This window comes from Spirosoma validum (assembly GCF_014699035.1).
Lineage (GTDB): Bacteria > Bacteroidota > Bacteroidia > Cytophagales > Spirosomataceae > Spirosoma > Spirosoma validum.
The window spans coordinates 57,672-98,304 of sequence record NZ_JACXAA010000017.1; the positions used below are offsets into that span (position 1 = coordinate 57,672).

Annotated in this window: 36 protein-coding genes (1 of these 36 running past the window's edge); 24 read left to right on the top strand and 12 right to left on the bottom strand. The window is 46.5% G+C overall.

The annotated features are described in order from the left end of the window. The 15 genes from pglX to IC230_RS29920 all read left to right on the top strand — a co-directional run. Positions 1–614: the end of a BREX-1 system adenine-specific DNA-methyltransferase PglX gene (gene pglX / locus IC230_RS29850; RefSeq protein WP_191042739.1), read on the top strand. Its footprint begins 2,920 nt before the window's first position; 614 of the gene's 3,534 nt are visible here — the last part of the coding sequence; its start codon lies off the left edge, out of view; its stop codon occupies positions 612–614. 108 nt (positions 615–722) lie between these two features. After that, positions 723–1,214: a hypothetical protein gene (locus IC230_RS29855; RefSeq protein ID WP_191042740.1), complete on the top strand. Its 492-nt coding sequence runs from the start codon at positions 723–725 to the stop codon at positions 1,212–1,214. Between the two features lie 36 nt (positions 1,215–1,250). Continuing rightward, on the top strand, positions 1,251–1,646 hold the full coding sequence (locus tag IC230_RS29860; protein WP_191042741.1) for a helix-turn-helix domain-containing protein: 396 nt from the start codon (positions 1,251–1,253) through the stop codon (positions 1,644–1,646). Next, positions 1,639–2,085, top strand: coding sequence for a hypothetical protein (locus tag IC230_RS29865; RefSeq protein ID WP_191042742.1), 447 nt, complete (start codon positions 1,639–1,641; stop codon positions 2,083–2,085). The genes IC230_RS29860 and IC230_RS29865 overlap by 8 nt, the downstream gene beginning before the upstream one ends. Positions 2,086–2,252: 167 nt before the next feature. After that, entirely contained in the window at positions 2,253–3,056 is an 804-nt protein-coding gene (locus tag IC230_RS29870; protein WP_191042743.1) for a hypothetical protein, read from the top strand. Between the two features lie 33 nt (positions 3,057–3,089). After that, entirely contained in the window at positions 3,090–4,706 is a 1,617-nt protein-coding gene (locus IC230_RS29875; protein WP_191042744.1) for a hypothetical protein, read from the top strand. Positions 4,707–4,738: 32 nt separating this feature from the next. Continuing rightward, positions 4,739–5,473 carry a YEATS-associated helix-containing protein gene (locus IC230_RS29880; RefSeq protein WP_191042745.1) on the top strand — a complete coding sequence of 245 codons (735 nt, stop codon included), beginning with the start codon at positions 4,739–4,741 and terminating at the stop codon, positions 5,471–5,473. An 84-nt stretch (positions 5,474–5,557) separates the two neighbouring features. Then, a complete protein-coding gene (pglZ, locus tag IC230_RS29885; RefSeq protein WP_191042746.1) occupies positions 5,558–8,056 on the top strand; it encodes a BREX-1 system phosphatase PglZ type A in 2,499 nt (832 codons plus the stop codon). 26 nt (positions 8,057–8,082) lie between these two features. After that, positions 8,083–10,095 (top strand): BREX system Lon protease-like protein BrxL, encoded by a 2,013-nt coding sequence (gene brxL, locus IC230_RS29890; protein ID WP_191042747.1) that lies wholly within the window; start codon positions 8,083–8,085, stop codon positions 10,093–10,095. Positions 10,096–10,542: 447 nt separating this feature from the next. After that, positions 10,543–11,451 carry a hypothetical protein gene (locus IC230_RS29895; RefSeq protein WP_191042748.1) on the top strand — a complete coding sequence of 303 codons (909 nt, stop codon included), beginning with the start codon at positions 10,543–10,545 and terminating at the stop codon, positions 11,449–11,451. Between the two features lie 90 nt (positions 11,452–11,541). Next, positions 11,542–11,826, top strand: coding sequence for a hypothetical protein (locus tag IC230_RS29900; RefSeq protein WP_191042749.1), 285 nt, complete (start codon positions 11,542–11,544; stop codon positions 11,824–11,826). Positions 11,827–12,013: 187 nt separating this feature from the next. After that, complete coding sequence (locus tag IC230_RS29905) at positions 12,014–13,345, top strand: hypothetical protein (RefSeq protein WP_191042750.1); 1,332 nt, start codon at positions 12,014–12,016, stop codon at positions 13,343–13,345. A gap of 100 nt (positions 13,346–13,445) precedes the next feature. Beyond that, entirely contained in the window at positions 13,446–14,579 is a 1,134-nt protein-coding gene (locus IC230_RS29910) for a DUF6371 domain-containing protein (RefSeq protein ID WP_191042751.1), read from the top strand. A 320-nt stretch (positions 14,580–14,899) separates the two neighbouring features. Continuing rightward, a complete protein-coding gene (locus tag IC230_RS29915) occupies positions 14,900–16,180 on the top strand; it encodes a site-specific integrase (RefSeq protein ID WP_191042752.1) in 1,281 nt (426 codons plus the stop codon). 485 nt (positions 16,181–16,665) lie between these two features. Then, the gene (locus IC230_RS29920) at positions 16,666–17,085 is read left to right on the top strand and encodes a hypothetical protein (protein ID WP_191042753.1); all 420 of its coding nucleotides are present in this window, start codon (positions 16,666–16,668) and stop codon (positions 17,083–17,085) included. A gap of 298 nt (positions 17,086–17,383) precedes the next feature. Here the strand turns inward: IC230_RS29920 and IC230_RS29925 are convergent, their stop codons facing one another. Beyond that, positions 17,384–17,620, bottom strand: coding sequence for a hypothetical protein (locus IC230_RS29925; protein ID WP_191042754.1), 237 nt, complete (start codon positions 17,618–17,620; stop codon positions 17,384–17,386). 503 nt (positions 17,621–18,123) lie between these two features. On the opposite strand from IC230_RS29925, the gene IC230_RS29930 reads away from it, so the two are divergent. The 3 genes from IC230_RS29930 to IC230_RS29940 are packed head-to-tail and all read left to right on the top strand — an operon-like array spanning position 18,124 to position 21,455. After that, positions 18,124–19,932: a hypothetical protein gene (locus tag IC230_RS29930; RefSeq protein ID WP_191042755.1), complete on the top strand. Its 1,809-nt coding sequence runs from the start codon at positions 18,124–18,126 to the stop codon at positions 19,930–19,932. Between the two features lie 3 nt (positions 19,933–19,935). Continuing rightward, on the top strand, positions 19,936–20,982 hold the full coding sequence (locus IC230_RS29935) for a ferritin-like domain-containing protein (RefSeq protein WP_191042756.1): 1,047 nt from the start codon (positions 19,936–19,938) through the stop codon (positions 20,980–20,982). Between the two features lie 11 nt (positions 20,983–20,993). After that, complete coding sequence (locus IC230_RS29940; RefSeq protein WP_191042757.1) at positions 20,994–21,455, top strand: VOC family protein; 462 nt, start codon at positions 20,994–20,996, stop codon at positions 21,453–21,455. Positions 21,456–21,961: 506 nt separating this feature from the next. Here the strand turns inward: IC230_RS29940 and IC230_RS29945 are convergent. The 5 genes from IC230_RS29945 to IC230_RS34230 all read right to left on the bottom strand — a co-directional run bounded on the left by IC230_RS29945 (position 21,962) and on the right by IC230_RS34230 (position 25,730). Further along, positions 21,962–23,719, bottom strand: a complete 1,758-nt coding sequence (locus tag IC230_RS29945; RefSeq protein WP_191042758.1) for a hypothetical protein — start codon at positions 23,717–23,719, stop codon at positions 21,962–21,964. Between the two features lie 126 nt (positions 23,720–23,845). After that, positions 23,846–24,187, bottom strand: a complete 342-nt coding sequence (locus IC230_RS29950) for a hypothetical protein (protein ID WP_191042759.1) — start codon at positions 24,185–24,187, stop codon at positions 23,846–23,848. A gap of 88 nt (positions 24,188–24,275) precedes the next feature. Then, on the bottom strand, positions 24,276–24,821 hold the full coding sequence (locus IC230_RS29955) for an RNA polymerase sigma factor (protein ID WP_191042760.1): 546 nt from the start codon (positions 24,819–24,821) through the stop codon (positions 24,276–24,278). 261 nt (positions 24,822–25,082) lie between these two features. After that, entirely contained in the window at positions 25,083–25,406 is a 324-nt protein-coding gene (locus tag IC230_RS34225; RefSeq protein ID WP_223860941.1) for a hypothetical protein, read from the bottom strand. Between the two features lie 90 nt (positions 25,407–25,496). Next, the gene (locus IC230_RS34230; RefSeq protein ID WP_223860942.1) at positions 25,497–25,730 is read right to left on the bottom strand and encodes a TetR/AcrR family transcriptional regulator; all 234 of its coding nucleotides are present in this window, start codon (positions 25,728–25,730) and stop codon (positions 25,497–25,499) included. Positions 25,731–26,326: 596 nt separating this feature from the next. Here IC230_RS34230 and IC230_RS29965 point away from each other — a divergent pair. From IC230_RS29965 to IC230_RS29980, 4 genes are all read left to right on the top strand, one after another. Further along, on the top strand, positions 26,327–28,852 hold the full coding sequence (locus tag IC230_RS29965) for a beta strand repeat-containing protein (protein WP_191042761.1): 2,526 nt from the start codon (positions 26,327–26,329) through the stop codon (positions 28,850–28,852). A 467-nt stretch (positions 28,853–29,319) separates the two neighbouring features. Further along, complete coding sequence (locus IC230_RS29970) at positions 29,320–29,493, top strand: hypothetical protein (RefSeq protein WP_191042762.1); 174 nt, start codon at positions 29,320–29,322, stop codon at positions 29,491–29,493. Between the two features lie 367 nt (positions 29,494–29,860). Next, a complete protein-coding gene (locus tag IC230_RS29975; RefSeq protein ID WP_191042763.1) occupies positions 29,861–30,172 on the top strand; it encodes a hypothetical protein in 312 nt (103 codons plus the stop codon). A 297-nt stretch (positions 30,173–30,469) separates the two neighbouring features. Further along, positions 30,470–30,973, top strand: coding sequence for a hypothetical protein (locus IC230_RS29980; RefSeq protein ID WP_191042764.1), 504 nt, complete (start codon positions 30,470–30,472; stop codon positions 30,971–30,973). A gap of 184 nt (positions 30,974–31,157) precedes the next feature. Here the strand turns inward: IC230_RS29980 and IC230_RS29985 are convergent, their stop codons facing one another. From IC230_RS29985 to IC230_RS30000, 4 genes are all read right to left on the bottom strand, one after another. Beyond that, a complete protein-coding gene (locus IC230_RS29985) occupies positions 31,158–32,531 on the bottom strand; it encodes a glycoside hydrolase family protein (RefSeq protein ID WP_191042765.1) in 1,374 nt (457 codons plus the stop codon). A gap of 69 nt (positions 32,532–32,600) precedes the next feature. Next, the gene (locus IC230_RS29990) at positions 32,601–33,296 is read right to left on the bottom strand and encodes a hypothetical protein (protein ID WP_191042766.1); all 696 of its coding nucleotides are present in this window, start codon (positions 33,294–33,296) and stop codon (positions 32,601–32,603) included. Between the two features lie 359 nt (positions 33,297–33,655). Continuing rightward, positions 33,656–35,587 carry a WD40 repeat domain-containing protein gene (locus IC230_RS29995; protein ID WP_191042767.1) on the bottom strand — a complete coding sequence of 644 codons (1,932 nt, stop codon included), beginning with the start codon at positions 35,585–35,587 and terminating at the stop codon, positions 33,656–33,658. Between the two features lie 130 nt (positions 35,588–35,717). After that, positions 35,718–35,939, bottom strand: a complete 222-nt coding sequence (locus IC230_RS30000) for a hypothetical protein (RefSeq protein WP_191042768.1) — start codon at positions 35,937–35,939, stop codon at positions 35,718–35,720. Between the two features lie 39 nt (positions 35,940–35,978). Between IC230_RS30000 and IC230_RS30005 the strand changes: the two genes are divergently transcribed. Next, positions 35,979–36,974, top strand: coding sequence for a patatin-like phospholipase family protein (locus IC230_RS30005; RefSeq protein ID WP_191042769.1), 996 nt, complete (start codon positions 35,979–35,981; stop codon positions 36,972–36,974). Positions 36,975–37,200: 226 nt separating this feature from the next. Here IC230_RS30005 and IC230_RS30010 read toward each other — a convergent pair whose 3' ends face one another. Both IC230_RS30010 and IC230_RS30015 read right to left on the bottom strand, forming a co-directional pair. After that, on the bottom strand, positions 37,201–37,677 hold the full coding sequence (locus IC230_RS30010) for a DUF6804 family protein (RefSeq protein WP_191042770.1): 477 nt from the start codon (positions 37,675–37,677) through the stop codon (positions 37,201–37,203). A 107-nt stretch (positions 37,678–37,784) separates the two neighbouring features. Continuing rightward, positions 37,785–38,765, bottom strand: coding sequence for an AlbA family DNA-binding domain-containing protein (locus IC230_RS30015; protein ID WP_191042771.1), 981 nt, complete (start codon positions 38,763–38,765; stop codon positions 37,785–37,787). A gap of 555 nt (positions 38,766–39,320) precedes the next feature. On the opposite strand from IC230_RS30015, the gene IC230_RS30020 reads away from it, so the two are divergent. Beyond that, positions 39,321–40,633, top strand: a 1,313-nt coding sequence (locus IC230_RS30020; RefSeq protein ID WP_191042772.1) for a tail fiber domain-containing protein, incomplete at its 3' end; no start/stop codon positions are given.

Below are 40,633 nucleotides of genomic sequence, written 5' to 3' on the forward strand. Positions count from 1 at the left end.
TTCAACCAGATGCTGACAACATTATTCCCATCCTGGATGAAGATTGGTTCGCCGATGATATTGTGTCCCGGTTTAGGGCATTTTTGCGGGCATCGTTTGGCGAAGAATCATTTAACCAGAACCTGATGTTTGTAGAAGAATGTCTGGGTATGGATCTGCGCAAGTATTTCGTTCGCTATTTCTACGACGATCACATTCGACGCTACCGGCGTCGGCCTATTTACTGGCTATTCCGGTCGCCCAAAGGGTCGTTCAGCGCACTCATCTACCTACACCGCTATACCCCAGATACCGTAGCGCGGCTGCTCAACGGCTACCTGCGCGAGTATCAGGACAAGCTACGTAACCAGCGCGAGCAGCAGCAAACCCTTAGCCAGAGCGCTCTGGCCACTGCCGGAGAGAAAACACGTGCCCAAAAGGAAATCGACCGCCTGGATAAAGTATTGGGCGAACTTGCCCAATACGAACGCGAGGTCATTTATCCCCTCGCTACCGACCCTATCGCGATGGATCTGGACGACGGGGTACTGGTCAATTACAATCGCTTCAGCACAGCCCTCGCCCCTGTAAAAGGATTAACGGGAAAAGCGGGGGCTAGTGGAGACGATGAGTAAAACCAGTAGTATGCGTTCTTTATGAGTGGCTTACCGTTCACTAAATTCACTCATAACTGAATTATTTTAAACAATTTGGCATTATATTTGTCTAAAATTTGGCTGTAAGTGAATTTTGAGCTTATTAAAAATGATAGCCTTTCTGGTCAGAAAGCCGTTATTTACTCGGTACGTATCGAAGACGAAATTGAAACGTTGCTGGAAAAGTTTGTAGCGGAGAACGTAACTGATTATCGTGATCAGGTTCGCGAGTTGCTTTTGCGGCTACAGCAGATCGGGCATAATACGGGAGCCAGAGAAACGTTTTTCAAACCCAACGAAGGCAAGCCTGGCGATGGCATTGAAGCTTTATACGACGCAGAGAACAAGAAATTGCGGCTATACTGCATCCGAAACGGTCGGGTGGCCGTAATTGTTGGGGGCGGTGGCCCTAAAACAACACGTACCTGGCAGGAAGACCCTAAATTGAAGGTAGCCAATGAACTACTGCAACTTATATCGAAAACGATTATTCAGGCACTCAGCGCAGGCGATCTGCGCTGGTCGGCCGACGGTCTAACCCTGGAGGGTGAATTGACCCTCGACACTGACAATTACTGAGCACTACTTACCAGAACCAGCCAACATCCATTATTTATGAACCTAATTGACACTCTGCTAGCTGAGGCAACGCCCCAGGAGCAACAACGCGTACACGACCGCATGATGATGGCCGCCCGCATTGCCGACGCGCTGGCGGCTAAGGGTTGGACGCAGAAACAACTGGCAAAAAAAATGAGCAAGCAGCCCTCCGAAATCAGTAAATGGCTAAGTGGTACGCACAACTTTACAACCGATACCCTCAGCGACCTTTCGCAGGTGCTGGATGTGAAATTATTGTGCGTAAAAGAAGAAGAGCCGAAGATTGTAACCCATACTGTGATTCGCTACCAGCCGGTTATGGTGTTCACAGACCGGTATAAACATACGGGGCAACCTGTAATGTGGGGCAGTTTCCAGGCAAGTATCGGACAATCCCAACCAAATGGATAATATGGTAGACGAAAGCGCTGTAACAATAGGGTTTCAAATTAAAGAAATTCGGGTCAGTTCATTTACCATTAATGAAAGCCTGATGAACGAAGATGCCGAGATAGGATTTGGCATTTTGTTACAGCATTTATTTGATTCAGAACATAGCGAGCAGATTGTCCAGGTTGAAATAGAAGCTGGTACATCGCCAGAACAGGCTCCTATGGTTGTGCTGCATTCCGCCTGTCACTACCATCTAACCGGCTACCAGGACTGGCTACAAAGTCAGCCGGAAGGGCACCGTATACCTGGGATATTGCCATCTGGTCTGGCCACGGCCTTAAACTCAATTTCTATCTCCACAACGCGTGGCGTATTGTTCGAGCGTTTACGCGGAACTAGTCTTCAAAACGTTGTATTACCCATTATTGATCCGTCGGCTTTTCAGCCAGCCGGTTAATCCTGCTGATAATCGATTTTCAAAAGCCTCTGACTACTATCAGGGGCTTTTTGCGTAAAAAAACAGGTAGAAGACAGCGTAAATACGGGAAATTTCCCGGTGCGGTGCGGTATGGGAAGGACGTAGCTTTGAATGGTCAAAGTTCATACCTCAGAATCTACCAATATATGGCACGTGCAAAAGGAATTGGTTTCCACAAAGTGTTCAAACTGGGCAAAGCCCGTGCTCGAAAGGACCCCCGGACACTAGAGTTCAGCAAGTTGATGAAAGCCCCATTCGATCTGGTGATACCGGACGCCTACGATTTTGACGTCAAACATTCTGGTATTCCAACCCCTATGTTTGCTAATGACAAACTCGGTGATTGCGTCATAGCTGGACGTGCACATCATACACTACGTTTTGAAGTAATCGAACAGAATCAAATCATTTCAATCAGCGATCAGGATGTAATTAGTGAATATTTTCTGGAAACAGGCGGAATTGATACTGGCGTGGTTGTGCTTGATTCACTAAATCGGTGGCGTAATACGGGTTGGCTGGCAGCTGATCAGCAACTAACCATCAGTGCGTTTGCTCAGCTTAATCCAGGCAATCCCGATGAAGTAAAAAACGCCATTTTCATGGATGTAGGTGTTGGCATCGGGTTGCTAATACCCAAATCGGCCAAAGGACAAATAGATAGTGGCCAACCGTGGGAAGTTGTCGATGGTCCTGCTGGGTCGCCCAACTCGTGGGGTGGCCATTATGTATATGTTTCGGGATATACGGCACAGGGCCCCGTTTGTGTTACCTGGGGTCGCAAGCAGCAAATGACCTGGAATTTCCTTCGTACCTACTGCGATGAGGCATATGCAGTATTTGACGCGCTTAATACAAAAAAATTGAAGGTAGGATTGAGAGTAAACCTACTGACTGATTTTTTGAGAGTAAATCCACCTACTTCGATCACCGCACCTATTTCGTACTAAGACGCCGTACAATCCCACAAACACTAATCAATTATGAATACGTATAGTCTCTTTTTTGCTACCACCGTTATCGGTACTATGCTACTCGGTCATCGAATACAGGCCCAGCCCATCAAAGATAGTGAATTACGCATCACCCAAAACCTGGCCACAGGCGAACTGAAATATGAGCGAAAACAAGATAATGGAAGCTTTCTGGAATCATCTTACCTCCATGTCCGGCGCGATGGTAAAATTGTTATTACCAGCACTGGCAATCCGTTTCGCTTTGCTTTCAAGCCGACTAAAATAGAGGTAACGATAAACAAACCCTTTGGCGATAGCCTGACGGGGCCATTTTCCATAAAAGGGTTACCTGGTTTATCACTGCCCGATGGAACTCAAAAGGCCAAATCTTTAAACGAGTCTGCAGCTGGTAACACCAAGAAATCACCAAGCCAGGAAGTCAAAGCGGACCAGGCTAGAAATAATGAGGTTGGTGTACTGCTGAATACGCTGTTTGATTTTAAGAAACGTAGTGAAGCGAAGGCCACCCAATACGCAACAGCCCTTAGCGCCTATAAACAGGCATACCTCAACTTATATACTGGCCTGGTTGAGCGCAAAAAGCTAATGGATGAAAAAAAGTTTTTAATTGACGACGCTAGCAGACTGACCACCACAACCAAGGAAATTTTTGACGGTTTTTTTGTGCCTTTCGGTAATCCACCAAGCCTAAGCCTCAATGCACTTATTGCGGATTATGCCCAACAAAAAGCTACCGACTTAAAAAAATCTGTAGATGATGAAGCTACAGGACTTAAGAAACAAACCGCTGATTTGCGTGAGCTGTTAAGTACGATCAAAGTGATGGGCAACCGCATACTTGATGAATACGGTGATAAGCTCAAAGACAGCGAGAAGCAGCAGGTAAAGGATGTAGTTACTGTGGCCCAACAAGCAGCTACTGACCTTGAAAAAGCCAATTCGGATGTTGTCAAAAGGCATGAGGTCGTTACCAGCACCGACTGGGTGCTTCAATTCACTCAATTCTGGCAAACCAAAGAAGAGATAATTAGCGCGAATTTCACGCACATCTTTACAACTTCTGCTAAAGGTGATAAAATGGATATCCGCCAAAACTACAAGATAATGAAGTTTCAGGATGGTAAGCTTACGGCCAGCCCACCTGAATTAGACACAACGTTCACCATACAGGTAAAAGGAACCACGCACATTAATATAAGTGCCGGGGTCGGCCTGCCATTTCTTACAGAAAATAGCTACAGTATAAAGCCCGAAAAGCCGACATCTGCTACAGCAGGAACGCTGACTCAGAATCAGGCGGGTCTTGGTTCACCTTATTTGGTAACGATGTTTGATGTATCCTGGGGCAACTATTCTCAAATTAATCCGGTGATTAGTGCGGGACTGGGTTATCCATTGTCAGGGGGCTCGCTGGCTATTTTCGGTGGGGGCGGTGTCGCCTTTGAAGTACTGGGTCGTCGTATGTTATTTCATGGGGGTATTGCCTATGTAAAATCCAATGTTCTTTCCGGAGGGTACAAACTGGGTGAGTCGGTTCCGGTGTCGTTTGAGATACCCACCGAAACCGGCTATCGAATCAAACCCTTTTTCGCCTTCACCTATAATCTTGCCCAAGTTAAATAGTGCTTTCTTCTTCCTCTTACTAACCAGTCACCATGATCATATTTTTTCTGTGCCTTTTGTTATGGGTACCCGGCCCGACGCAGCCAACCCCAGGTACGGCCACGAACGCCGTATCAGCCACATCGACGAAGATGACGGATACTACCCCGGCATCTGGTACAACACAAGCCGCAGCAAGTAAACCGGCTGCTCAAACGGGCACCAGTACAGCAGCCAAGTCAACGGAAAAACAAGCAGTAACTGAACCGCTCAACGTCTGGACAATGCTATTGATCATTGTGGCCTGTGGGCTGCTGGGCGGAGGCTGGAATTTCTTACGGACGTATGACACGGTTAAAGCCGATGCAATCACCGCTGGCGCAGACCCGGACGAGCGGTTGAAACGCCATTTGCAAATTTGTTTGTTAGGGGGCGTTGTGGCGGGTGGTATTGTTCCGTTTGTACTGATGAGTGCCTCCAGTGACTTACTGAACAACCCCTCAACCTACCATTATTTTGTGTTTGGAGCCTACTGCCTGGCAGCAGCTGTCAGTTCGGCTGCGTTTATTGAAGCGGCAGCCGGTTCATTAACCGATCGGCTGAAGCAATCTCAACATGAACTGGCCACCAAAACAATCCAGAATCAACAGCTACAGGACAAAACGGCTAAACTGGAAACTATTGCCACAAACGCCGTAAAAGCCGTGGCCTCACCAGAGATCGTAGGGACGCCCGAACACGTGCAACAATTAGAAAGCCTGAAGCAACAGCTTAATAGCGTAAAATAGTAGCGATAGTTAAACTTACCAGATTATTCATTCAATTTTGCGGAATCGAATAATGCCTTTTGGCAACTCTTATTCCCGATTCCATTGGACAAACTAACAGCATCGCTGCTCAACTTATTTACAAAGCATCGAGTCATTTTCTGGTATGATGATAATAGGGAGATGGCTGAACAGGTGTCTAAACTCAACCTGCCCAGTGTCGAAACCTTAACGGTAAACAACAATGAATTTACAGTAAAGTACCGGGTGCTTTATGAGCAGCCTACTACGCCCTTCCTACTGTATTTCCCCTACAGTCAACCGGCTTATGAGCAAAACTGGCTATTGGACGTTCAACTAGCGGGCTACGTTTTTCGGACCGATTTACAGGCTCAGTTCATGCAGGATCTGAATCTGGATTATCATTACCATACTTTTGTCAGTACGCATATTGAGTTTTTTAAAAGTAACCGACGGCGTGAGAAACTAGCCAAACTCGGTATCCCTACAGGAGAATCTGAAGCTGGTCTACGAAATCGGATGCTGGCGGTTGTCTTTGGGCAGGAGAGCCTGAGCCTAAGTGAAATGCTATTGGCTTACACGCATACTATCACAACCAGTTCTGATGATCGGTTTGGGCAGGAATTAATTCGGTTTGGGCTCACCGAAACATTCTGGCAACTAGTGACAAACCGTTTTGGCTATGCCTCAAACACCCCCTCGATTTACGAGTTTGCCCTGGCTCTCTTTCAGACAAATACTTCTTTTTTACCTACGCTTCTGAAGCCCGATGCACGCGTATTAATGAATCGCTGGCGGGTTAACCTTCGCTATCAGGATAGTTTCCGGCAGCTTTCCAAACGTGCTGGTAATGATCTGAACCTGCCAACTCTTTTACCTAGGACTACTCTCGAAGCTCTACTGGACGATAATTTATTTGAGCCAGTCGAACAGCGTATTATTGACGAATTAGCTCGAACGGTTGTGAGCGGAACGGCGACACCAGAGCGGATTGAAACTATCCAGAAACAACGCCAAAACAAATATTGGTATATAACCTATCAGTCGTATTACGATGTATTGATTCATGCTGTCTGGATTCGGTCGTTAGTCGAAGCCTGGGCCGACGAACCGTTTGACGTACTTTCAGAAGGGCCCGAACGATATACAGAACGACTCTATCGGGTAGACAATCATTATCGCAAATTAGTATACGCTTACCGACAGACAAAACAGGCAGAAGGTCAGTCAGATCTGCTGGAAACTGTTGTTCAGGCAATTGACGCAGTCTATGCCAACCAATGGTTACTACCCCTCAGTAATCACTGGCAACGCGTAGTAGATCAGACAAGCGAATGGGCGTTTGGCCCGTTGCAAACCCAACGGTATTTTTTTCGCTACCAAATAGAACCCCAGTTAAATAAAGGGCGGACGTTTGTCATTATTTCAGATGGACTTCGCTATGAGTGGGGGCGGGAGTTAGCCGAACGCATGCAGACTGAAAACCGGTACATAGCCGATTTATCGTATATGGTAACTGGCCTTCCTTCTTATACACAGTTAGGCATGGCGGCATTGCTCCCCCAAACACAGCTTGCCATTCAACCTGGCACTGATGCAGTTCTGGCCGATAGCTTGCCGACACAAGGAACAGATAACCGCTCGGCCATTTTGCAGAAACACAAAGGGATAGCTATTAGCTCGACTGATTTTCTGGCCCTTAATGCCAATAGGGAAGGCAGGGAGTGGATAAAGCCTTACTCAATTATTTATATTTATCACAATAGTATTGACCGAATTGGGGATACATTAGCCACGGAGCAGCAGGTGGTTGATGAGTCAGATCGAGTTTTGGATAGTATCCAAACAATCATTCGCAAAGTGGTCAATATGAATGGTGTCCATATTTGGGTAACAGCCGATCATGGATTTCTGTACCAGCAGCAACCCGTCGATGATACCGATTTTTTAGCGACCTCTATAACTGGTCAGGTTTGGAAACAGGGCCGACGGTATATAATCGGGCAGAATTTAAAGGCAAGTGAAGGTTTCAAACGTTTCGAGAGTAACCAGGTAGGTTTAGTAGGCGATAACACTATTCTACTGCCTAAATCGGCGCAACGTCTTCGGTTGAGTGGATCGGGAAGTCGTTATGTGCATGGTGGTGCTTCTTTGCAGGAAGTCGTTGTACCATTATTGAAGATCGTTAAGAAAAAAGTAGATACTGTTCGATTAGTCGATATTGATCTAATCAAGACATTTGACCGCATCACAACCAATATTGTTGCTGTATCATTCTGGCAGCAGGAAGCCATTGGCGACCGAGTTCAGCCACGTCAAATTAGAGCTGCCTTTTTTGCAGAAGATAGTACGTTGCTATCCGATCAATTTTTGTATTTATTCGATTCTACAGAAACGGCCGAGCGGCTACGCGAAACGAAGCATCGGTTTCAATTAACTCAAAAGGCTGGCATTTTTTACAATAATCAGTCCATTATTTTGCGACTGGAGGAACCGATAGATGGTACAAGTCAATGGAAAACCTACAGGACTTTTAATTTTCTATTGACGATTGCTTTCACTAATGATTTTGACAACTTCTAAGTAGCGCCATCCATACATCCTTTCCAATGAATGAACTGAATCAGAAACTAAACCAATATTTTGCAGGTAAGATTGTCCGTAAAGATCTCACAAAGCTGATAAAAGGTAATGCCATTGTACCGACCTATGTTTTGGAGTATCTCCTGGGACAGTACTGCGCTACGGATGATGAAGATACAATAGTCAGTGGTGTACAAACGGTTCGGGATATCATTGCCCGTCATTTTGTACATCGTGATGAGGCACAATATATTAAATCACTAATTCGGGAGCGAGGCAGTCACCGGATCATTGATAAAGTGGCCGTTCGTTTAAATGACAAGCGAGATCTATACGAAGCACAATTTATAAACTTGGGTCTGAACCGAGTACCTATTGCTGATGAGGTTATCCGTCAGCATAAAAAACTGTTGTCGAGTGGGGTTTGGTGTATTGTCACTATGGCTTATATCGCCAATACCGATGATGCGAGTGCAACGCCTTGGGTGATCGAGAATCTGAAGCCCATTCAGATGGCTAATGCCGACCTAGATAATTACAAAGAGGCCCGAAGCGCGTTCACGAAAGATGAATGGGTTGATGTGCTCATGCAATCCTTAGGACTCAATCCTGATGAATTCTCGTTTCGATCAAAACTTATTCAATTAGCTCGACTAATTCCCTTCGCTGAGAATAATTACAACCTCATTGAGCTGGGACCGAAAGGTACGGGCAAATCGCACATTTACTCAGAAATGTCGCCCCATGGCATTCTGATTTCAGGCGGAGAAGTCAGTAAGGCAAAACTGTTTGTCAACAATAGTACGGGCGATATCGGGCTGGTAGGCTACTGGGATGTGGTTTCATACGATGAGTTCGCAGGGCGGGATAAACGGACAGATAAAGGGTTGGTGGATATTCTGAAAAATTACATGGCTAACAAATCGTTCTCACGGGGCACTGATGTTTATGGGGCGGCCGCATCGATGGTTTTTGTTGGCAATACCGATCACTCAGTGCCCTATATGTTGAAACACAGCAATCTATTTGAAGCCCTTCCTCGTGATTATTATGACCCGGCGTTTCTGGACCGTATTCATGCTTATTTGCCTGGTTGGGAGGTAAATAAGTTACGAAATGAAATGTTCACTGCTGATTACGGCTTTAATGTTGACTATTTAGCCGAGATTCTGAAAGAACTTCGTAAAGAAGACTTTACCCACGCCTACAAATCTTTTTTTGACCTATCGAACAGCATTACAACTCGTGATAAAGACGGTATAGGTAAAACGTTTTCTGGACTAATGAAAGTCATTTATCCAAATGGGGACTGTACGGAGGTAGAAGCTAAAGAATTAATAGAGTTTGCAATTGAGTGTCGCAAACGAGTCAAAGAGCAATTAGTCAAAATTGACGAAACCTTTGAAACAGTTGACTTTTCTTACAAGCTGCGCTCATCCGGTCAGGCTATAACGATTGAAACCCTGGAAACTCTTCAACAGCCTATAAACGCTGGGGAGAACTCAAATTCAGCCAATAGTTTAGTAGTGCTACAGGATACAAGTATAGTCTCCGACGTACCACTTGAAGCTGGGCAATTTGTGATACGGGACAATCAAATAGGGGTATCATTCGATGTACTGTTCGGCCAATACTTACGGGGAGCTACTGAAATTATTTTATGTGATCCGTTTATACGGCACCCGCACCAATTTCGTAATCTCCTGGAGTTTGTCACAACAGTAGTTCGATACAAAGAAGCTGATACAGAGCTAACCTTTTATTTAGTAACCAACAATACAAGTGATTATATCGAAGATTCACGAAAATCATTAACCGAATTAGCAGAATCGGTTTTAGCCTCATCCATCAATTTTCAGTTTGAATTTAATGCGGCACTTCATGACCGTTCGATCACCTTAAATAATGGTTGGAAAATTGTGCTGGGAAGAGGGTTAGATATTTACCAAAAAACGAATGGTCGATATGACATTGCTGAGTTCATACCTGAAAAGCGTTTATGTAGAGCATGTGAAATAACCTATTTGAAAATAATGTAAATTATAATTAGCTACTATTGAATTAAATTAACACACAGGGAATATCTAATTTACGGCCATACTCAAATGTCTGCTACATGTCATCCGAAACAGAGTATCTGTTGTTTTTAGCTTCAGTAATAGTAATATCGACTATAAGCGACTCTCATAGCCTATTCAGGTCATAAACGGTCAATTTATCTCGCACATAAATACTACAACCGTTAAAGGAGATTTCCACTTCTTTCGGAAATCTATCCCTACACCCGCCAGAGTGATATACCTGGTACAAATGTCGCGTTTAGAAAGGTTCTTCTTGGATAGTATAGTGATGCTAACAATAAACAATACAACTCTTTTTGGTCATATGCTTTTTCACCCGGCAAAAACTACCTCAATAGGCAAGTGTTAGAATGATTTTAGAAAAACATCGTTATAGGCAAAAAAGTATCGTAATAAAAATTTGCAATGGAGAAAGCAAGAAACCAAGCCTTAACTCGTCGAAAAATCACGATTCAAACCAATATAGGGAAACATATTAAATCAATAGAATTAGGGAGGTATCATCAAAGCTTAGAAAGTTATTTAGAAGGAATTTGTTCTTCATTTACAATTTATAAAGGTAATGACGCTACTTTATGGTTAAAATCTTACCTAAGTTCTTTTAAAGGTTGGGGTGCTATTCGCTATAAAGAGAACAATGTTTTCCCGAATGGCAGTGCCTTATTTAAAAAGTATCAAGAGTTTGGGCAACGACTTTGGAAAGATAAAAAAGCCCAGAAAATCCTAATAGACTTTTTAGAAAGCGGAGAGGGTGAATATATAGATGCAATTAATAGTCTTATTTGTAAGCTGAAATCTTTGCCTAATTGGGAAGTAATTTATGAACAAACTGATGAATTACGGATCGTCAAGCCTTTAATCGAGCCCGAAGCGCAATTTTCTGAAAAAGTAGAAACATTACCAATAGCTAATCAGCTACCTAACATAGAATTTAACCGCTCGCTCCCATCAGTCATACGAAACAAAGCTGAGGATGATGCACTTAAAACTTTTTCAGACTATATGCCAGAAGAATATCGAGAAAATGCTTTACCTTATCTGACAGAACGATATACAAATGCTAAGCCTGGAATGATTTGGCAGATGCTAATTTCAGTAACCGATTTGGGTATTGTAACGTCTAAGATATTGAACATGACGGATAATAAGCTGCTCAGTATACTGGAAAGTCAGTTTGGTAAAATTGGCAAAAATGGCAGACGTTCCTTTAACAGCGCAAAAAATACATATAACAGCCCCGGCAAAAAGCAAGCTACTGATATACAGTTAACTAAGGATAAAATTAAAGCTGACTTGAATATAAACCGGCTTTGATTCTTTGGCAATTTTGCCTTTTTGTAAGACTGGTAAAAACGCCAAAACTGCCTTTCTGACTTTTGACCTAAACTTAAATAATAGGCCAAAATGATCGACAATCCCTTTGCCATTTTGCAACGAGAAATTAATAGGATTGAAGCTAAACAAGATGCTATTTTAGAGCTATTGCGTACTAAAAATACACACGCGATACCTGTAGAACCTATCCCTATTCTATCAGCAGCAGACGTAAAAAAAATGACCGGCTGGCCAAATGGTACCTTCTACGCAAAAGTGGCAATAATGCCTGAAGGAATCGTTATTCGTAACCGTTCAAAACGGTTGCTCTTTAATCGTGCTCGCCTGCTTGAATGGCTACAGTCGTCCGCTTAAAAGCCATACCAATTGATGATTGTATGCCTAGCGTACTGATTTTTTCTTTAGGAATAGAGTTTTTTGTAGCCTCTCCTACTATATGAGTAGCCTATTGGCTATTCATACCTATTCTCCAAAGCGTTTATTAATAAAATAGCCTTGAAACTGTTGGCGCAGTTTCAAGGCCGAAAATCGTATTCAAAGAGTGAAATTTGAACAGCACAAAGATAAGGCTAATGGCCTTACTAAGATCAATTTGCCCCGGCAATTTACAACGTTTACTAACGGAGACAACAATTTGGATGAATTCCCAAATAGTTATAAGTCAGATGAAAGTAAATTGGATGTAGCACAACTACGTGCGAAAAACGGTTTTGTCATCGATGAGATGAATCGAGTCCCTAATCCGCCACTGCATAATACCAGTAATCAATCGGATGCTCCTTCAAAACCTCTATTGAGTTCTCTACTGGCACTCGAGCAAGAATTGACAGAACTGGCCACTAAGCCGATCGTGTTTTCCCCTCCGTTAATAAGTCGCGATGGAACTCCTATTGTTGGACGAAGTACAGTTAATATTATTCAGGGGACTTTTGGGTCGCACAAATCCCGGTTAGCCGAATTGTTCGGTGGCTTGATGCTGTCACCTAACCTTAAACCTCCCCAGGCGCTGGGTTATGAGCGAACGTCCCTAGAACGGTATTGTCTCTGTTACATAGACAGTGAACGGAATCGGCGAGAGGAATTACCCTTTGCCATTCAAAGCATGAAACGAAATGCAGGCTTAGGCATTGAAGACAAACCCGACAACTTTCGGTTTACCAGTATCAAAGGTGTAGGCCGTGCTAGACGACAACAGGCACTTGAAGCATTTATTGCTCATGTGCGTGATAACAGTTTGTTACATTTATTCTGCATTATTGATGTCGTTACCGACTGCGTAGGTGATTTTAATAGAAGTGAAGAAGCACTATTATTATTTGATTTTCTCGGAAATCTATGTGACAATTACGACTCTACCTTCTTACTTGTCATTCACCAAAATCCAGGTACTGAAAAAGCCCGTGGGCATGTTGGCACAGAGGCAGCTAACAAATCAGCCACCGTCATGCAAATTGGCTTCGAAAAGGATGCAAAGGGTAATGATACAAACCTTATTCGGCTACGTTATATCAAAACCCGTCGGTGCCAGCGCCCAGAGCCACTTTATCTGACCTACAACGAGACTACCTATAGTCTTATAGTAGCTGATGCCTCGACAATGGAAGCAGCTACCAGCCAACGAAAATTAAAAGCAGATGTGGATGACATCGCCGATCGGTTAACTACCCTGTTGGCCGAAGGACCTATTCCAAAGCATGAAGTTGTGGGAATACTCGAAAAAGAGTTTTCGGCTAAAAATTCGACAATTCGTGAACGCCTGAAAGTTATTCAGGATGAGCCCCAGGAAATGTATAACAGCGAGGGGCGCTTAGTGCAGTTATCCGACCGTAAAGCAGGGCGTAATCACTACTACTTACTTGAAGAGGTCGAATGAATACTGTTACTGCCAGGGGCCATATATAGGGCTTTGGCAGTAACAGTATTCATTCGAAGCTGCCAAATTTATTCTGGCACTATCATTTGACAATAACAGCATGAAGCTAACCACTCTCTGCGATCATCTGGAAATTGAATTCGGGACTCATATATTGGAATCTGTCACAGGGGTAGAATTACGTCAAGGTGGGCAGCCTATTCGTTTGTTCGATACCACGAAGCATAGTGCTGAAGTGTTTTATCGTAATGACCAGCGAGGCAAGCCATATATTCAAAACTTTCAAACTGGCACCCGAATTTACCCAGTAACCGCCTATGCCCAAGTACATAGACTCACTATGACTGATGCTATTTATGAACTGGCGCGTACTTATGGTCTTGAGGATGGCTATTATACTTCACGGCAGCCATTTCCACCAAGAAATGCCCCATCAACTAAGCCGGATTATATTCCAAACGAACGTTACGAACCTTGCCGCCAAGGATTTCAGCGGAATGGTTTATTTATTTGGCTGTCTACTATGTTTGGTGTATCTGAAACTTACAAAGCTTTCGAACTATATCGGCTTGGAACATCAAAACACTGGGTGTTTGAAAATATGTTTGCCACTACCTTGCCTCAATATGATCAGGTTAACAATCTATGCCAAATCAAAGTAATTCCATTCAGTCCTAAAACTGGACGACGGGCTAAACCAGAACAGCTCCCTCCAAGGCTTAACCGGAAAACGAATCATTATGAACCCGACCCTGGCGTTTGGTTTGCGGGGAAGTACCTATTACGAAAAAAGAAGGTCCACCTGGAGCAGTGCTATTTTGGTTTGCACCTTATATCCTTGTACCCTAAGAAGAAAGTTGCTTTTGTCGAAGGTGAATCAACAGCCATTACTGCTAGCATTGTTTATCCAGAATTTAACTGGCTAGCCTCAGGTGGATCGACTGGAAACTCCTGGAATAATTCAGATAAATTCAAAGCATTAGCAGGTTGTGAGGTAGTACTCTGGCCTGATTCAGGGAAATTCGAAGAATGGAGTAAAAAAGCCATTCCTTTAGAGGGTTTGGTTACTAAGTTAGCCGTTAGCGACTATGTTGAGAAGCACGCTTACAAATCCAACTTAGATTTACGTGATCTACTTTGTCTACCACAATGGAATATAGAGGGTCATACTATTTATGGAGAGCCATTAGCTCTAGAAATTTTGCAAGACTATCCGCCGGATTGGGATTGTTAGCCAAATAATCCTGATTTACCCGAACGTTATTTTTCTACTACTCTTAGGCCTAAGAATAGTCAAACAAAGAATGTTTCAACCAACGTTTCAACCAAAATAAAAAAGCACTTAACAATATCTGTTAAGTGCTTGATTTTCAGTGGTGGGAGTTGACGGGTTCGAACCGCCGACCCTCTGCTTGTAAGGCATATAGCTTTTATTGTCTGATAAAATTTGTCATTATTTATTATTCTGATTATCAATGAACAGTAGACTTTTATAGTACTGGTTAGTGTTGGATATTAATGGTTATTGCCATACCTTTATGTACACCGGTAATAATGGCCTCCAATCCTCTGCCTACTGAGCGGTTGCCCCAAGTAAAGGTAATGCTTTACACCAGTAAGACCCTAGCTGATGGTTCGCACCCTTTACGACTACGAATTACAAAAGATGGTGGCCGTAAATATATATCAATCGGAGAGAATTGCCCGCTGAGCTTATGGGATGCTGATAAGGAAATTCCCCGCCGTAGTCATCCAGAACAGAAGCGTTTATTAGCATTAATTAAGAAGTGGGAAGCTACCTACGCTGACACCGCCAAACAGCTACAGGATACAGGACACCCTTTTACAATTGAGATGCTGATTGACGCTGTTACTGAAAACAGCAAGAAGCCGCCGAAAGAACGTAGGGGGGCAATGCTGCTGAATTACTTTCAGCATATTGTTGAGCAGTTGCAACAGGCTAAACAGGTAGGCAATGCCAACGTATATAGGGATACGCGTAGGGTATTAGCTAAATTCCTCCACGACAAAGATTGTCCGATCTCCAGCGTAAACGTTCCGTTTCTAAACCGCTTTGAAACTTACTTACGTAGCGAGGGATGTACAGATACAACCATGAGCGTTTATTTCCGAACGCTTCGGGCTGCTATGAACCGGGCTATTGGTGAAAAGCTGTTACCTGCTGATCTTTATCCTTTTAGTCGGCATACCGCGCAACGAGATAAATTCAGCCTGGCTAAGTTCGATCTATCGACCCGTAAGCGGGCAATTACCAAAGATGATATTCGCACTATTGAAGCCGTTGAGGTCGATACATCAAGACTTCTACTGGCTAAGCATCTATTCTTGTTCTCTTATTATGGTGGAGGGATCAATTATGTGGATATGGCGCAACTCAAATGGCGTAATGTGCAAGGTGGGCGCTTGCAGTATGTTCGTCAGAAAACAGGAGGGCTGTTTAACCTCAAGCTATCCGAGCCAGTAAAAGCCATCCTGGATTACTATCGCCCCTTTACGTTCGCTAATTCTGACTCGTACGTATTCGGTATTCTCAATCCGGAAAAGCATCAAACGTCCGTTCAGATAGCTAACCGGCTTCATAAGATCAAAGGTCAGGTCAATCAGGATCTGAAAGCCATTGGTAAGCTAGCCGGTATTGAAACCTCTTTAACCACCTACGTAGCTCGTCACAGTTTCGCTACGGCGCTGAAGCGGTCAGGCGTTTCGACAGCCGTGATATCTGAATCAATGGGACACAAGACCGAAAGCATTACCCAGACTTACCTGGCTTCGTTTGAGAATGAGTTGATTGATGAGGCATTCGATAATTTGTAATTCTACACCCACAGCCACCATGAAAAAGATTTAAGTTGACTACGCCGATATTGATCAGCATTACCAAGTAGATGAGAATGGCAGGGTAACGCGGAAAGATCCCAGTGTGATTATCGAAGTGATCAACCTACCTAATCAATTAGATCAAAATGAAATTGACGTTGACGAAGAGGAAACCGACGATGAATTCGAATCGGGCATTTCTACTTTTTGATAGTATTGAGCACTGCGTACTTACTTGTGCCTATACGCGAAATGACCCCCGGAAAAACCTTGATTTCGCTGTATAGCCGGTTTTTAGATATTTTCTGTACAGATCGAAAACCTCGTTCGTCGCTGACAAGGGCATTTTCGATGCGGCTGGCAACGACGACGATGCTCACTGAAAACTTTTCTCGCGCGCGTACGCGTATCGGAGTGCATAAACTTAGTTTATCTATCTCTCTGTTGTGATTAATATCGGTCATTTTGGCTATATTTCATCTATGAAAAAGGGAGCCCAACACGACCCATCCTCCAAGCGTAAAATTGCCCAGTCAATGCGGGGCCGACGTAACGCCGTCGGCAACAAGGGTGGTCAGCCTGGCCGCTATCAACCCGAGTACGCCCGGCTGGTGTATCACTACTGTTTGTTAGGCGCCGTCGACCGGCAACTGGCCGAGTTCCTTTCCATCAGCCTGCGCACGCTGCACCACTGGAAAAAGCGTCACGTTGAGTTTTCCGAGTCAGTTAAAGCCGGGAAAACGATCGCTAATGCCAAAGTAGCCAAGGCGCTCTACCAGCTGGCCATTGGCTATTCGCACCCCGATACGTATATCTCGGTTTATAACGGGCAGGTCGTACTCACGCCGACGATCAAGCATTACCCATCCAACCAACGTTACGGCGGCAATCTTCTGGCTTAAAAACCGGCAATCATCTCATTGGAGCGAACGGCCCAGGGCTGACTCGTCAAGGCCTGCTCAGGTGTACATCCGTCGGGAAGAAACCACCGGTGATATGGTCATCGATCGCTACGATAAAGGCTTGTGGGTTGACCAACTGGAAAAGCAGCTGAGTGAGCCCGTCCCGAGCGATTTTTGACAAAAAGGCCCTTTCCAGCCAATTGAAGAGTTTTCTGAGTCAGGTACGCGCGGGGAGTGAATGGGATGAGCTAACGGTTTTTCTGGCATCAATTCGCACGTATGTACGGCCCCTTGCTAATCAACTGACGATGTGGTAGAACGCTTTGGCCGCATCGATCTCAGCCTGGCAGTGTTTAAGAATCTTTTCGTGATTCTGCCAGACGGCGGCTTGCTGGCCAGGCGTTTTGCGGTCGAGCATGGCGATATCGATTAAGTGTTGCAGCAGCGCTTCGAGTTGAGTCAGGGGAATCACAATGACCGGCTCACCGACGTAATGGCGTCTAATGGGTTTGGGCAGTTGCTTAGAGCGGGGCATTCCGGAAAGGTACGGTAGGTAAGCGAAGGTAGCCTGTTTTAGCTGATTCTTCGTTGTCGATTGGTAGAATGATTGCTGAGAGGCCAAATAAGGACCCAAACGTGGCGATGGGGCGATTTACTAATAAAAATTTACCTAGGAATTATCAACATGTATATCGTTTACTAGAGCAGCTCATGCTAGATTACCTTCATTAAGTGGGTATACTGCATTTCAGTACGTTTACTTAAGTATTTATGCCAACCCCCTGTTAAGTGCTTCTTTGGTAAAAACACGTGTTTACACGCTGTTTTTCTATCGATAACGACAGAATATTTACGGCACAATTAGTCAATTATCATTTCCCATCAATAGTATAACTGCGAAAACACAGGATCCTCTTAAACCCATTCGGGTAGTTTAACTGAATGGATGAAGTCTGCTGCGCATACCACTAGTCTCAATCACCTGAGCGTGAAAGGACCAATTTTATAGAATTCCAACCCTGTTAAACCTACTATCATATGTCCTACTTAAATGTGCCCAGGCTTACGTTTTCCGGGCAGTTTCAGGCCGATCCATCAACCGTTAACAATGATCCGACCCATTTCGACAACGCTAATTTCAAGGCAAGCTATCAGGATTATTCCTCGGCAACCGATTTAAACGGCTGGTGGAATCCTGATGGCACCGGTAACTGGCGCTTTATCGGCTGCCAAATCACCAGCGTTACTTACCAGGATGGCACCAGCACCGACAATCCGCTGCTCGACCCGGTAATCGGCATGTCGGTCATGGACACAGACGCCCGCACCGCTGGCAAGATCGTAGATCTCGACAGCCAGCAGCAGATGGTATCCGAGCTTTGGGGATTCATCGTAAGAATTGTCGGGCAGGAAGGAACGGCAATGATGAAAGGCGAATATGAAGTGGCGCCATTTACCAACATCTGGTTCAACCGGTCTGTTGATATGACGGCTGACGGAGGGGCAGCCGCTTTTTACCAGTCGGTTATTAAAAATATAACATGGGACCACGCCTATTCCAAATCCCGCTACCTCAACGAACTACGGGAAGTAAGCCCTAAGCAGCTGTCCATTGAATTTACCGTCGACCGGTATGATGGCAACAATACTTCACCGCAGTTTACGCTGGGAAGAATTGCAGGTGCGATAGGCCCCCACGCTGCCACTGAGCCGAAGCATTTCGTATTAGGCCGGCAATTAGCCTCGGCGGGAGGAACGCCTACCAATTACGGCGTAGCGCTGGTCAATGAAGAACTAGGCCATTTGGTACTGGACTTGGGGAACTCGCTGCAGTTCAATGTGGATGGCGTTGTTAAGGCCGGTGATCTGCGCATTGGCGTAAACAAGGGTACGCCAAGCGATCTGGCCTTTGTTGAGTTCGGTAAGATAGGCTACACCGCGCCGGGCTGGTATATGAAATCGTCAGGCATCTGTACTTTTCCGCTCACAGCCGAGCAGTTGCAGTTGGCCATCACGTATCCAATTGTAGTCGCCCAGGCCGTGACGACTCCGAATGATGTCTTTACCGCGGAGACCAACACAACTTACGGGTTTTTCTTAGCCGAAAACACGCAGTTTGTCAGGGCGGACAAGTTTGTGTTCCGACTTAATCCAAATGACAAATGCGAGATCCAGTTTTATGCCACCAATCTTGGCAAACCGCTGCCTAATGCCATCATAGAAATCCAGGATAATACCGTCAGCAATAGTTTCCTTGGGCCTGCCAGTAATATTCCCAGCGAGCCGCCCTCGCCAGCGCCGGCCATAGGGACGCCTGCTTTGTTGATGTTTCCTTCTACAGTATCTGTGAAGGCTAATACCGCCAAGCCTGCCACCGCCGTAACGGATGCCAACGGCAAGGCTACATACAGCTTTGTCGCACCCGATCCCGGGAATCCGCGCGGCTATATCGACGGACAGATATACGGCCTTTCGTACAACTTATCAACCCAGGATTTCGCAACAGACTGTAATCCGGAAAATTTTGTCAGCTTATTGATTTTCAGCGGCCCGCCAGCGACAAAAATCGCGCCGGACTGGGATAACTTCATGCAGCCGATCATGCAGCAGTACGCCAACCTATACCCGCTAATGTCTAAAGGCATTTTCAACCTGGCCGACAAGGCGGTAGTGGATAGAAACGCCCAGATATTAAAGCTGGTTTTCAGCAAGGATCCGCACGATCCAAACTACATGCCTGCCACCCGCGACCTCTCCGCCTACAAAAAGAAGGTAATCTTAGACTACCTGGACAGCGTAACCAATAAGCCCGCTGAAACAATCGAACTGTACAACAAAAAGAGCTGAAGCATGATATTCCTTAAAAAAGTAAAACTTGAGACCATTGCCGACCTCAGGAAGGCACTACAAACGGCCATTGAACTTGAACACGCAACCATTCCGCCTTACCTAACGGCCAATTTCACGCTGTTCAATACCGGAAACGACGAGATATCGAACCTGATCGGATCCGTGGTGGGGGAAGAAATGCTGCATTTGTCCATCGCCTGCAACCTATTGAATGCCGTCGGCGGCCGCCCGGTGTTGAACAAGCCCGGTTTTATCCCACGGTATCCCGGACCGCTTCCCGGCGCTATCGATACCGGCCTGATCGTTCCCATCGAAAAATTCTCGAAAGAACTCGTCAACGAAGTATTCATGGGCATTGAAGAACCGGAAAAGCATGTTCCCATCCATTCGCTTTCGGTCGGGCCGGAAAAAATGACCATCGGTATGTTCTACGCCAAAATCATCGATCTGATCGGTAACCTGGAAGCCGCTGCCAAGGCTGCCGGAACAACCATCTTCACCGGCAATGTAAAGGATCAGATGACGTATGAGAAATTCTATCCTGAAACCCTGCTTTTCCGAATTACCGACGAAGCCACGGCAATAAGAGGCATTAAGATCATCGTCGATCAGGGGGAAGGCTCGCCCATCGATCCATTTGTCGCGCCGAAGGATGACAACGACGTAAACGAACTGGCGCATTATTACCGCTTCCAGGAAATTTACGAAGGCAAAACCATCCTGCCCGACCCGGCCGGAGGCTATATGTTCGGTGATCCTGCTATTGCCTTTAACCCAGACCAGGTCCCCAATATGTGGCCCAACCCGAAAATGGATGATTATCCAAAGGATACGCAGGCTTACATCAACAGCAGATTCTTCAACTACAATTACACTTCGCTGCTCAACTGCCTGCATCAGACCTTCAACGGGCAGCCCGACAAGATCAATACTGCCATGGGTATCATGTTCTCCTTGCGGCTTTATGCGCTTAAGTTGCTGGCCATACCCGACCCGAATCATCCGGGTTATGTAGCCGGGCCCAGCTTTGAATATGTAGTTGAATAAATGGATATGCCATGAAATTGTCTTCTTCCAGGCTTGTGGTCAAGCTGTCCATCAGCGATATGCTCAAGTCGAGTCGTTTTTATTGCGAGCTGTTAAACTTCACCTTCACCGTCAATGAAAACTACATGATAAATTCAGATGGCAATTTTGGTCTGGATTCCTATATGGAACTAGATATGCCAGCGGCTAAAGGTCATTTTTCGATCGGACTTTACAAAGATATTGTATCCCCTTTAAGCCCAAAACCCAACATAGGTTCCGGGCCCAGCTTTATTGTCGATAATTTACAGGCGGCATTAAGCTATCTTCAATCAGAAAAGGTGGTGATCGACAGCGCTGATGGTAAGATCATCATCAAAAATAAATCAGATGAAGGGTATGTGGATGAATTTTTTTTCTTCCGCGATCCCAACAATAATTCCTTGGTAATGCGACAGAACAGGACTAAAAAAACGCTACGCAAAAAAGCTTAATAAGCGGGCGCGGCTCGTAGTTTTATACCCGCTGATTGGGATCAGCTCGTTCACCATCCTTTCTACGTATGAACCTGAACCACACCAATTCTGCTGAGCCGACCCAATCCGCGGTCGACCAAGCGCCCCTCAGCTACGATTAGTTTAGTCAATTGCTGGCTCAGTACAAACGGGCTGTTTGTGAATCAATGTATCAGGCCCAAAATCTATTTGAGGAGCTACTGAGGTTATAGCAATAAGAATCTACGACAGAGTCTTCTAAGCTATCTGACTGCTTCCCAGTCTAAACGAGTTGTTATCAACATGGCATTTAGTAAATTATATCTTAAATTAAGTAAATCGACTAACCAATTAAATCTTGTTTGACAAAAAGGGTACGCTTGAAGTGTACCCTTTTTGCGGATGTCAGTTGACAGAGAAGCTCACCGCGAATTCTTGTTTGCCTGCTCAAAATGGCAAATGAGAATTCGCGGTTTTAATACATCCTTTTTAAAAATACAGATGCTCTACGGTTTCTTTTTCTTCGTGGCTACAGTGGCCAAACTTAAGGGTTGTAGCGGGGTAAATATGTGGCTAATGGTGTCGGGAGATAAACTAGGATGAGCACGATCAAAAACGGAATGACAAAATAAACAGGAATTGGAAGGGCCTTGAAGATACGTTTCCATGGTGCTGTTTGCCAGAGCGCTGGTGCCGATGGCTACGCCAGGTATTGTATCCGTTCCGTAATTACTGCCATTGGGAGCAGCCCCTCCTTGCGTCCAGGTGGCACCAATGAATAAATAATTTTTCCGAATATCACTGCCCGCCAATAGCTGCTGTATAGTGTTGTTGAGTGAAATGACTTCGCTGTTCGAAGCTGCTGAGCTTCGATCCTGTTGATTGGTCAGCGAATCCATCGCGCTTCCCCAGGGCATAGCCCTCAAGGTATTGCTTGCGGAAATGGTAAAGATGGAGTCAGCACTGAGCGTATCGCCGTTCGCGCTCATATGGGGAACATTGACGCTTCCGCTGGAGCTGTTGCTGAATAGCCAGCCTTCCCCTGTATCCTGGGGTACTGTTTTAGACGTACTATCTGCGTCCAGATAAGCGTAACTAGCATTGGGCGTGTTTTTTTTGTGCTCAAAAGTAGCCCAGATCATTTCTGGATGCCCGGCCACACTCCCCACGATGTGCATGCCAACCAGGGCCATTTTAGCGACTCGTTCTCCAGTAGGAACCCATTCCCGGTTGCTCGTCGTATCGTACGTAGGAATGGTCGCATCAACCGTAATATAACTACTGGCATTGGGCAGATTCTTAGCTTCCACCCAAGATGTCTTAAGCTCAATAGCCAATGCATTCGAGTCGGGTAATTGAACATGATTAGCCCTGGCTAAGGCGCAAATACTATCCCGGGCTGGGGCGGTAGTCGGGAATTGACTGCGGCTAAAGCGGCCATTCTTGGAACCCGTCAGAAAAAAAGCGTATACGTCGTTCACCATCGTCAGGTAATACACGAGTGAGCCATTTTGCGCCATAAGTGCATTGCCGGTTGCTTGTCCCTCCTCCGTCTGGATTTGATTCCCGGCGGCATCCAGAAAGATTGTTCTAGTGCCGACCTGTATTTTCTGCACGGTACGCTGCCGGTGGCGACCTACAATTGCTGTTGGCTGCCGAATAACTTTACCAAGTTTGTCTCTAAGAACGGACCGGCCATTGGTGCTCTCGTCGATACCGTGCACCTCCGTTATTTTACCATCCGCATCTTTAACCTTGGCCCTGCCGGGTAGGGTTTCTACTTCAAATAGTTTACCCGCTTTGTCTCGAATAACCGGTAATCGATGGGGCCCATTCTTAAGCAGATGATTGTCCATGCGAAACGGAATGCCGGTCTGATGGGGCATCAAGGTCCGCTGGCCACTGGCATCAGCTGGTGAGACGTCATAAAAAAGCGCTGATTCTAAAACGGTCCCGCCATTGCCATACACCCCGGAAGAACTCGACGTGAGCCATAAAAACATCTGCTCTGACCAGCGGTAGAAATCGCAATTATTATCATGGACAAACGTAACGCTGTTGGCCGGGGTTACAAAGCCATTTTCGGTGGCTTTGCCGCTGGCAAACCATGAATTAAACATCTCAGGGCTAACTACACAGGATTGCAGCACATCCTGGGGTAAGTTGCTGGAGGCCGTAGTGCGAACGGTCTGGGAGGTGCCACAGGCGTGAATACCGGCACACACGAGGGCCAAATAGGCAACGTTCTTGATTAGACTTCTCATGGCTAAACTGTAGGGAGAGTAGAGAATTGACTGGACTTTACGAGTCCTCAAAGGTCTAGTACAGACACCGCTCAAAACAGCCGGAAAACACGTGTTTTATTAATCAAGTGTTTACGCGCTATCACTTTATTTCGCTTCGATGAGTCGATTTCGGTAATCCATTAATTCTTCTTTGGTCTCAAAAAAGATTGGACGGAAGGGGATAAGCTGTAGTTCGACATTGATCCGGGGCAACCCGGCGTATTGTCCAACCGGCTTAAGGCTGTAGATGGCGCTACTCACCGTTAGTTCATGAGTTGCTGAGCGCTGCCGTACCAGCAGGCTGTTACGCAGACTGCCATCCAGAATAATTTGCAGGATGGTGGCTTGAAAATAAGGAAATTCATGGGCGGTTCCCAGGGGTTGATCAACCCAGACCGTATCGCCAACCATGAACGGAACCTCAACCGGAGTAAGAACTAGTTTCATTCGCAGCAGAAGGGCTAAGAGGGGATTACTAGGAGAAAACCAAGCCGTTGGCTAGTCGGGATCTGTCGCAACAAAACACCTGATGTTTCTAGGGAAGCCGTCCGATAGCCGATTCGGAGTTTCTTAATCGCTTAATGGCCTGATGGACGCTGGACTTCACGGTTCCCAGGGGTAAGCCGAATTGGTCAGCTACTTCTTGCCTGGTGTAGCCTTGAAGATACACCAGATCGATCAGTTGACGGTGATGAGGCCCTAAGGTTGACTTAATCCAATGATCCAGGCCAACAGCATAATAGGAGGGTGTTACGGCCCCTAGCGAGTCGTAGTCAAAATCATCAATTCGCTGCTCGGCTCGTCTGGACAGTTTCAGATGGGTGAAGGCAACGTTACGCGTGATTCGCAGCATCCAGGTGAACAACCGCCCTCTGAGTGGATCGTACTGAGGGAGATGGCGCCAAATTTTTATAAAGCTATCCTGAAGTAAATCTTCTGATTGAGCCTGGTTTTGAATGATCTCCATCAGGCAGGTAAGTAATCTGGGAGCGAATCGGCCGTAAAGTTCTTCGAACGCTTTTTGATCGTCTGATCGAAGAAGAGTGAGTAAAGCAGCTTCGTCATAGGGTGAATAGGTCATTGATCCGGAGAGAGATGACTAAACATAAGTCACCTAAAGCTATGCACAATACATTGTCTATTTCTATATATTTATAAATATATTTTATTGGTAACATATGGGCGTATGTTTTAGCTTCCCAAAAGGACGGTACCAATGCCTGAGTAGCTTTGCTAATATGGCTGGAAGCCTGATTCAACGGCGGATTCTGGGGAGCCACGATAAGACAAAAGCCCCGCTAAGCAGTGGGGCTTTTGTTAGGACTATAGGGCCGTTTATGACTTAACAATCGCTGGCGGCCAGCGATTCCTTCCGAAGTGAAAACTGAGTCTTGGGCGAATTCATCGCGAATTGATTGATAGCCTTGTAGATTGCCTTCACCGCTTCTTCAATACGCTGCCAGCCCGCTTCACTGCGCAGATCAATACCAATGACCGTCCGATCGAGCTGGGCCTGAATCGTCAGGTAGGACAAATCCCCCAGCATCACGGCTGAGATTGCCTGGTAATCCCCCTCCCTGACAAAGGCCAGTTGATGAGTGAGTCTGGTTAGCTCATTGTCCAGAGTCTTGCTAATGATGTCGGCTTGGGGATCATTGTCCTTCACCGTCGCTTTGATCAATTCGCGGGCCGAGCGGGAAGACCGAATCTGGCGAAAGAGTTGCAGGACCTGAGCCGACCAGATGGGTGCCAGCTCCTAGGGGTGAGCAGGTTGAATCTGCTTTAGCCAGTCCGGCGGGGGATTCGGCACCACCCGCCCCAGGCGCACATAATATTCCAATAAGCCATCAATACTGCCAAAATAGCGGTAGACAAGTACTTTACTGACGCTGACGTACAGCCCCTCCAGTCCGTCCTGGGCAAGAACTTGTTCTAATGCATTTACGATCCGCTCAATCGTGGCGGCCCGGTTACGTTTAATAATTTCCACTCGTGTTGATTAAAGTGTATAACTAAAGTCTGTCTGAGTGCGCCAATTACCCTGAAGGTAACTTAGGGAGGGTAGTATTGGCTTATCGACTTAGGATAGTTAACCAATTGCTTAGATAGGTACTCCGAAGGTGGAATTTTAGTTAGCAAACGGCCTAACGAGTAGTTTTTTTAAGCTAAAAGTGGCCAGGTTGCACACAAAAAAAATACCTGGCACGATTAGTACCGAGCATTCAAATACCCATTCTATGAAATAAGAATGAATCCTATCTACACCAATAAGATCGTAACATGTTTATGTCTGTTATGTAAATCACAGCCAGCCTTTGTCATGATGCGTCAGTGCATCTGAGTGACTGGGTGTTTATTAAAACCTCGAGGGGGTGTGTAGAAGAAAAAGATATTTTTCCCAAATGGACCATTTGAGACAGGATTGAAAGCATTTGAGACGGAATTGAAAGTCCGGCTAAATAATAGTTTTAATCTTTGTTGAATTGAAAATACGATGTTTTCAACTCATGGCTACCCTTTTACAAATCACTTAGCCACCTCCCTTCATATGTACCGTTTCGAATCTCTTTTCTAACCCGTTTCTTTATGCGTACACAGCTATTTCCTATTCGACTCCTGCTAGGAGTTCTTTTTGGTTTGATCATGTTCGGTGCTCAGGCTCAGCCCATTCGGTACGTTAAACCGACCGCTTCAGGCCTGGGGGATGGCAGCTCCTGGGCGAATGCCTCCGCCGATCTACAGGCCATGATCAATGCCTCCACCTCGGGCAATCAGGTTTGGGTGGCAGCAGGCACCTATACCCCAAACACAACCGGTCTGTCCGACCCTCGTAATGCGGCCTTCTCGCTCAAGAATAACGTCAGCGTACTGGGTGGGTTCACCGGCGTGAGTGGCAGTGAAGGCAATATTAACGCGCGCACGGCCAGTCCATCCTCAACCACCCTATCGGGTGATATTGGCACCCTCGACTCGCCAAGCGACAACTGCTATCACGTCTTCTATCATAATAACAATGGCCTGAATAACACCGCCATTTTGGATGGGGTCGTTATCGCCATGGGGAACGCCAATGGCACCTCCTCTGGGTATGATGTACGTGGGGGAGGAATGTTCAATTTCGGTAGTGGTCCAACCGTAAATCAGTGTCAGTTTGTCGGAAACTCTGCTTCTGGCGGTGGAGGGATTTATTGTCAAACGGCTGGTGAAAAGACGAAATTGACGGCCTGTAGTTTTGTCAGTAATGTAGGCACTCAGGGGGGTGCAATTTTAACATACGATACTCAAACATTAATCAATTGCTATTTTAGTCAAAATTCGGCCAGTAGCCTCGGCGGAGCAATCGCTAGTGCTAGCAATTTACCGCTAATTAACTGTACCTTCAGAGACAATCGCTCACCTAATGGTGCCGTGTTAGCAGGGACCGCGGGTGTGGCTACGTTGACCAATTGCATCCTATGGAATAATGGAAGTCCGTTCATAAATCTTGGGGGCTACACCATCAATGCCAGCTACTGTTTGATTTCGCCGGGCGTGACCGGCTATACCAACAATGGCAACAACCTCTCACCGACCCAATCGCCTTTTGATAACGCCACCGGACCTGAACTACTACCTTGCGCCCCGGCTGTTGACGCGGGCGACGAGACTGCCAATGCCACCACCACTGATGTGCTGGGCAACACCCGTAAAGTGCGTACCATCGATATGGGGGCCGCTGAGTTCGCAGGTACGCCCTATACCGTTTCAGTGACCGCACTGGCTACGCCAAATACGGTTTGTGTGGGTAGCCCTAGTAGCTTACAGGCTACAGCCAGTGGCTCATTGAATGGGCCCTATACCTACACCTGGACAGCACCGGCTGGCGCGTCTCTGAGCAGTACCAACCTCAACCCCACTTCGGCCACGGCCACCACCGCAGGCGTAGCCAGTTTCAGTATTCTGGTCAGTGACGCCGTGGGTTGCCGGGCGACCGGTAGTGTTAACGTAACGGTGAATGCGCTACCCACGGCGACCTTAACCAACAATGGCCCGCTGAGCTGTGCCCAACCCAGCGTCACCTTAACCGCATCGGGGGGCACCAGCTACACCTTTACTAACGGGAGTGGGACGGTGCTGGGCACATCGGGGGCCACGACCACCCGCTCGGTCACCACAGCCGGTACGTATTCGGTGCGGGTGGCCAACGCCAATGGCTGCGTGAGCACCACCAGCACCACGGTCATCAGCAATACAACTACACCCACAGCCAACATTTTAACCCCGGTCAGCGCTACGTTGACCTGCACAACCACCGCGTTGAGCTTAACGGCTACCGGTGGGGGCACGTATCGCTGGGAGAATGCCACCACATCTGCGGTGCGCTCGGTCACCACGGCAGGCACCTACTCGGTAACCGTTACGTCCCCCAACGGCTGTACGGCTACCGATTCACAGGTCATTAATGTCAACAGTACGCTTGCCGCTACCCTAGGCGCTTCATCAAGTACCGCCCTGGTAGGGAGTACCATCAGTCTGAGTGCCACGGGGGGCAGTGCCTACCTCTGGACGGCTCCGGCGGGGGCCAGTCTGAGTTCTCCCGCCACCAGTTCAGCCGTCTCGGTCAGCCTGACTACCCCTGGCCTGAAGACCTTTGCCGTTGTCGTCACTCAGGGCAGTTGTAGCCAGAGCCTGACGGTAGGTGTCAATGCGATACAGCCCCCCGATCTAACGGTGCTGCTCTACGCCCGGCCAACGCTAGTCTATGGCACAGCCCCCTTCGGGGTGGTGGTGGATGTGGTGGAGACCAACGGGGTGGCCAGCAGTGGCCCTATTACGGTCAAGATCACCAAAGACGCTAAGATGAGTTTGAGTCTGAACGGAGCCTTGACCAGCGTAGAGGGTCGCAGTGTGCAGAATGGGCTATGGAGCTTGGGCAGCGATGCCAGTTATTACATCTTAACCACCAGTCAATCGATTAGCGGGGGCAACAAGCTGAGCGTTGGCTTAACGGGTCAGCTGGCGGCAGGCAGCACTACAGGCATGATTAATTGCAGTGCGACGGTGGTAGGTGGGGGCGAGAGCCGCACCACCAACAACATTGATGCCGACAAGATCGAGTATTTTCAGCAGTGAGATAGAGCTTCACATTAGAAAAGATAATACTTACAGCCACCGTCTACTGGATCGTGGCTGTTTTATTTATCAATGCTCATAACTTTGGTTTAAGGGGAGTAGCTAACATTCGTACGATCAGATGGCAGCGGCCACCCCCAAGAAAAACGACATTTCGTCTCCAAATGGACGATTTGAGACAGGAATGAAAGGATTTGGGACGGAATTAACAGTCCGCTATGCGAGAGGTTCCGATCTTTGACGGGCCAAAAACGATAGCTTGCCAATTGATGCCATCACTAAACTCCTGCGATTTGCTTTTTCGTAGAGAAGCCCATTTGGCTATTACTGCCCCCCGTTACGAAGCTAATCCCTGTTATCTAAAGTTTACCCTAGCTATACGGCTAATGCTTTCATGTAGGGTACACTTTTTTACGTAATGATAAACCTACTGTACTGCCATGGTAGTGTCTAACAAAACTCAACTCATGACGACCCTTTTAGAAAACTATATATTGCAGGTTGCCATTCACTATATCGATCAGGTGGACGCCGAACTTCAAACAAGGCTGATAAACTTATTGCTGGAGGTGGGTCGGGAATCTGGTCAAGCGGCTGAACTAACTCCCACTGAGTTGCCTCAGGCAATCAGTAGAAATTGAGTGGATTTGGCTAAGAGAATACCGATAGGTTGAGGAAGGACCCGTCAAGTCGTACGTTCTTAATTACCCTTATTTATAATTTGGTTCATCCAAGTAGACTTTCACCTTGTAAATATTCCGTTTCTGGCCAAAAGAGAGAATATTGGTCTTGTGACGCTCGTGCTAAGATCTGCGATATGCCAGGATGGGTTGCTAAACTTTTACCCAGCTTAAGTCATTTGAAGCGCTGCTTTTACGGCGGGGCTTTTTGTTTTTATAGACTCAGAAAGTAAATTCTGGCGGTTTATAGACAGCTATCAGTCGCGCTGTACGAGCAACAATGACTGGCAACAGCGGGTTAGAGATAAAAATAAGCCAAATTCAACGTATGAACAACGCAGCCATTAAGCAACAGATTGATTCGAAAATCCAGGTTTTTCGCAGCCTAAGTCCTTCGACAGACAATGCCACCATCCGCGACCAATACCATACCGTCAAGGAGCTGATCAATAACCTATTCGGCGCAACGGCTGACGAAAAAGAAATCTATCTCCAAGCGGCTAACGTGGTGAACCTATTCAGCCGGGAAGATGAAGCGTACTTTGTGAAAACGAATGGTTCTGATACTTCCCATAAGACAGCCGCTTTAGCCCGTTTGCAGCAGTGGGCTAAACGGGCGGGTGATCTACTGCAAGAGTGATGAGTTTATGTATATTTCTTCATCGAGTAATCGGTTTTATGTCAAGACGATATGGCTAGAAAACACAAAGATGCTCCTGAGTTTTAACAGATACTTTTTTTAATAGGAACAACAGTTCAGTTCGTCAATGGCTCAAAGAGTTTACTCCCCCTACGCTAATCCAGTCCCGTACTGTCAGGCTGGTTTTTAATTTGTTTTTAGTTATCCCGTTAATTGAATTCAATTGAGATACTACCGCTTGACTGAAGATAATATGACCAGAGAAGATAAAAAGAATCTACTAGATCTCTGTGGAAGATGTTTGGCGAACACACCTCACACGGCAGATATTTAGAAACTCAGCGCTCCACTGTATCTAATCTAATACTGATCTTGGTTGGCGCAATTATCACCTTGGTTACGGTTGATAAACACGTTAACTATGCTGATTTACCGGCAATTCTGCTGTTATTAGGTATTGCTCTATTTGGCATAGTATTCAGCGCGAAACACTACCCGACATGTAGCAGCCACATGGAACGGGCAAAATATTACCAACTAGCTATTGATGAACTACTGCCGCATTTAGATGATCCCGATCTGGCGGGAATCAATGAGCACATTCCCAGTAAACATTCTGAACGGGTGCTTACTGAACTAAAACAAGCTGCGGATGAAAGCTTTGAGGGATACCAAAGACATAGATTTCTTGTCTTGATGAATCGGAGCAGGATTCACTGGCTTTGGATCACGCTTTTTATTCTAATCGTAGTAATTGCTCTCTTTTTAGGAGTTGTAGCCCTAGTGAACCCTTGGACTTGAGAGGGATTATACGTCTTATCCAGATTAATCTTGTCGGAATAGTTTTTCATGTTGTGACTTTAGCCAATTGTCAGGCAACTTGCCTTAGTTTTGGCTTTTAGAGCACGACAGGAGTAAATACCTGCTGACAGACTTATGCACAAATAGGTCTGTCAGCAGGTAGTAAGAACCACAATAACCAGATTTATCCAGAAATCTGGCAGGCACCCTGTCCGTCTGGTCCTTGCCAGGTGCCGCGGATGGTTGCTCCGTTTTGAAGCGACAGTGGTTGAGCAACGCCACAGGCCTGATACCACTGCCCATCCTGGGTCGAGCGGAATACCACCTGCACTTGGGTTGTGCCGGCGGGGATTTTAGTCCCGGTCGCCGCCTGGCCCTGAGTCATGGTCAGTACCGAAGTCCAGGTGTCATTAACCAGACAGCTTAACTGGATGCTGGTGGCCGGACTGATTTCATTGGTAACCGTGACGGAAAGTTCGGTTGGCAGACCACTACCGCCACCGCCTGGAGTGGCCGGTAAGGCAAGGTTGTAAGGGTTAGTGCCGAGTGCACTGCAATCCAGACTACCTGTCGTGTTGGGCGAGCCAGCCGGAAACCCCGTAATAGCCTGATACGCGGATTGTAAGTTGGCAAAGCCGCCGAAGGAGGTAGGCTGGCCAGTGGTATCTACCAGGCCGAAATGGTTTCCATCCTCTTGATAGCGGAAAACAAATCCACCCGAGAATATATCCGCCATATTGACACTGTCCTTCCCGTTCGTTACGACTGGCTTAATCCCAAAAAGATAGGGTACATCGTCGAAGGGACGGGGCTGGATGGTATTGGCTCCATACTCGGTCATGATCACCGGAATAACTGGAGTAGCGTTATTAAACAGAAAGCTTTGGTAGAGCCCATAGTACGCTGTCAGGTGACCAATTAAATCGCCCCCTGCCCATCGGTAGCAGTTGTAGCCCAATATGTCCAGTCGTTCCTGCGGTGAGCCGCACATATAAGCAGCCGCTGCCTGAATGGTGTATGGAGGGGCATCGCGTTCGGCGCAACCGATGGGGATGGCCCGGTAACCTTTCTGGGTCATGTACGCACGCAAATCACGGGCGCCGGCTTTAACGATGCTGGGAATCGCATGGCCCAGAGTTGAGTTGTTGGGTCCGGGCGCAATGGCTTCGTTGGCAATGGAAAAATATAGGACATTGTCGTATTGAGCAAAGGCATCGGCAACGCTTTTGATTCGGTTAAGAAAGGCAAAGGTGTACTGAGGGCTAGCGGAGTTGATCGCTGTATCACCGGTAACCGCACCTATCTCCACGTAGATCTGGTTAGCGGCCAGCAAGCTCATTACCTGGTCGTGCGGCTTGGTTGGATCCACCTGATAAACGCGAATGGCGTTAATACCCAGCGTTTTCCAATTGCCTTCGACTAAGGCCTGAATGGTGGAAAACTGATCATCCGACAGGGGATCGACTCCGTCTTGAGGCTGATAACAAATGCCCTTGGGCGACCACCGTTGGCCGTCGAGGTAAAAAAAGTTATTTCTGATCTGAATGCTGCTAGCCATGGCTTTAGGGAGGTTATGGGGTGAAGGGTATGTTATGAGCTTACATGTTAAAAAGATCTTTATCAGAAGCTAGAGCGTGACTGAGAAGTCAAGCTGATTAAGGGTAACACCGGGATCCTGCTGACGGGCTACCGATAGCAGTTGATTCACCTCATCATTCGTCTTAAAGAGCCAGGTATTGTCTTTGGTCAGAATGGCATACAGATCGTATAGGTTGACTCCGAAATGGATTTGCGCTTTGTTCGCTACCTGTTCCCAGTCGATCATCTGCCCGGTTCGGTAATCGCCGAAGGCACACCAGTAATCCAGATGGGGGGTAAATCTGTATTGCATAAAAGGCTGAGCCGTTACAATAAATGTGGCCCGCTGGGCTAGACCAATCCCTACCGAACCGACGGCCGATGGGATTGACCCATCGGCGCTGACAAAGAGACTCCCTGGCTGGCTTCCCGGCTTCTGATCAATAAAATTGAACGTCTTGTTAAGGTAGGTTAACGTTATCTGGTTTTGATCCGTGAGATCAGCCGGTACAATCTGCTGGGGAACAAAGACGTCTCCTCCCTGCAACTCACCTGGTCCGCCCCAGACAAAGCAAGGCTCGGGTTGCCAGCGGAATGGGATCTGATGGCCAATGCCACTATTCATAAATTTAGCCCACCAGACTAAGCTATTCTGACCGGCAAACAAAGCGAAACTGCCGCTGTTGGGCGGGGGCAGTTGATTGATGAATGTAATTGAATACGATGGAGAATTAGCGAGACCCATGAATCGAAAGGAATAGATGGTTAGAGGAAATTTTACGCTTGAACTGATTGACAATCATCAATAGAGCGGCAAAGGTAGCCGCCCGTGAATGATCGAAAAGGGTTGAGGGACAAATTAACTAAACGGTCAATTGGTAAATTTTAAGAGCCGTATTTTGTGATAGGGAAACAGGGTCTATAATTTAAATTATCCTTAAGGAATGCAGATCAAAACGGACATATAATAAGGGGGATAGTTTTATAGGGTTTTCTCTTTTTACCGATAATAAGGCAGACGTTACGCCTGCTTATGGTGTGGATAAAAGCGAAAAGCCTGCCTTCGACTGAAAGCAGACTTTTTTGTAGTTTAACGTATCGATGCTACTGCTGAAAGTATTCTACCTTGTCGGCGTCGATGGTATTATTCAACCTGGCTTCGACTACGGTTGCAGGCAGCACTGTTGAGCTGACCGTTACAATGCCCGAAGAGGCCCCCGGACTCAATTGACCCGTCAAGCCAAACGATAGCTTGTCGCCAGCTGCTACGTTCTCCGAAGTGGTTAAGATGTAGTAGTTGAAATTCGAATTGTCAAAATTCCATACACTGTTCTGTACAGTTCGTCCATTGACGCTGGTTAAGCCCGCATCAAAGGCCAGGTTAACTTTCTGATCTTTGGTAACCCGTACCGAGAAGCTGCCACTGCTGGCTACCGAATTGAGTTCCACCACATCCACCACCACACCAAAGATAGAACTGCCATAGATCGGTGCCGGCCGGGCATAAACAATGGATGTAAGATCGGCCGTTGGCAGGACTGTCACTGTGACGTTGGCTGTGGTTGAGCAGACTCCGCTAATGCTGGTGACGGAATACGTTGTGGTTGTGGTAGGTGCTACGATAATGGATGGCGTATTTTGGCTATTACTCCAAGAATAATTATCGCCACCATCTGCAGCCAGAGTCAGGCTGGTGCCAGCGCTGATGGTTTGGGAATTCGGAGTAATGCTGACGGGAAGGTCGCAAAACCGGTACACTTTTACGCTCCCACTATTTGGGAAGTACTCTTGGGCACCAATTGCCAGTATCTGCCCATCAGAGGAAAGCGAAACGGAACCACCAGCTTGACCTAACGGAAATTCTCCGTTAATATCACTACCCTTCTGGACCCAGACTCTACTTACTAACTTATAGACTTTTAACTGCCCTCGGTAATTATTGTTGCCGACAGCCCCTACGGCCAATGTCTGCCCATCCGAGGAGAGGGCAACCGAACTACCAACCATTTCACGCTCCTGGTTTCCGACGATGTCGCTACCCTGCTGGGTCCATACGCCACTTACTATTTTATAGGCCTTCACCTTTCCGTGGCTGGCGTTATTGTTAGTTGTCCCGAAGGCTAATGTTTGCCCATCCAAGGAAAGGGCGATGGACCAGCCAGCCGCATCGCCAGTTGCCTCACCTTGAAAACTAGTACCTATCTGTATCCATACTCCGCCTACCAGTGTATAAACCTTCACCTGACCTCGTTCTGATGTGTTGCCGATTGCACTCATGGCTAGGGTTTGCCCGTTCGCAGACAGCGCAACTCTAAAACCAGCATAATCATACTCAGCCTCACCACTAATCGTATTACCTAGCGGAATCCATACCCCGCCCTTTAGGGCATATACTGCCACCTGTCCACGCGCTGAAATAGACCCATGCGCTCCTACGGCCAGCGTTTGTCCATCCGAAGATAGCGAGACTGAATTACCCACAAAGCTACCTTCCTGATTGCCAGTGATAGCATTGCCCTGCTGAATCCAAGCATCTTCGATTAGTTTGTAGACTTTTACCTGTCCTCGTTGACTGTTGTTAACGTAAGCCCCCACGGCCAGTATCTTACCGTCTGCGGAGAGAGCCATTGCGTGTCCAGCATAATCCATAACGGCGTCACCGGTGATCGTATTCCCCTGCTGTGACCATGCACCACTTATCCGTTTGTAGACTTTCACCTGTCCTCGACTGGTACTATTTTCGGGTGCTCCCACCGCCAGCATCTGTCCATTGGAGGAGAGCACACCCCCAAAATTGGCAAATCGTTGATCGACATTCGCAGGCTTAACATTAGCCTCCATAATCCATTGTGACTGGGCAAATGCGTTATTTCCCCTTACCACAGTGAGCCACAGGCACATGATTAATTGTCCAATCAGGTTTACAAAGGGTAAATAGCGGAGTGTTTTCTGGCGGATAAACAATGACTTGATTACTGCGTTTGAACGACGGGCTTTCATCGTATCAACCAAAGAGAGAAGTAACGTTTTGTTCATATCAATCTAAAGCAAATAGTACGTATAAAGTAATCGGCAAATCACTCACTAATAGTAAATAAAATCAAAAAGATGACTGGTCAAATTGGCTTGACTTGACTACTGACTTTTAACTACTTGTCACGGCTTATCAGTTGAGCGCAAAGAACGGAAAGTGTCGACAGTAAATTTTACCTACTTCATCTACCAGCTCATCCAGGCGTTTCGTAAGCATGGTAAAGCGAGTGGGTGAGGTATAAAGCGTGTAAATACAGCGAAGAAGTCGGGCTGTGTCCAGTAATCTGGGAGAAGTAATCCCTTTCCGTCCTAAATTGTCTTCATAAGCAAATCGGTTGATGACTTGAACCCACATGAATCTTATCATCAACTGCACTACTCCAATCGCTGAGCTATGAACTACGGCTTTTCGTTGCTGTTTCTGTTGTTAGCGAGGATGGCCTATGCCTGCGCCGATTCGCTACATTACAAAAATCTGGTTTTTGAGGGCGGTGGGGTACGGGGTATCGCCTATGCTGGGGCACTCAATGTACTTAACCAACGGGGTATGCTCCAGCAGGTGGAACGGGTCGGCGGTACGTCGGTCGGCTCGATAACGGCTCTGCTGCTGGCCGTCGGCTATTCAACCGATGAAATGACGGCCATTTTGTCGGACCTCCATATCGAGCGATTCAATGACGGCCGCTGGTTTTTCATCGGTGGCCTGCACCGCATGGTTCGTCGATTCGGCTGGTACCGGGGCGAACAGTTCGAGCGGTGGCTGGAAGAGCTAATTGAGCGAAAAACGGGTAATAGAGAGCTGACTTTCGCTCAGTTACATCAACGCCGTAGTGAGGGCTTCCGAGATTTGTACGTAACAGGTACCAACCTGACAGCCCAGCGCCCAGTGGTGTTTTCTCACCAGCATACGCCCGATATGGCCCTTAAAACCGCCGTTCGCATCAGTATGTCCGTGCCGCTGTATTTCGGTGCCGTTTTTTTGGATGATCAGCAGCGGGTAGTGCGTCGACCCAAGAAAGGGCATACGTATCAAATCCTGGTGGATAGCGGTCTGACAGCTAACTACCCCCTGGATCTGTTCGACGTGGAAGGTCAACCCAATGACGAAACACTGGGCTTAAAACTAGAGAGGCCTGAGCAGCTGACTCACGATCAGGCCAGTAGTGGTCTAGCTCCTTATTCGATTCGTTCTTTTAATGAGTACATCGGTGCTTTCTATACGTACGTTATTGAGAATCTGAACCGGCAGCCCACTTGGGCCAACGAAAAAAGCCGAACAATTTACATTAGTATGGAGGGCATCCGCCCCCGAGTTCGGCGAATGCGTGCCGAGGAAACGCAGCGGTTGTACGAAAGTGGTCAACGGGCGGCTAGGCGGTTTCAGCCTTAAGTCCCTATGGAATGGGTTGTTTGGGGTGGCAGTGGGGCATTGGTAACTGATACAGAATAATCTATTGATGGAAGAGGGATAACTAGGAAATTTTCCTACTAATATAACAATGAAACTATAAAAAGTTGGGAAGATATTAATGAATAGTGCTCTTTTAATATAGGACCGTGACTAAAGATTATTGAATAGTTTTTTCCGATTGTAATTACAAAGACATTCCCTTGCTCTATTTAAATTTGGAGTGAATAAGGTTGAGTAGATATGCAACTCCTGGTCCTACAACGTAGTTAATGACAACTAGCATAATGGTAGTAAATAAAATGGCAGCACAAGCTGTAACTATCTTTTCTGTGATTGGATAGGCAACTGAATTCTTGTTGAAGTCTTGTATTTTAGCCTTAATTAATGAACCATTCGTAGCAACAATATGAAATAAGAAGAATAAAGCTGTTATAAGATCAACTGCTTTCCATGTATCTATTTTCAAGTGTATTGGAACTAAAGGGTTGAAGACTATAGCAATTAAGATAAACAGCCAAGCAACTAGTTCATTATTATTGAAAAAATTGGTTTTTGCTCCATAAAAACCAGCTATACATATTACAAACTTCAAAATTATATAATAGCCATACTGCATTTTGTAGAAAACAGGAAATGTCAGGCCTATTATACTGACCATTAAAATCCAAGTAAAGGTTTTCATTTTATTGACTATTACGTAAATAGTTTACGCAGTTAGGGTAATGTATTCCAGAAAAATTCTGTCAGTAATTTACTGAGCAATCAGTCTTGTACGAGATCGGAGAGAGTCTACAGATCTAATCTTTTAGCCCTTACATCGTATATTATGCTATGCTCTACTCCTTGTATGCGTTGATTAACAAAGTTTACGCTATAAACATGCTGCTTGACCTGTGACGTTTTACCTCCATACCATATCTTTATAATATCGCCTGTTTTATCGTTGAACGGTATATTAATTTTGACATTAAAATGCGCCCTAGCCGGTAAGCCGGACGGAAGTATCTTAGCAACGTTATCAAGCATTAATATATCAATACCATCTAAAAGTCTGATTCTTTCAACCGTTCCATTCAGAACCTGAACCTTTAGGTAAATATCATAGTCATTTGTGGTTTCTGTTTGATTGGTAATCTCAACGCTTACATCAAAGTCTATTGTGCTGGGGTTTAGCCTGGTTAAAGCGCGATCAAATTTGGCTGTCATCGATAACTCAGGAACTTTAACCTGTCGGCATAAAGCATACACCAAATAATGTGGTGCAACGTCTGTTCGAGTATCCATTCGTACATAATATCGTCCATCGAACTGATGAGGCTTATTCTGGCTTTCTGGCACTTCAAACAGGTAAACGTAACCGCCACTGACCGGCACAGATTGTATACGAACTTCCTGTGGTAGAGGTGAGATTTGGCTGGCTAACTGGTTAATAAAAGAATCGCGATCATAAAAAGTAGGCACTGGTGCCAATGGCCCTCTACACATTTTAACTTTCCGCTCCCCTCGCTCCACATCCACAGGTTCCGGAGCTCCCCAGATCAATAGCCCACCACTTGAGTTGAGAAAGGCATCAATTGTTTTAAGAACACCTTTTATCCGATCCGCTTCCTTCTTGGATCTAGAACGTGTGTCTTCTGTCTTATCTGTAAATGATTTGAATTCAAGAAACAGCGTTTCGTCTCGTTCCTCCTGAAAATAACGCTCTAAATCCTGCTGGGTGATTTTGTCAATCGGTTGATTGAATAACTCCTCGGTGAATGGTTTGTACACGGTGTGAAAGGTGATTTTGATTGGACCTGATTCTTAACAAATGGAATTCCGTAGGTATTGTGTGATTTTGTGTTGATGGATTAATCAATCGGTTAAGCCTAGAGCTTGTGAGCACAGGTTACACTAATCAAGTGTAGATTTTACCGACACTATCGGCTTAGGATTCGGTTAGGTTCCTTCAAAGCTGCTTTTTCGGCCGAGCCTGTACAAGCCTCTTTAACGGTTAATCTGACCCGGTACGTTTGCCTCACTGGTGATCGGACCGGGTTTTGTGTAAAATAGCCAACCATAGACTAGACTGTATTCTTGCCTAGACGAATCGATTTAATGCACGTAGAATAACCATACCTGACAGCCCACGCTACCAACGGAACAGTTGAGTCAACCAGAATAACAGATCACCCCATTTAGTTAGTGACCAACAGACTCTGTTCTCAACTTTGTGTCGACCGAATCACCTTGACGTCCGCCTGAACTTTGTTACTGATTCAATAACGAGCTCAAAGGCTTGACTTCATTTCACTCACTATTATTTAACTACTAGTTAGCCCAACCATGCCACATCGTTTACAACTTCGTTTTTCTTTAGCCAGCCTCCGGCTTCACCTGAGCGTATGCTTACTAATTCTAGTTTTTTCCAGTTCCTTGCATGCCCAGGTCGGGATTGGCACCACCAGCCCAAAAGCCTTTCTCAATGTGCCCCAGGGACGAACCGTTCTGTTTGGGAGTGACAGCGCTGGAGCGGGTGGCAAGCTCATCTGGTACGGCAGTAAGGGCGCTTTTCGGGCGGGAGCCATTCAAGACGACCCCAATCTTATCAACAGTTGGGATAACACCTCCGTGGGCCAGTATTCCTTTGCCAGTGGACTAAATACGAAAGCCAATGGCTACATCGCCACCGCTTTTGGCCATTCAACAATGGCCCCAGGCAACTATGCCGTCGCTTTGAATTATAGAACCGAGGCCAGCGGGCAGGGGTCCGTTAGTATGGGCTCTAATACGGTATCCAGTTCCACCAACACGGTAGCGATGGGTACATCCACGCAGGCCATTGCCCCAGGGGCGGTTAGTATGGGACAAAATAGCGTTGCCCGGGCAGACAATGCCACGGCCATGGGTTATTATACGAACGCTGCCGGTACCAACGCCACGGCTATTGGAGAGTCAACCCTGGCCAGTGGTCGCAATGCGGTCAGCCTGGGCTATGCGAGCCAGGCCAGTGGCGAGAATGCCATGGCCATGGGCTCCCGCAGTAAGGCCAGTGGTGAGAATGCCATTGCCCTGGGCACTTCCACACAGGCCAGTGGCGATTACAGCTTAGCTGCTGGTATGAATAGCATCGCCAGCGGTGGTTTTTCAACAGCGATTGGATCAGACGTGTCGACTAATGGCAAAACGGGCTCGTTCATTTTGGGAGATGGCAATGCACAACCTTACGTGAGTACCGAAAGATTCCAGATGACGATGCGCTTTGGCGGAGGATATAAGCTTTACAACAGCGCCAATCCGCAGGCAAGTGCCTCGGGAGTCGAACTCAAGCCTTATCAAAACGCCTGGTCGGTTATCTCCGACTCAACCCGCAAAGAAAACTACCGAGTCGCCAACGGGGCTTCTTTCCTCGAGAAGATTGCCCGCATGCGGCTGGGTAGTTGGAACTACAAAGGCCAGGATGCCAAGCTTTATCGTCATTATGGCCCCATGGCTCAGGAGTTCTTTGCCGCCTTTGGCCACGATGAATTGGGTATCATTGGCGAAGACAAGTCAATAAATCAGGCCGATTTCGACGGGGTAAACCTGATTGCCATTCAGGCCCTGATCGAAGAGAACCAGCAGCTCAAAGCCCGGCTAGCCGCCATGGAAAAACAGGA

What these genes read in the sequence shown, in the direction of transcription:
- IC230_RS29860 (WP_191042741.1), top strand. Translation starts at nt 1,251, where the DNA reads ATGAACCTAATTGACACTCTGCTAGCTGAGGCAACGCCCCAGGAGCAA.
- IC230_RS29865 (WP_191042742.1), top strand. Translation starts at nt 1,639, where the DNA reads ATGGATAATATGGTAGACGAAAGCGCTGTAACAATAGGGTTTCAAATT.
- IC230_RS29870 (WP_191042743.1), top strand. Translation starts at nt 2,253, where the DNA reads ATGGCACGTGCAAAAGGAATTGGTTTCCACAAAGTGTTCAAACTGGGC.
- IC230_RS29875 (WP_191042744.1), top strand. Translation starts at nt 3,090, where the DNA reads ATGAATACGTATAGTCTCTTTTTTGCTACCACCGTTATCGGTACTATG.
- IC230_RS29880 (WP_191042745.1), top strand. Translation starts at nt 4,739, where the DNA reads ATGATCATATTTTTTCTGTGCCTTTTGTTATGGGTACCCGGCCCGACG.
- brxL (WP_191042747.1), top strand. Translation starts at nt 8,083, where the DNA reads ATGAATGAACTGAATCAGAAACTAAACCAATATTTTGCAGGTAAGATT.
- IC230_RS29895 (WP_191042748.1), top strand. Translation starts at nt 10,543, where the DNA reads ATGGAGAAAGCAAGAAACCAAGCCTTAACTCGTCGAAAAATCACGATT.
- IC230_RS29900 (WP_191042749.1), top strand. Translation starts at nt 11,542, where the DNA reads ATGATCGACAATCCCTTTGCCATTTTGCAACGAGAAATTAATAGGATT.
- IC230_RS29910 (WP_191042751.1), top strand. Translation starts at nt 13,446, where the DNA reads ATGAAGCTAACCACTCTCTGCGATCATCTGGAAATTGAATTCGGGACT.
- IC230_RS29915 (WP_191042752.1), top strand. Translation starts at nt 14,900, where the DNA reads ATGGCCTCCAATCCTCTGCCTACTGAGCGGTTGCCCCAAGTAAAGGTA.
- IC230_RS29920 (WP_191042753.1), top strand. Translation starts at nt 16,666, where the DNA reads ATGAAAAAGGGAGCCCAACACGACCCATCCTCCAAGCGTAAAATTGCC.
- IC230_RS29925 (WP_191042754.1), bottom strand. Translation starts at nt 17,620, where the DNA reads ATGCCCCGCTCTAAGCAACTGCCCAAACCCATTAGACGCCATTACGTC.
- IC230_RS29930 (WP_191042755.1), top strand. Translation starts at nt 18,124, where the DNA reads ATGTCCTACTTAAATGTGCCCAGGCTTACGTTTTCCGGGCAGTTTCAG.
- IC230_RS29935 (WP_191042756.1), top strand. Translation starts at nt 19,936, where the DNA reads ATGATATTCCTTAAAAAAGTAAAACTTGAGACCATTGCCGACCTCAGG.
- IC230_RS29940 (WP_191042757.1), top strand. Translation starts at nt 20,994, where the DNA reads ATGAAATTGTCTTCTTCCAGGCTTGTGGTCAAGCTGTCCATCAGCGAT.
- IC230_RS29945 (WP_191042758.1), bottom strand. Translation starts at nt 23,719, where the DNA reads ATGAGAAGTCTAATCAAGAACGTTGCCTATTTGGCCCTCGTGTGTGCC.
- IC230_RS29950 (WP_191042759.1), bottom strand. Translation starts at nt 24,187, where the DNA reads ATGAAACTAGTTCTTACTCCGGTTGAGGTTCCGTTCATGGTTGGCGAT.
- IC230_RS29955 (WP_191042760.1), bottom strand. Translation starts at nt 24,821, where the DNA reads ATGACCTATTCACCCTATGACGAAGCTGCTTTACTCACTCTTCTTCGA.
- IC230_RS29965 (WP_191042761.1), top strand. Translation starts at nt 26,327, where the DNA reads ATGCGTACACAGCTATTTCCTATTCGACTCCTGCTAGGAGTTCTTTTT.
- IC230_RS29970 (WP_191042762.1), top strand. Translation starts at nt 29,320, where the DNA reads ATGACGACCCTTTTAGAAAACTATATATTGCAGGTTGCCATTCACTAT.
- IC230_RS29975 (WP_191042763.1), top strand. Translation starts at nt 29,861, where the DNA reads ATGAACAACGCAGCCATTAAGCAACAGATTGATTCGAAAATCCAGGTT.
- IC230_RS29980 (WP_191042764.1), top strand. Translation starts at nt 30,470, where the DNA reads ATGTTTGGCGAACACACCTCACACGGCAGATATTTAGAAACTCAGCGC.
- IC230_RS29985 (WP_191042765.1), bottom strand. Translation starts at nt 32,531, where the DNA reads ATGGCTAGCAGCATTCAGATCAGAAATAACTTTTTTTACCTCGACGGC.
- IC230_RS29990 (WP_191042766.1), bottom strand. Translation starts at nt 33,296, where the DNA reads ATGGGTCTCGCTAATTCTCCATCGTATTCAATTACATTCATCAATCAA.
- IC230_RS29995 (WP_191042767.1), bottom strand. Translation starts at nt 35,587, where the DNA reads ATGAACAAAACGTTACTTCTCTCTTTGGTTGATACGATGAAAGCCCGT.
- IC230_RS30000 (WP_191042768.1), bottom strand. Translation starts at nt 35,939, where the DNA reads ATGTGGGTTCAAGTCATCAACCGATTTGCTTATGAAGACAATTTAGGA.
- IC230_RS30005 (WP_191042769.1), top strand. Translation starts at nt 35,979, where the DNA reads ATGAACTACGGCTTTTCGTTGCTGTTTCTGTTGTTAGCGAGGATGGCC.
- IC230_RS30010 (WP_191042770.1), bottom strand. Translation starts at nt 37,677, where the DNA reads ATGAAAACCTTTACTTGGATTTTAATGGTCAGTATAATAGGCCTGACA.